Origin of the sequence: Zobellia sp. B3R18 (assembly GCF_018860715.1) — a bacterium.
Lineage (GTDB): Bacteria > Bacteroidota > Bacteroidia > Flavobacteriales > Flavobacteriaceae > Zobellia > Zobellia russellii.
The window spans coordinates 1,374,159-1,431,829 of the sequence record NZ_JAHKQG010000011.1 but is presented as its reverse complement, the minus strand read 5'-3'; the positions used below and the strand labels follow the sequence as shown (position 1 = coordinate 1,431,829).

Here is a 57,671-nt window from a genome sequence, read left to right as displayed (position 1 = left end):
TCCTTGGCCTTCCTTTTTCCAATTTGTCTGGAAGCAATAGCTTTTAAAGTATCTATTCTTTTACGGGCAGCATCCTCCCCACTTTTAATAATAACATCGCCTAAATTAAAGTCTATAATGGAGTAATCCGTCATTTCGGGTTTTATATAGATATCTGTCTTTTTGGACTTTTCAGCCATATCAAGAACGGTCCTATAATTATTGATTTGCAATAAAATCTCGGTGGCGGTTAATAGAGACTCCCTATTTCTAAGTCCGTGCTGTACATCTACCCCAATTATGATATCGGCCCCCATTTTTTTTACCTCGTCTATAGGATAATTGTTGACCACACCACCGTCTATCAATACTTTTCCGTTTATGCGAGCAGGTTCAAAAAGTGACGGCAACGTTCCACTGGCCATAACGGCTTCCGGTAAATACCCCTCTCTTAAAACCACTTCATCACCCGTTTCTACATCCGTTGCAATACACACAAAAGGAATGGGCAAATCATTAAAATCCTTTATGTTTCTTACCGGATACAAGAACTTAACCAACTCATTATATACGTTCTGACCACCGGAGTATGCGGGAGGCACGGATACCTTAAAATTGTCAAAAGGCAAGGTAACGGCATATTTTTCAGAATTTTCCTTTTCGTAAAATGTTTTAGCGCTTCTGGGCAGATTGTCCTGAATAAGGTTAGTGAAATCCGTAGCCCTAAAAATTGAATCTAATTGATCACCGGTATAGCCAGCAGCATATAAAGACCCAACAATGGCCCCCATACTGGTCCCCCCAATATAATCCACTTTTATACCGGCTTCTTCCAATACTTTTATAGCACCAATATGAGCCATGCCCTTAGCGCCACCTCCACTCAACACCAGCCCCACTTTGATGTCTTTCTTCTCAGGTTCCTGAGCAAAACAAAACAAAGTGAAAAAGAGTAACCCAATTCCTATAACGGCTTTTTTCATTGTGCTGAGTTAGTCGTAATTTTAATGGAATGCTTCATAAATTTTTTTTGCCCTAGATAAGCCCACGGTTTCCGTTAGGTTTTCCATAGAGGCTTCTTTTATTCGTTTTACGGACTTGAATTTTTTCAAAAGTTCCTGTGCCGTTTTTTCACCAATACCTTCTATACTTTCCAACTTAGAATTAATGGCCGCCTTACTTCTTTTATTTCTGTGAAAGGTGATTCCAAAGCGGTGGGCCTCATTCCGTAATTGCTGAACAATCTTTAGACTTTCGGATTTTTTATCAAGATAAAGCGGAATAGGGTCTTCGGGAAAATAGATTTCCTCCAACCGCTTGGCTATACCAATAATGGCAATTTTACCTCTTAGACCAAGAAGGTCCAAACTTTTTAACGCAGAAGATAATTGGCCCTTTCCTCCATCAATAACAATAAGTTGAGGCAATGGCTCAGCTTCGGCCAAAAGACGTTTATACCTCCTATAGACCACTTCTTCCATAGAGGCAAAATCATCTGGGCCTTCCACGGTTTTTATATTAAAATGACGATATTCCTTTTTTGAAGGTTTCCCATTCCTAAAAACCACACAAGCAGCCACCGGATTACTTCCTTGAATATTACTGTTATCAAAACATTCTATATGCCTTGGCTCTTCGGAAAGATGCAAATCTTTTTTCATCTGCGCCATGATTCGGTTGGTGTGCCTATCCGGATCAATAATCTTAATCTGCTTAAACCGCTCTTGTCTATAAAATTTGGCATTGCGCTCAGAGAGTTCTAAAATCTTTCTTTTATCGCCCAATTTTGGCACGGAAACTTTAAGGTGTGCTTCTACAGGAACTTCAAAAGGGAGATAAAGCTCCCTAGAAAGCGACTTGAACCTTTGCCGGATCTCTATAATAGAGAGCGCCAAAAGCTCGGCATCCGTCTCATCTAACTTCTTCTTTATTTCTAGGGTGTGCGACCGAATAATAGACCCATGGGACAACTGCAGGAAATTAATATAGGCATGGCTCTCGTCCGAAATTATAGAGAACACATCTACATTATTGATCTTTGGATTGACGATTGTAGATTTTACTTGATAGTTTTCCAGAACCTCTATCTTTTCCTTGATTTGTTGTGCCTCCTCAAATTTCATTTCGGATGCCAGCGTTTTCATCTGTGATCTAAAATAGCTTAAAGACGACTTAAAATCTCCCTTAATTATTTTTCTAATATCCTCTATCTGTTGATCATATTCCTCCGCAGACTGAAAGCCTTCACAGGGTCCTTTACAGTTTCCCAAATGATATTCCAAACAAACCTTGTATTTACCGGAATCTATTTTTTCTTTTGACAGATCATAGTTACAGGTCCGCAATGGATAAACCCCTTTTACCAAGTCCAGCAACGTTCGAACCGTTTTCATATTGGTATACGGGCCAAAATACTCACTACCGTCCTTTATTAGCTTTCTAGTAGGGAAAATTCTAGGGAAACGCTCGTTTTTAATACAGATCCAAGGATATGATTTGTCATCCTTCAACAAGACATTATACCTGGGCCTATATTTCTTAATAAGATTGTTTTCCAAAAGCAGCGCATCGGATTCTGTAGGGACAACAATATGTTTGATGTTCCTAATTTTTTTTACGAGAACGCGCGTTTTTCCGTACTCATGGTTTTTCGTAAAATATGAAGAAACCCGCTTTTTAAGATTTTTGGCCTTACCTACATACAATATTTTATCATCTACATCATAAAACTGGTATACACCAGGACTCTGGGGCAACGTGCTTAATTGTACTTCTATAGGTACTTGGGGCATTACAAAAACGGTTTATCAAATTAAATGGTAGAAGGCATCTATTTCTATCATGTTAAATTACTATGTTTTATTAAAAGGGCTAAGTGTTTTACTCTTTTTTAACGAATACCGGAAAGCCCGCCCCATTTGCTCAGGCAAACGAAATGAAGTCTTATGCCGCCCTTTTTTGCACATTTTTGCACGCGAAAAAGCGCAAATTTGTTAAAAAAACACTAAAAAATGCATTTCATCGATGAAAAGTTGCAGTTAAAAGTGTTTTAATAAAATTTTTTAATTAGATTTAAGAATCAAAATCAATTACCACATGGATAAATATATTATAACCCTCGGCCTGTATCTTATCTTAATGATATCATTTAAGATATATTACGCAGTGTCTGTAAAAGAATAAGCATACTAGAGTTTCCCCAATTGTACTGAGGTCATAATCAATGCTTAAAAAAGATTTAAGATCACTATACAAAAATCGAAGAGATTTAATTGACAATGAATCCCTTTCTAATTCTAGCCTGAGTATTGCTAACGGACTGCTCAAACTACCGGTATGGTCTTACGACTTTTACCATATTTTTTTACCCATTTCCGAAAACAAGGAGATTGACACTACCTACGTTCTTTCCATACTTCAAGGAAAGGATAAAAATATAGTACTACCCAAAGTAGTTGACAAAACTACATTAGAGCATTATTTGCTAACGGATTCTACGCGCCTTGTAAAGAATGAATGGAATATACCTGAACCGGTTGATGGTATAGAAATACCCAGCACAAAAATAGACGTAGTTTTCATTCCCTTATTGGCTTTTGACGAACAAGGAAATCGTGTAGGTTATGGAAAAGGGTTTTATGACACCTTCTTGTCTCAATGTCGCCCAGATGTTATTAAAATTGGCTTATCCTTATTTTCCGCTGAAGGGGAACTCATAACTGATGTGAACAACTTAGACATGCCTTTAGATTATTGCGTGACCCCCACTAAAACCTATTCTTTCTAAAAGATTACAATGAATCAGCTTCACTGGTAGTTGGCTCATCATCTACCTTACCGAACGCTTTCTTATTGAAAACCAAAAGAATACCTACACCGGTACTGATAGCCATATCAGCAATATTAAAAACCGGTTCAAAAAACCGAAAACTAGAGCCTCCAAAATAAGGAACCCAATCTGGCCACGTTGTATCTACCATAGGAAAATAAAGCATATCTACTACTTTCCCGTAAAAAATACTGCCATAAGGTTCATCTGAAAATGCCGTTGCCAATTGTTGATAGCTATCACTAAATAGTACACCGTAGAATACAGAATCTATAATGTTCCCCAAGGCTCCTGCAAAAATCAAGCAAACTGCCAAGATCAGGGTTTTAGAGGATTCCTTACGAATAGTATCGTACAGCCAGTATCCAATTCCTGCTACGGCAAACAACCTAAACACGGTTAAGACCAACTTGCCGGTTGGTTCCGATATAGGCAAGAAATCACTTAACTTGGCTCCCCATGCAGCTCCTGAATTTTCAATGAACAGTATTTTGAACCAGCTAAAAACCTCAACAGAATCTCCCAGTACAAAATGGGTCTTTATATAAATTTTGCTCAATTGGTCAATCAACAGTACTGCTATGATTATGAGCAATGATTTCTTTAAATTCATAGTATATCTACAACTTGAATTGGCAAAAATAAGTATATTATTCGGTTTTCTTTATTCGTATGTTTCCCGTTAGGGAAGACAGTGTATATTGTGCATCTCCCATGGGAATATCGTCTTTGTTTACCGCCCCATATTTACTTACCGCATTTACATTCCCTTTGAGAGCTTCCACTAAAATATGCCCGCTTTGTGTACGCACATTTATATCCTCATGAACATTAAAAAGCTCGCAGTTACCGTCATTAAGAGAAACCGTAAGTTCCTTATAATCCCCAGCAACGAACACATTGCAGCTTGTACCAAAAACGGTAATAAATTTAAAACTGGGAACAATTACCTTTAGCGCAATAGACACGACTTTATGTGCGCTAAGCTTATCATTAGGATTCTTGAAATTAGGCTGAAAACCACTACTGACCATTATAGCACTACCATTCTCCTTTACAGACAACAAAAGATCTTTCTTGTACTCCCCATCAATAATAGCCTCAACGGACATTTCATCTGTATCGGCAGTTTCCAGGGTTAATCTATAGCAATTCTCAACGTCTATACCAATTGAGGTAACCGCATCATTTACCACAGATTTTTTAACCACTTTTTGCGCCGCCAAAAGATTGAAAAACAAGAAAAAAGCGAGAAACCCTTTCATTTTTTTACGGTGTAAAAAAAGCCTACAAGAACTAAGTTCCTGTAGGCTTTTTTAATTTAAAATCGCAAAATTACTTTTGCATATTCTTTGCCTCTATACTTAATGTAGCATGAGGAACCAATTTAAGACGCTCTTTGGCGATCAACTTTCCTGTAACACGGCAAATACCGTAGGTTTTGTTCTCAATACGCAAAAGGGCATTTTTTAAGTCTCGTATAAATTTCTCTTGACGTATGGCCAACTGCGTATTTGCTTCTTTACTCATGGTCTCAGAACCCTCTTCAAAAGCCTTAAACGTGGGAGAAGTATCATCCGTACCGTTATTACCATCGTTCATATAAGAACTCTTAAGCAATTCTAAATGACTTTTTGCTTTCTCAATTTTGTCTTCGATCAATTCTCTGAATTCGGCAAGATCCTTGTCCGAATATCTAACTTTTAAATCTTCTGCCATTCTATTAATGTTTTTCAATAAATAATTTAGTATTCACCTCATCAAAAGAAACCTCGGTTCCTCTATCCAATTTTTCCTCAAAAACAAGTTCGGCCGTTAACGTTTCAGCTTTAATATAGCTTAAGTTATTGGACACCGCCTTTTCTACAAAACCGTCTTTAAGAATCTTAATATCAATTCTATCCGTTACTTCAAAACCGGAATCTTTTCTTATATTCTGAATTCGGTTTACAAGCTCTCTAGCAATACCCTCTTCCCTAAGGCCTTCGTTTATGGTAACATCCAGAGCCACTGTAATAGGGCCTGAACTTGCTACCAACCAACCTTCAATATCTTGCGAGGCTATCTCTACATCTTGCAGCTGTAATGTAATAATTTTATCGTCAATGTCAAGCGAAATTTCGCCATCTTGCTCAATTTTTTGGATATCATCTTGGTTCAACTTGGCAACAGCCTGAGCTATTTTTTTCATATCCTTTCCAAATTTAGGGCCTAAAACCTTAAAATTGGGCTTGATCTGTTTCACCAAGATTCCCGAAGCATCATCAAGTAACTCTATCTCTTTAACGTTTACCTCGGACTTGATAAGATCAGCTACCGCTTCTATTTCATGCTTCTGCTTATCATCCAAGATAGGTATCATGACTTTTTGCAACGGCTGACGCACTTTTATCTTTTCTTTCTGACGAATAGAAAGTACCAAAGACGAAATGGTCTGAGCTTTCTCCATCTTACTTTCCAAATCCTTATCTACTATTGCCTCATCATACTTTGGAAACTCGGATAAATGTACACTTTCAAAATCCTCCCTATGCGTTGTATTCGTTAAATCTTTATAAAGTCTATCCATAAAGAACGGAGCAACCGGCGCCGATAATTTGGCTACGGTTTCTAAACAGGTATACAATGTTTGGTAGGCCGATATTTTATCTTTCTCATAGCTACCTTTCCAGAAACGTCTTCTACACAAACGCACATACCAGTTACTTAGATTTTCTTGTACATAGTCTGAAATTGCACGTGTTGCCTTTGTAGGCTCATAATCTGCGTAAGCTTCGTCAACCGTTTTGATCAACGAATGAAGTTCAGATAAAATCCACCTATCAATTTCCGGTCTTTCGTTTAGCGGAATCTCTTCTTCTGAATAGTCAAAAGCATCTATGTTCGCGTATAGACAAAAGAAAGAGTACGTATTATAAAGTGTCCCGAAGAATTTACGCTTCACCTCAACAATACCTTCAGTGTCAAATTTTAGATTATCCCATGGGTTGGCATTGGAAATCATGTACCAACGCGTGGCATCTGCCCCATGCTCGTTCATGGTATCAAAAGGGTCTACCGCATTGCCCAAACGTTTGGACATTTTCTTTCCCTCCTTATCAAGCACCAGTCCGTTGGAAACCACGTTTTTATACGCTACGGAATCAAAAACCATAGTAGCAATAGCATGCAAGGTATAGAACCAACCTCTGGTCTGATCTACACCTTCTGCGATAAAATCGGCCGGGTAGGTCTTGCCCTCATCAATCAATTCTTTGTTTTCAAATGGGTAGTGCCATTGTGCGTACGGCATAGAACCACTATCAAACCAAACATCAATAAGGTCACTCTCACGCTTCATAGGTTTACCCGAAGCGGAAACCAAAATAATATCATCTACAATATTCTTATGCAGGTCTATTTTATCATAATTTTCTTCGGATAGGTCACCCACAACAAAATCATCAAAAATATCTTTCTCCATTACTCCGGAAGCCACGGCTTTTGCCATTTCCGCCTTTAACTCGGCAACCGAACCTATGATTATTTCTTCCTTACCATCTTCCGTTCTCCAAATAGGAAGCGGAATACCCCAATACCTAGATCGCGAAAGGTTCCAGTCATTGGCATTGGCCAACCAGTTACCAAAACGGCCTTCGCCAGTAGATTTTGGTTTCCAGTTGATAGTCTGGTTAAGCGCGAACATACGATCTTTAACATCACTGATCTTTATGAACCAGGAATCTAATGGGTAATATAGGATAGGCTTATCCGTACGCCAGCAATTAGGGTAGCTGTGTACATACTTTTCTACTTTAAAAGCCTTGTTCTCTTCTTTAAGTTTAATGGCCAGCTCTACGTCTATTGACCTTTCCGGTGCCTCACCGGCATCATAATATTCGTTCTTGACGTATTTACCGCCAAATTCTTTCATTTCAGGGCGGAACTTTCCTTGCAAATCCACTAAAGGAACCGGGTTGTTATTTTCATCCAATACCAATAACGGTGGTATTTCCGGTGATGCCTGTTTGGCCACCAAGGCATCGTCCGCACCAAAAGTGGGTGCCGTATGCACAATACCGGTACCATCTTCTATCGTAACGAAATCTCCTGAAATTACACGAAATGCATATTCAGGATTTTGGTACGGCTGGGCATATGCCAACAATTGCTCATATTTTATACCCACTAAATCTTTACCAACAAACTCCTTTACTACGTAAAAAGGAATTTTCTTATCACCGGATGTATATTCCAACAATTCCGGCTTGGTTTCAACTTGTTTGAATTTTCCTGAAAACTGTTTGCTTACCAAATTTTTGGCAAGCACTACATTCATTGGTTTAAACGTATACTGATTGTAGGTTTCTACCAGCACATACTCAATCTTTGGCCCTACCGTCAATGCCGTGTTAGAAGGAAGCGTCCACGGTGTGGTCGTCCACGCCAAGAAATAAATATCACCCTCATTCTTAAGAAAGTCCGGCAAAGATTCATCTACAGCCTTAAACTGTGCCACTACCGTTGTATCCGTAACATCTTGATATGTGCCCGGTTGGTTCAATTCGTGAGAACTTAGACCAGTACCCGCTTTTGGGGAGTATGGCTGAATCGTATATCCTTTATAAATTAAACCTTTATCATAAATCTGTTTCAACAACCACCAAACAGACTCCATATATTTTGGCTTGTAAGTAATGTACGGGTCGTTCATATCTACCCAGTACCCTACTTGCTCCGTCATACGGTTCCAAACATCCGTATAGCGCATAACCGCCTTTTTACAGGCCGCATTATATTCCTCAACAGAAATTTTCTTACCAATATCCTCTTTGGTAATGCCCAACTCTTTCTCAACACCCAACTCAATAGGTAGTCCGTGGGTATCCCAACCTGCTTTTCTCTTTACCTGAAAACCCTTCATGGTCTTGTACCTAGGAAAAATATCCTTTATGGTACGTGCCATAACGTGGTGTATACCTGGCATACCGTTTGCCGATGGTGGACCCTCGTAAAATACATAACTAGGTTTACCCTCTTTAGAGGAAACACTTTTCTCAAATATTTGGTTTTGCTTCCAGTAATCAAGTATATCCTCGGCTACTTTGGGCAAGTCCAATCCTTTATATTCCGCAAACTTCATAATAAGTGGCTCTACTGCATTAATTTAAGGCTGCAAAATTAAGGATTTTTAGTCGAATTAAGTCGATTTGAAAGAATTGAGATACAGCAAAATAAACAAGCTTGTAAGAAAATGTTAAAATATAGCGTCCAAAAAGCCGTTTCATACGTATATCACAAAAACAATTAAACAAAACTTTAAACACAAAATCATGAAAAAAGTAATTTTAGGTTCCGTTTTAATGCTTGCCTTGAGTATCTCTTTTGTTTCTTGTAGAGAAGCTGCGGATAAAGCAAAGAGTGCTACGGACGAAGCTGGTGCTGCTATGGAGCAGGCTGGTGAAGACGCTAAAGAAATGGGATCTGATGCCATGGATAAAGCTAAAGAAGCCGGTAACGAAGCTATGGAAAAAGCTGAAGAAGCTGGTGAAGAAATCAAAGCTGGTGCCGAAGATGCCGCTAACGATTTAAAAGCTAAAGCTGAAGAAGCTGGCGATGATATTAAGGCTAAAGCTAACGAAGCGGCTAGCGATGTTAAAGCTAAAGCCGGTGAAGCTGCAGATAAAGCAACAGATGCTGCCAACAAAGCTGGTGACGATGCAAAAAACGCTGCTAACAGTGCAGTTGATAAAGCTAAAGCTGCTGTAAACTAGTTTACAATTTTATTATTTCTTACAACAGAGAAATCCCGGCCAATGGCCGGGATTTTTCATTTTAATGCCCCAGAGAGAAACTAAAGCTGGTACGCCAAGCCCATAATTAAATTGATGCCCGGTGCGGATATTCCCGAAGAATAGGAGCGGTAACGCTGATCCGTAAAGTTTTCAAGATTCAAGGACACTTCAAAAGCATTTGAAATTTTATATTGCGAACGAAAATTTAAAGTATACCAAGAAGGAGAATACGGGTTTCCTTCCGAGTCGGAAGCGTAGATATACGCTTTACTGCGCTCGGAAGCAGCCAAATCATAAAAAGGAATCTCGCCGTTATAATTCATGAACAAATCCGTCTTTAGTCTTTGGTTTTTATAAATCAAATGTAAATCTCCAAAGGTGGGAGAAACGTGCCTACCGGGAGATTCTGTACCATCATCCTCTTCTTCAACACCCTCGGTAATAGTTAAATTGGATACCACCGAAATATTTTCTGTAAGAAAGGCTTCCGCGCCAAACTCAAAACCGTAGACAAAGGCCTTAGCTGCATTCTGTATAGCCTGCACACTACTCATCTCACCATTGTATATAATTTCTTCTTCTCCATTGAAAAGGTAATCACGGCGTACCAAAGCATCTACCAAATAGGTATAAAACGCAGTGCTTTTAAATACTACTTTATCATTAAAATTCTTCTGCACACCCAGCTCTACATTATAAGCATACTCAGGCTCCAAGTCTGGATTGGGAACGACCACCGCTCCCGGCTCCGAATCAAAAATTTTGCCCACATCATCTATATTGGGTGCCCTAAAACCGGTAGAACCATTAAAAGTCACCTGCAAATCTGCCTTAGGAAACCAACTAAAACCCAAACTACCCGTAAGCGCCCCATTATTAAGATTGGCATCATCAAAAGGAAATGGGTAATAGGTCTTGTCAAATACGGCATCGATCCACACATGACTGTAACGCAAACCGGACAATACCGTAAAATTGGGCTTGGCCTTATATTCCCCATGAACATAACCCGCTAAGGTTTGCCAAGTTGAACCATCTGGATATCTTGATGCAGACGCCAAAATTTCATTGGTCTCTATATTTTCTTGACTACCCAAGGAACCTACCTTATTAAATATATATTCACCTCCATAGTACAAGCGGAGGTTACCAATTTTTTTATTTTCAAAGTCGATATTAGTGGAAAGGGCATCTACTTTTTCTTCCGTACTATAGCGTATAACATCTTGAAAACCCCTGTCATTTCTACTTTCCTCAAAATGCTGATAGCCCGTGGTAATCTTTAATCCATCGTAAAAAATACCTTTTCCTCTTTTGTTCATCTGCAAGTTGCCCATGAACCATTTTTGAGGACCATAATACCATTCCGCAGAACGAAGTCCGTCTCCCGCGCTATTGGGCCGGATCAAACGATCGTATCTGGCGTAATCCGAAGTCTCCGAATAATGCAGACCTAAATCATATTGCCACGTATGACTTGGTTTATAGGCTACTTTCTGCATTAGGCTAAACTGATTATAGCCCGTTGGGTTCTGTTCCTTTACAGTTTTGTTAGGCATAAGCACATCAGCTCCGTTTATGGTAGTCACATATTCTCTTCTCAGATAAGAATCAGGACCATGGGAACCCATTTTTAAATTATCAAAACTGTTGTAAGAAGCACTTGTTAAAAAAGCCCATTTCTTTTTCCCCAGATTAACATCTACATGAAACGTATTTTCCAGGTTGGCCGAAGCGAAGCGATAACTGGCATTTCCCGAAAACGAAAGACTATCCGAATTTGAGAACTCCGCTTTTTTAGTATAAAAATTCATAACCCCTCCAATAGCATCACTACCATAAATAACGGAACCAGGGCCAAAAATGATTTCTGTATTTTTTACTGAATAGGGATCTATAGAAATAACATTCTGAAGGTTACCTCCCCTAAAAATGGCATTGTTCATACGCACCCCGTCTACGGACAAGAGCAAACGGTTGGTTGCAAACCCCCTGATCATGGGACTACCGCCACCCAGCTGACTTTTCTGAACGAACACCTTACCGCTATTCTGCAATAGGTCTGCCGAAGTTTGCGGACTTGCAAAAGCGATATCCTTAGTATCTATAATGGCAATTTTGTTGGGTATGTCCTTTTTTTGCTGCTCCCATTTAGAAACGGACATGACCACCTCATCAAGCTCTTCGGCCTTCATCTCCAAAAACAAATGCCCTCCATGCCGATTAATCTGGGCTCTTGTGCTCTTTCTGATTTGATAACTAAGATGGCGAAAAGTAATACGTTCTTCAGCCTTAAAAACGGATAGATCCGCCTTACCATCAAAATCCGTGAGTGCCGTTTTAGAGTGGTCATAATTGTAAATGGCCACATTTACTATGGGCTCTCGCGTATCTACATCCAAAACTGTAACCTGTTGCGCAAGTACGGTTTGGATACACAAAAAAATAAGTAAAAACAGAACTTTGTTCATACTAGTTAAATACTTCGTTAAGGATGGCAAGGGATTTTGGTTTCCTAAACCCCTGTAAATGCAACTCATAGAACAGTACTAACGATTGTAAAAGTTCTTGACGGTTGCTTTTATTCATTTTGATATGATGTATCTCATCAAAATTTATGCCCAAGAAGGTTTTAAAATAGCTAAGATTATCTCCGTTTAAAATAGGATTCAATGAAGGCGTATCCGTAAACTCGCCTTCCAGTAAGTCAAAATAGCTTAATTCTATCTCGTTCGTATCCGGGTGAAAGCCCAAATAGCGTGTTAACCGAATTAAAAAATAAATATGAAAATTAGAAATTCCGCTCTGGTTGTCCAGCCATTGCAACGAAGCCTCTATAAATTCAAAAAGTGCCTCATTGGCCTCCTCTTCATGAATGCTGTTCACCAACATTTCGGCCAGAAATAAAGTCATGGCGTTTTTTGAAATATCGGAATGTAAGGTCTGGTACGGATAATTGACCTTTGCTTCGCGAATACTTTCTAAAGCCCCTTTATTCTTATGGCTGGCCACTATCTCCAATTGCGTTAAAGGTTGAAAATAAGCCGTTTTTAATTTTCCTTTCTTAGAGGCCAAAACTCCCCTTAGGAGATAGGATTTAACACCCCCAGATTCCGTAAATGCCTTTACAATTAAACTGGTATCTCCATATTTAATGGATGTAAGAACTATGGCTTTGGTAGTTACCTGCATTTACATAGATGGCTTTGCACAAAGATAACTTTAAAAAATATGATGTTAGAATTAGGCTGAAGGGCAAAAATAAAAAGACCTGTAACTTTAGAATTACAGGTCTTTTCTTATTTATATGATACTATTCTCTAAATCACACCTTGTGCCAACATAGCATCGGCCACCTTAACAAAACCGGCAATATTAGCCCCTTTTACGTAGTTGCAATAGCCGTCTTCTTCTTTTCCGTATTCTATACAGGAATCATGAATATCTTCCATAATATCCTTAAGCCTTTCGTCTACTTCTTCCCTTGTCCAGCTTATACGTAATGAATTTTGAGACATTTCAAGTCCTGATGTAGCAACACCACCAGCATTGGAGGCTTTACCTGGAGCAAAAAGAATTTTGGCATCATGAAACGTATGCACAGCATCCGTATCGCAAGGCATATTGGCTCCTTCGGCAACACACATACAACCGTTATCTATCAACGTCTTGGCATCCGCAGCCAATAGTTCATTTTGAGTGGCACATGGTAAGGCTATATCACATTTAACGTCCCATGGCGTCTTTCCTTTATGGTATTCAGCACTTTTATACTTTTCAGTATATTCCAAAATTCTACCTCGCTTTTCGTTCTTAAGCTCCATGACAAAGGCAAGTTTCTCTGCATCAATTCCTTCTGCGTCATAAATATATCCACCAGAATCGGACAATGTAACTATTTTGCCTCCTAACTGAAGTACCTTTTCCGCAGCGTATTGTGCCACATTACCGGAGCCTGAAATAACCACGGTTTTACCCTCAAAACTTTCATTCTTGGTTTTAAGCATACTCTGCGCAAAATATACCGTTCCGTATCCTGTTGCTTCCGGACGAATTTTTGAACCACCCCAAGAAAGACCTTTTCCTGTTAGTACTCCCGTAAACTCGTTCCTTATTTTCTTGTACATACCAAACAAGAAGCCTATTTCGCGGGCACCCACACCAATATCACCGGCAGGTACATCTGTATTTGGACCTATATGGCGACAAAGTTCCAACATAAAGGCATGACAAAAACGCATTACCTCATCATCTGACTTTCCTTTTGGATCAAAATCGGACCCACCTTTTCCACCGCCCATAGGCAAGGTGGTCAAACTATTTTTGAAAACCTGTTCAAAAGCTAGAAATTTAAGGATACTTGCATTAACCGATGGATGAAACCGCAAGCCTCCTTTATACGGTCCAATAGCGGAATTCATTTGAATTCGGTACCCTCTGTTAACGTGAATCTCTCCTTCATCATCTACCCAAGCCACTCTAAACGAGACCAACCTCTCGGGCTCCACCATGCGAAGTAAAATATTTTTGCCGTTATATATTTTATGTTTGGCGATATATGGAATTACCGTTTCGGCAACTTCCTGCACCGCTTGAATGAACTCGGGTTCATGCCCGTTTCTTGTTTTGACCTCATCCATGAAGTCTTTAATCTTTGCGTCCATAACGAGTATTTTGTTGAATTTTGATTATAACGGCAAAATTATGTTATTTATATAACTAACCTACCCTTTTTTAAAAATACACTAAAAACTAGCTTATCGCCTGTTCCAAGTCGGCTATCAAATCGTCTATATCTTCAATCCCTACGCTTAACCTGATCAAAGCATCTACCACTCCACTTTTTTCTCGTTCCTCTTTTGGAATACTGGCATGTGTCATACTAGCCGGATGCCCCGCTAGGCTCTCTACACCTCCTAGGGATTCCGCCAGTGTAAACACCTTCAACTTTTCCACGATCTTAATAGCATCTTCATAATTACTACCCTTGGTAACAAAAGAAATCATACCCCCAAAACCGGTCATTTGGCTCTTAGCGATTTCATGGTTGGGGTGGCTATCAAAACCAGGCCAGTACACTTTCTCTATTTTTGAATGGCCAGCCAGATAATTGGCAATGGCAGCACCGTTCTCGCAATGCCGTTGCATACGCACATGCAAGGTCTTTATTCCCCTTAACACCAAAAAACTATCCATAGGACCACAAACAGCACCGCTTGCATTTTGAATAAAATAAAGTTCATCTGCTATTTTTTTATCCTTGACAACCAAAGCACCGGCAACCACATCACTATGACCGCCCAAGTATTTAGTTGCAGAGTGCATTACAATATCCGCCCCTAAATCCAAAGGTGTTTGGAGATAGGGAGTGGCAAACGTATTGTCTACGGCTAAAAGAACACCATGCTTTTTAGCCAACAGACCTACCCCTTTAATGTCAATAACATTCATCATCGGGTTCGTAGGGGTCTCTACCCAAATAAGTTTGGTGTTACTAGTAATTGCTGACTCAATAGCGTTGGTATCTTGCATACCCACAAAATTGAATTTGATTCCATACTTCTCAAAAACCTTTTTGAACAATCGGTAACTACCGCCATACAAATCGTTGGTTGAAACCACCTCATCACCGGGACTAAGCAGTTTAATGACCGCATCCATAGCGGCAAGGCCACTGGCAAAGGCCAAGCCGTATGTTCCGTTCTCAATACTGGCCAACGAATTTTCCAAAGCGGTACGTGTTGGATTTGCACTTCTAGAGTATTCATACCCCTTATGCCCACCGGGGGTGGTCTGCGCATAAGTAGAGGTCTGATATATAGGAGGCATGACCGCACCGTAAGCCGCATCTGGCTCTTGCCCTCCATGAATTGTTTTACTATTGAATTTTAACGTTTTTTCACCCATTTTTTATAATTATTGGTTCAAATGTATCGTTATCTTTGATGTAGGATAATCCAGATTTTTTCCGCTTACCCCAATGAAATTCCTTTATGAGAACCCAAGTTACCTATATCATTTTATTTTTAGCCCTTGTTGGATGTCAAAATGAGAACAAACTAACGTTTGAAACCTTAAAACTTGATGAGACACGTTGTTCCGAATGTCCGAGTGTGGAAATCAACATTCCCAAAGCAATCGAAAACTCCAAAATAGCTACCAACATTAACAACGCTATTAATGAAGAAATCATAGAAACCCTAAACTATGATGACGAATTAGAGGCCACCACCATTAAAGATGCCGTAGAGTCCTTTAGTAACGGGTACTGGGAACTTAAAAAACTGTATCCGGAAGAAGCTACAAGTTGGGAAGCAAAAATAGAAGGTAGCGTTTCATATGAAGACGCCGATTTTCTGACCGTTGAACTCAACTCTTATATTTTTACCGGGGGAGCTCATGGTTATAGCTCACAACATTTTCTGAATTTTGATAAAAACAAAGGGAAAGAGCTTGAAAATTGGGAGATTTTTAAAGACCGTGAGGATTTTGAAAAATTTGCCGAGGAAAAATTCAGGAACCAGGAACACATACCTCTAGATGGCCCTATTAACAGCACAGGCTTTATGTTTGAAAGAGATATGTTTTACCTCCCCGAAAATATTGGATTTACCGAGGAGGGTATAAAGCTACTTTACAACCCTTATGAGGTTGCCTCATATGCAGATGGTCCGATCGTTCTGACTCTATCATTTGCGGACGCGAAGCCCTACTTGGCCAAAAGCAAGTCCTAATCCTTATTTTCCTACTACTTTAAGCAGGGCAATAATGGCTCCCATATGCAATCCTTCATGATACAGGTTAAAGGTTAGCGCATCTTCAGCAGATGCCAATGTTACTCCTGCACTGGTAGTATACTCATTATACTCCTGAAAAAGACCTGCTTCATAATCCTCTATAATCCATTCCAAGGTAGATATTAGAAAATCTCCAATTATCATTATTTCCTCCTCAGTTGCCGTTCCATCTGGTTTTGTTCCTTTCATGAACTTTTGAACAAGTTCATCCGAAACCCGCATTTGAAGATTACTGAATTTATACACTAAAACTTGGGTAGTAATCACGGTATGCGCAATATTCCACCAGATATTGTTATTAAAACCCTCTGGAATTTCCAGCAATTGTTCCCTTGGGGTTTCGGTCAATATAGTATACAAGCGTTTTCTATTCTGTAAAATAACATTAAAGAGTTTTTCCAAAGCATTCTTATTTTAAAGTGGACGTTAAAAATAGTACAATTGAACTGAATTGGGTTTCTTTGCAAAGTGATTTTATGTTAAGAAAGATGAAAAAGATTTACTACCTCAGCACCTGTGATACCTGCAAACGCATCCTTAAGGAATTGGAACCTCTAGACGGGGTTGTACTTCAGGACATTAAAACGGAAGCCATGACCGCCGAGCAAGTAGAAGAGATGCAAAAACTTGCCGGAAGCTACGAGGCGCTTTTCAGTAAAAGAGCCCGTCTGTACAGACAAATGGGGCTACATGAAAAACAGCCTTCGGAAAATGAATTGAAAGGTTTGATTCTAGAGCACTATACGTTCCTCAAGCGACCTGTAATTCTAATTGATGATCAAATCTTTGTGGGCAACAGCAAAAAAGTAGTGGAAGCGGCAAAAAAAGCCCTTCACCAGTGAGCAAACGTACCCTTGCCATATTAGCCGCAATTGGTGCAACCATTATCTATGCCTTAAACCATACCATTGCCAAAGGTGTAATGCCCAACCACGTACAACCTTTTGGGTTTATTATGTTGCGTGTTATAGGAGCCTCAATACTATTCTGGAGTGTTTCCGTTTTTGGTCCAAAGGAGAAAATAGAAAAAAAAGACTACCCTAGAATGTTCATTTGTGCACTCTTGGGTATGGGCTTTAACATGCTCGTTTTTTTTAAAGGACTGGACTTGTCCACACCTATTAACAGTGCTGTTTTAATAACCACCACACCAATTATTGTGGTATTGCTCTCCGCTGCTCTAATCAAAGAAAAAATCATTCCCAAAAAAATGGTGGGCATTCTTATTGGTCTTTTAGGTGCCTTGGGCCTTATTTTCTTTGGTAGCGAAGTTAGACAGGATGCACCTAACATACCTTTAGGGAATTTTCTGATTTTTATGAACTCGGTATTTTATGGGTCTTACCTTATTGGAGCAAAAACCCTGATAGCAAAATACCATCCGTTTACCTTTATGAAATGGTTATTTACGCTTGGTATATTCATATGTCTCCCTTTTGGCTACCAGGAGCTTATAGACATAGACTGGCCCAATCTGCCGTTTGAAGCCTTGTGGAAAATCGCTTTTGTTGTCCTGGGAACTACATTTTGCACGTACCTGTTCAACATATTCGCATTAACCCAACTTAAAGCTTCTACATTAAGTGCGTTCGTTTATATTCAGCCCTTAATAGGCATTCTCTTTGCGGTTGCCACGGGTCAGGACAAACTTACTACACTTAAGATAATAGCCGGTTGCCTAGTGTTTTTGGGAGTATATTTAGCAAGCAAAAAGCCTAAACCAGATCCTTTGGAGCCCTAGCGAACTTTCTAGTATCTTCTTTGGTAAGGATTCTAAAGCCTTCGCCCTTTTCAACATCACTAAATTTTTGCATGAGATCGTTTGGTAAACCAGTGAGTTTTCTGGTCTTTAAATCCATCCAAGCACCCATCATCTCGCAATGCGCAAAATTTCGACCTTTATAATCATAAAAATTATGATGGAATTCAAAAAACTGTCCGTCTTCGCTCATCCCCATAATTTCCATAGAAACCTTTACGGGCCTACCGGGAAAGGCCTCTTTAAAATAATACATATGCTCGTAAAAAACCACCGGTCCTATCTCTTTTTCCAGCAATGCCTTATGACCAAAACCAATTTCGGTTAAATAAGTCATTCGAACGTGACTCATAAAATTCAAATAGGCAGAATTGGCCAAATGGCGGTTTGCATCAACATCGCTCCAGCGTATTTCAAAGTCTTTTAGGTACATATTTTTACGAATTATTTTATTATGCATGCATAAGAATAACAAAAATACCATAGTTTTGAAAAACAGAGGAATATATATCCTTAAATTTTTTTAGCTAATTTCAATTCTTTCTAAAACCAATGATATGAGCGCAAAACCTTCTTTTATAAACGAATTGGCATTACCTGCCATTGCTGCCCCTATGTTTTTAATATCTGGCCCCAAGCTGGTTATTGAATGTTGTAAAAACGGTGTTGTTGGAACTTTTCCGGCATTGAACCAACGTACAAGTGAAGGTTTTGAAGAATGGCTCATAGAAATCAAAACAGAATTGGACGCCTTTGAAAAAGAGACCGGTAAAAAACCCGCACCTTTTGGCGTAAACCTTATAGTTCACCCTACCAACCCAAGACTTGAAGCAGATGTTAAGCTCTGCATAAAACACAAAGTGCCTATTGTAATTACCTCTTTAGGGGCCGTGTCTATGGTTGTAGATGCCATTCACAGTTATGGCGGACTCGTCTTTCACGATATCATAAAAAAACGTCACGCCGAAAAGGCCCAAGAAGCTGGAGTAGACGGGTTGATACTTGTTGCCGCTGGAGCCGGAGGCCATGCAGGTACGGTAAACCCTATGACCTTGGTAGCGGAAATAAAGAAGTTCTTCCACAAGACCATAATTCTTTCCGGATGTATCAGTACAGGGCGCGATATTGCTTCTGCGTTACAAATGGGGGCGGATTTGGCCTATATGGGCACACGCTTTATCAATACCGAAGAAAGCAAAGCCACACCGGAATACAAAAAAATGATTATTGATGCAGGTGCAAACGATGTGGTATATACTGCATCCATTTCGGGCGTTCATGCCAATTTCTTGGGAGCAAGTCTAAAAGCTGCTGGAATAACCGAGGAAGACCTGAAAAAAGACACAAAAATAGATTTTGGAAAAGAGCTCAATACCGAGGCAAAAGCGTGGAAAACCATTTGGTCTGCAGGCCAGGGGTCTGCTTCAATTGAGAATGTGCTACCCGTTGCCGAATTAATTGCTAATCTAAAAACCGAATTTAAATCGGCCATACAGCAGCAGATTATGATTTTGGAAAAGTATCCGAAGTAAGAAAAGTTGATTGGGGAAATTTGTGTCGAAATAAAAAAGAATAATTAAATGCCACTACTCCACTCCGATTATAACCCCACATTACTTTTTAAGAATGGACATCTATCTACCGTCTATTCGGGATTGTTTAGACGAATAGAAGGATTGGAACAGCAGCGGGAACGTTTAGAACTTGCAGATGGCGATTTTATTGATGTAGACTGGAGTTACTCCAAAACTCCTTCGGAGAAGGTGGTAATACTTTTACATGGCTTGGAAGGCAACGCGCAACGGCCGTACATTACGGGAAGCGCAAAAACATTTAATACGGTGGGCATTGATGCTTGCGCCGTTAATTTTAGGGGTTGTAGTGGTGAGACCAATCGCCTTTTTCGTTCCTACCATTCTGGCGCTACCGAAGATTTAGATGCCGTTGTTCAATATATTCTGAAAAAACAAAAGTATGAACATATCTATATAAAGGGGGTAAGTTTAGGTGGAAACATGGCTATGAAATATGCCGGTGAGGACCGCACGCTCCCAAAGGAAATAAAGGCGGTAATAGGTGTTTCCGTGCCCTGCAACCTTCATAGTTCCTTAAAAGAACTCATGTCCACAAAAAACTACCTGTACTCCAAGCGTTTTAAAAAACATTTGGTTGAAAAATTATGGCACAAAGTAGATTTGTTTCCCGATAAAATTTCAAAAAAAGATGTGCGCGCTATTAAAACCCTAAAAGATTTTGATGATATCTACACCAGCCGGGCTCATGGTTTTAAAAATGCCATTGACTATTACACAAAATGTAGTTGCAGGCAATTTTTGCCCCATATTAAAATTCCCGCTTTGATCATCAATGCTAAAAACGATTCTTTTTTGGGCGATGAATGCTACCCGTACACCGAGGCAGAAAACAATCCGAACCTTTATTTAAAGACACCCAATTTTGGTGGTCACGTGGGGTTTGTAGCACCATCAAACATCTATTACTCAGAAAAAACAGCAATTAAATTTGTGCAAGACATGGTTTAATTTTAGTGAATCGTTATATTAGCATCGCGAACAAAAAGCCCTTAACTCGGCTCGAATATTGAAATAAAGCACAAGATGAAAAAATTATTAAGCGTATTGGCACTTGGTGCCCTGCTTGCCAGCTGTGGCGAAGAGAAAAAGGAAGAAAAAAAGGGTGGTTTTGAAATGAACAGAACCAAAACAGAAACTAAAGCGGTTGAAGCCAAGTCTGAAGGCGTTCCTGTTGATATGGATAACCAAGGAGTAGGCCCATACAAGGACATTTCTTTTGATGCTGATATTGATGCTGAAATGGCTGCGGCCGGTGAGGCAAAGTTCAAAGCGGTATGTACGGCCTGTCACATGGTAGACAAACGTTTAATTGGCCCTGCATTAAAAGGTGTTTATGAAAGAAGAAGTCCATCATGGGTTATGAACATGATTGCGAACCCAGATAAAATGTTGAAAGAGGATCCAATCGCACAAGCCCTTCTTAAAGAATACAACAACGCTATTATGCTAAATCAGAATCTTTCTGAAGAAGACACAAGAGCGGTTGCAGAATACCTGCGAACACTTTAAGAGCCAAAATTTTATATTCCTATGCCGTTATCCCAATATTTTAGGGTAACGGCATATTTTTTTTGAATATATTAGTAGCTCTCAATCAACTTAAAAACACTTTACATTGAAAACGTTACGTCATTTTCTTATCGTCATCACCATTTTTTCGTGTACGAACACGATTACCGCTCAAAAAATAAAGCCAAAGAAAGTAAAGGAAAATATGCAGCGTGTTGCCGATTGGCAAATTGCCAATTTTGAAGGGCTGTACAGTGGACACAAAAAACCCCACCACCCTTTAGATTGGACCAATGCAGCACTTTACGTAGGTATGGTAAAATGGGCAGCGATGGCAGAGGATGACCGCTATTATTCTTGGCTAAGAAATATTGGTGAAACAAACGAATGGCAACTATACAAAAGAAAATACCATGCAGATGACCATGCTGTTGGCCAGATGTATGTAGATTTATTTAGAAAATACAAAGACGAAAAAATGATTGCTCCCACCAAAGAGCAATTTAACTTCTTAATGTTCCATCCTTCCAAAAGTGCCCTAAACTGGGGTACTCCGTATCATCAAGACCGCTGGAATTGGTGCGATGCTCTTTTTATGTCCCCTCCGGTCTGGGCCAAATTGTATAGAATTACAGGCGAGAAAAAATATCTGGATTTCATGATGGCAGAATTTAAGGCTTCAACTGATTTTCTGTTTGACAAAGAAGAGAACCTATATTATCGTGACGAAAGGTATTTTGATAAGTTGGATAACGGCACTAAGGTATTTTGGTCCAGGGGAAATGGCTGGGTATTTGCCGGACTTGTCAATATCATGAACGAACTTGAGCCAAACAGTGAAGAATACATGTATTTCTTGAACATCTATAAAAAAATGGCCGAAAAACTTATTACCATCCAGACACCCAAAGGCCATTGGGCCATGAGTCTGCTGGGCCAAGAATTTTATCCTACTCCCGAAACCAGCGGTTCATCTTTTTACGTATATGGTCTTGCGTGGGGCATTAACAATGGTATTCTGGACAAAGAAACCTATGAACCGGCAGTTAAAAAAGGCTGGAACGCCATGGTAAGTCATATAACAAAAGACGGCATGTTAGGTTACGTACAACCTATTGGAGCAGCACCCGGAAAGGCCTGGCCCGATAAAACCGAAGTTTACGGAACTGGGGCATTTTTAAGTGCCGGATCGGAGGTCTATAAGCTTTATGGAGGCGAGTAATATTCGAAGCAAAATATCCTGATTTTGAAAATCATAACTTGGAACTGTAACGGGGCATTTAGAAATAAATATGAAAATCTTTCTACCTTTTCAGCTGATATTTATGTCATCCAAGAATGTGAAGACCCTGCCAGAGCCAATAATGAAGGGTATTCTAAATGGAGGCAAAATCATCTATGGATAGGAGACAATAAAAACAAGGGCTTAGGGATTTTTGCTAAGGATGATATTGATTTGATCCCGTTAAATTGGCCTAACCAATATGAAGATCATATTGTAAAGTACTTTCTACCCTGTAGAATAAACCAAGAATTTAATCTTTTAGCCGTGTGGGCTCATTATAACAACTCACCTACATTTGGATATATAGGGCAGTTTTGGAAGTATCTACAAGTCAATAAGTCCAGATTTGAGGATATTATTATTCTTGGAGACTTAAACAGCAATAAAATTTGGGACAAATGGGACAGGTGGTGGAATCACTCTAACGTGATTGAGCAATTAGAGGAAACAGGCATAGAAAGCTTATACCATCACTTTAATCAAGAACTTCAAGGAGAAGAGACCCTTCCAACTTTTTTTCTTCAGCGAAATAAAAGAAAAACATATCACATTGATTATGTTTTCGCAAGTAATAATCTAAAAGAAAGTCTCGAAAAAATCGAAATTGGTAAAATTGAAAGATGGCTTGCACTAAGCGACCATCTTCCAATTATTAGTTGTTTTGACCTTTAAACCTTTGTCTTGTCTACCGCTATCTTGTACGTAGGGTCTTCAAGCACATTAACATCTATAATGTCCTTAGCATTCTTTAAGAGGCCAAAGCTGTCCTTACTTAAGTGACGCAAGTGAATTTTTTTACCGGCTTTGGCATAGCGCTCCGTAATTTTGTTCAAAGCTTCTATACCGGACATATCGGCAACACGGCTCTCTTTAAAGTCAATGATCACCTCATTGGGATCGTTCTGAATATCAAACTTCTCTGCAAACAGTGTGGTAGAACCAAAAAATAACGGTCCGTATATTTCGTAGTGCTTTACACCATTATCATCAATATATTTCCTTGCTCGAATTCGTTTCGCATTTTCCCAAGAATAAGCCAATGCAGAAATTATAACACCTAACAATACCGCAACAGCCAAATTGTGGGTTATAGCGGTAATCAAGGTCACCAAAACCATAACAATTACATCGGATTTTGGCATTTTTCCAAAAGTCTTGAAGCTGGCCCATTCAAATGTTCCAATGGCTACCATAAACATTAACCCAACCAGAGCGGCCATAGGCAATTGCTCAATAAGACCAGAACCGAACATAATGAACACCAAAAGCATAACAGCCGCAGTAATACCAGATAATCTTGCCCGTGCTCCTGAAGAGGTATTGATCAAACTTTGTCCGATCATAGCACAACCACCCATTCCTGATAAAAATCCGGATAGGATATTGGCAGTACCTTGAGCTACACATTCTTTATTACCGCTACCACGGGTATCCGTAATCTCGTCTATAATATTCAAGGTCAACAAACTTTCTATGAGCCCTACACCCGCAACAATAGCGGCATAAGGAAAGATAATCCCAAGCGTCTGTAACGTCATTGGCAATTGTGGAATGGATAATGGTGGAAAACCACCTTTGATGGATTCTCCCGGCCCCATAGTATCTGCAACGGTTAACGTATCTACCCCAAAACCAATAACTATGGCCGAAACCACAACAATGGCCAATAATGAAGAAGGAATAGTCTTTGTTAATTTAGGAAAGCCCCAAATAATCAACATAGTGAGCAAAGTAAGCCCCAGCATTATGTACATAGGCGAACCGGATAACAATTCTCCCGTTCCCTTCTGATAGAAATTAGGAAACTGTGCCATAAAAATAATTATGGCCAATCCGTTTACAAAACCGAACATTACGGGGTGTGGTACCAAACGGATGAATTTACCCAATCTTAGCACACCGGCCAAAATCTGTAGCACACCAGCCATAATTACGGTGGCAAAGACGTAATTCAATATGGTTTCCGGTTCAATTCCCGGGAAATTACGTTTTAATTCTAGAATCAATCCCACAAAAATAACAGCAACTGCCCCTGTAGCACCGGAAATCATGCCAGGCCTACCTCCAAAAATAGAGGTTACCAAACAAAGAATAAATGCCGCATATAATCCCGTAAGAGGAGAAAAACCCGGAATAAGGGCAAATGCAATAGCTTCAGGAACCAAGGCCAAGGCAACGGTAAGACCGGAAAGAATCTCGGTTTTGTAATCTACCTTTTGTTTAAAATCGAACAAATTCAAATACTTCTTCACGACATTGGGATTTTAAGCGGGCAAAAATACATCAAAATACCCTATAAGCCATAGACTTATGACACCAAATGCTTCTAGGATCGTTTTAACCAACACCGCAGAGACCTAACTGCCTAGGTGTACAGAAACTATTTTATATGCGTGTACGGCATGTAAAAATCAGCTTATAACACCTTAACGAAGGTACTTCATACAAAAAAACCGCCCCAAGCATTGCAGCCCAGGGCGATTTCTAACTAAATAACCAACCAAAAAACGTTTATATATCTCTACTTCTTTTCACCTTCATTATGGGATTAGAAGTCTTTTTTCTCTTTTTTTCTACTGCGCCTTTTCCGGCTTTTAAGTACTCTTGATATCCTTTTCCCCTAAACTCATATACTGTTTTACTACTAGGGTGATAAAGTTCAATTGTACTCTCATTAATAACGTACAATTCAAAGTAATCATTGCTCGATGAACGGTAAGCCAGTGTTAAAGTTTTAAGCGTTTCATCGTGTTCTATGTCATACACCGAGTAATCTCCCTCAAAATCCCATTGAAGGTTTACCAAGGGTGTTCCAACCGGGTCTATAGACGACCTAAAAAAGGTAGGATTGAATTGCAAAAAGTTCTCATTATCGAACTCATTTAAGGCTCCTTCAAGACTTGTATATGTTTTTTCCCAAGCATGGTACTCCTGTAAAAAATAGTTGATATTCTCGTAAAACAACATATCATAATCAAAATTGCCAACTTGGTATCCCTTTAAATAATAAGATGTATCCGAACGCCCGTCATAAAGCTCTATAGTACTCCCGTTTACGGCAAAAACATCTAAAAGCCACGGGCCATCTACATCATGATCAATTTCTACCGCTCCACGAATAGTGCTGTAATAACCTACGTCTATTCCTAAACCATTGCCGGTTCTACCAATGCCTACTATATTATTGTTGGCATACATAGTACCTCTATCAAAAGAAACGGTAAAAGCACGTTGTAAAAAAGGAACTTCGCCATTTCCTCTTGTAGCGTTTATATCTACGTACCACAAGTCATATGATTGTAATACTTGATCTGTGTTATAAACCGGTTCTTCTATAAATTCATCTTCTACAATAACTTCGGTATAACACGAAGTCATTAAAAAAGCCGTAAAAATGGATGTTAAAAGTAGTTTTGTCTTCATAATCTTGGTATTACTATTCCCTCTATACAAAACAAGCACCGTGCCATTATTATTAACAGTCTATTAATCAGTGCTTAAGGTTTCAATTTTTAATTTCCCTAGCTTTGTACAAGAGAAAAAACCAATACTTGTAACCAACCATTTAACAGGAACTAAGCCATATAATATAGAACGATGAATCAAAAATTTACAGTGTTAGGCGGTGGAAGTTGGGCTACGGCCATTGTTAAGATGCTCTGTGTAAACCAAGAAAAGGTAGGTTGGTACATGCGCAATTCGGATGCCGTAGGTTTTATCAATATTCAAAAGCACAACCCTAACTATTTAACCTCGGTTACTTTTGACACCAATCAGTTAGAACTTACTGATGACATCAATAAAGCGGTTGACAATTCCGATATTTTAATATTTGCCATACCTTCTGCCTTTGTTGAAGGAGAGCTTAAAAAAATAAACACCTCATTAAAAGATAAAATTGTTTTTTCTGCTATAAAGGGTATTGTTCCCGAATCCGGGTTGATAGTTGGCAATCATTTTCATGAGAAATATGATATTCCTTTTGAAAATATTGGGGTTATTACCGGTCCATGTCATGCCGAAGAGGTTGCCCTAGAACGCTTATCTTATTTGACCATTGCTTGTGCCGATACCGAGAAAGCAAAATACATAGCCCAAAACCTGAGCAGTCATTACATTAAGACCAAAGTTACCAATGACATTATTGGAACGGAATATGCGGCCATGCTCAAGAATATTTATGCAATTGCAGCCGGTATTGCACACGGTTTGGGCTATGGAGATAATTTTCAGAGTGTGCTTATGAGCAATGCTATTCGTGAAATGAAACGTTACACAAAACGTATTCATAAAATAGACCGTAATATTAATGAGTCTGCCTATTTAGGCGATTTATTGGTGACAGGATATTCTACTTTTAGCCGTAACCGTATGTTCGGGAATATGATAGGAAAGGGCTATACCGTTAAAAGCGCACAAATGGAAATGCGTATGGTAGCCGAAGGGTACTATGCCGCTAAGAGTGCCTACGAGATAAAATCCAAGTTTAAAAAGAAAGTAAAAGTGCCTATAATAGATGCCGTTTATGCTGTACTTTATGAAAACAAAAGCGCTAAAAAAGTATTTAATACCCTGACGGACAAGTTAGATTGATAAAAAACCTTTGGTATATGAAAAGGCCGGCTCGTTTCTTTGGAAAACGGAACCGGCCTTTTACTCAACTTAACTTGATTAACTTCTTACTGTATGGTTCTACACTCTATCTAAAGTAAAATTAGAATGATCATCCAGTTCTTTTAGTAGAATTTCTCTCCACTCAGAAATCTGATTGTCATCTACAGCGTAAATAGATTTAAATTCTTCCAAAATAGGTTCCATTAGAGTTCGAACGCTGTGAATATCAAAATACAACCTGCCGGTTCTTCTAATGAAGAAATCCATTGGGTTTTGTACCATTTCATAATCAATACCAAAACGAAGCTCGGCCTTGGCCATGCGTACGTATATGTCGGTACCCTTTACGCCAGCATAATTCTCCAGAATCATTTCGGTCTGTTTTCCGTAGTTGGTTACCAAGAACCATGCATCATGCTTTGAGAAACCATCTGGTTTGATCCTGCCGTAAACTTCATCAATGTATTTCTCTACATGCTTGAATTTTTTGAAATCAACATTACCGCACAGGAAAATCTTCTCGGTAAAACATTCCTTTAACTCCAAACCATCTTCCTCTTCCATCTTCTTAGCAATACGATCCACGACACGCTCCGCCATTTTACGGTACCCGGTAAGTTTTCCACCTGCAATACTGATAAGACCCGTATCCGAAGTAAAAATCTCATCTTTTCTGGATAATTCCGAAGCCGATTTTCCTTCTTCATGAATTAACGGTCGTAAACCTGCCCATGAAGAAATGATATCTTCCATTTCCAAGTTTATGCTCGGGAACATATTGTTTACCGCAGATATGAGATAAATAGCATCTGCCAAATCTGTACGTACGTTATCCTTGTCTTTGTTAAAATTAGTATCCGTAGTACCTACGTAGGTAATTTTTCCGCGCGGAATAGCGAACATCATCCTACCATCCGGAACATCAAAATATACCGATTGTTTTATTGGTAATTTCTCCTTTGGAAATACAAGGTGTACGCCTTTGGTTAGGTGCAACTGTTTACCCTTTTTAGAATTATTGGTACTTCTAAGCTCATCTACCCATGGGCCAGCTGCGCTAATTACATATTTAGACTTGATACTGAAGGTTGCGCCGCTAACACCATCTTTTACTTTAACACCGGCCACTTTATCATCAACATAAACAAAGTCTTCTACAGATGCATAGTTTAAGGCTTGGGCCCCGAACAATAAACTGGATTTAATATTCTCAATGGTCAAACGCGCATCATCCGTACGGTACTCCGCATAATACCCTGCACCCTTTACTATTTTCTTTGGAAGTAAAGGCTCTAGTTTCATTGCCTCTTTCTTCTCCAGCATCTTACGTTTGTCCTCGCCGGTAACCTGAGCTAAAATGTCATAGACTTTTAACCCTATAGAGGTAAGCCATTTGCCGTACGAACCGTTTTCAATAAGTGGCAATAACATTTTTTCAGGTAGTACTAAATGCGGTGCCAGTTTGTGAACAATAGCTCGCTCCGACCCTACTTCCTTTACCAACCAAAAGTCAAATTGTTTCAAATACCGTAATCCACCGTGAATTAACTTGGTAGATTTACTACTGGTTCCCGATGCAAAATCGCCCTTTTCCACCAAAGCAACTTTTAAACCTCTTGAAGCTGCATCCAGTGCAATTCCACCACCTGTAATACCTCCACCAATAACCACCAGGTCATAGGTATCATTGGTTAACTCCTGTATTGTTTTTGCTCTATCTAAATTAGAGAACCTTATATTTTTCATAGCTTTTTTTGTACAGTTGTAACTATCGTTTATTTGTCATCCCACCCTTTGGTGCGCTCAACGGCTTGTTTCCATTTTTTGTACAGGCGTTTCCGTTTAACACGGTCAAAGGTAGGCTTAAAGATTCTGTTCATAGGCCTATTTTGATCAACATCTTCCTGTTTCCATAGACCCACTTGAATACCTGCCAAGAACGCAGCCCCCATAGCCGTAGATTCTATTACTTCAGGCCGGTGAACCTCCGAATCCAAAATATCCGCCTGAAATTGCATTAAGTGATTATTGGCACATGCACCGCCATCAACCCTAAGATTTGCCAACTGAATTCCTGAATCATCTTCCATGGCCTTAAGAATATCTTTGGTCTGATATGCCAATGATTCCAACGTAGCCTTGGCCAAATGGGCTTTACCCGTATCTCTGGTCAATCCAAAAACTGCGCCTCTGGCATACATATCCCAATACGGAGCGCCCAAACCTGCAAAAGCAGGCACCACATATACTGGGTTTTCACCTTCAACAGAATCTGCCAACGCCTCGGTTTCCTTAGCGTCTTTTATCAACTCTAATCCATCACGAAGCCATTGGATCGCCGCACCCGCAATAAAAATACTGCCTTCTAGCGCGTAGTTTACCTTTCCATCTAACCCATATGCAATGGTAGTAAGTAGTCCGTTTTTAGAGAATTGTGGCGTTTCACCCGTATTCATTAACATAAAACAACCTGTGCCGTATGTATTTTTTGCCGTACCCTTAGTGAAACAAGCTTGTCCAAAAAGAGCCGCTTGTTGATCGCCCGCAATACCGGCAATTGGTATTTTCTTTCCGTCTATCTCATAATCACCAAAATGATAGGCAGATGGCTTTACCTCAGGTAGCATTAATTTAGGGATACCCAATGCTTTTAACATCTTATCGTCCCATTTTAAATTTACAATATCATAAATCATGGTTCTAGATGCGTTGGTATAATCCGTTACATGGTTTGTTCCACCCGTCATGTTCCAAACCAACCATGTATCTACCGTTCCCATAAGCAAATCGCCGTTTTCAGCCTTCGCTCTAGCACCTTCAACATTATCCAATATCCATTTTACCTTGGTACCTGAAAAATAAGAATCAATAACAAGGCCGGTCGTTTGCCGTACATGCTCCGTTAAGCCACTCTTTTTTAAATGCTCACAAATATCCGCCGTGCGCTTATCTTGCCAAACAATGGCATTGTACACAGGCTCTCCTGTGGTTTTGTCCCAAACCATTGTAGTTTCCCTTTGGTTGGTAATACCAATTGCTTCAATATCCTTAACATCTACCTTTTCTTTCTTCAGCAAATCTGCCAAAACCCCCATCTGAGTCTCTAAAATCTCTTTAGGGTCATGTTCTACCCATCCTGATTTTGGAAAAATCTGCTTAAATTCCTTTTGAACCATTCCTTGGATTTGACCCTCTTGGTCCACAAGTAATGCACGGGAACTGGTAGTGCCCTGGTCTAACGATATTATATATTTCATATGAAAAAAGTTTAAGGCCGAAACTACACAAGGTAGCATAGAGTAGCACAGCAAATGTAAATAAATATACGCAATATTCTATAGAGGAAAGAAGCAAATTTTATTCAATGGATATTATTATAACAACCTCATTGCCCGAAGCGTCCAGAACCATTACTTTATGCTCACCTTCTTTGGGCATTATGGCCATTTCATGAAAGTTCTTGGTCTGCCCCACAAACGTTTCATCTACGTACCAATACACCTCGGTTTCCGGCTTGGCATGGGCCACTTTTAGAATAACCTCATTTGTTTTTCCATCAAAACCCTTTGTTAGGTTGATACGACTTCCGTTCTTGGGATAAATAAACTCCATAGGCGAAAGACTGGTATTATTACAACCACTACGATAGGGCGGTAGCACTTTATAGGCCGGATGTTTGGGTCGATAATAAAATTGCATTAACGGAGGTAGTACAAACCAAGATTCGGGCATTGCCGAAGCCAATTGGGCACAAGAAGAATTTACCCTAAACTGTTTTGCGCTATCCAAATACACCATCTGATGGAATTTACATTCCGTAACGTAATTCTCCTTGTTAGGTATAGATATAGTCTTTACCGGACAAATGTCAGTTGCTAAATACCCACTTTGGGCACACACCTCAACCTCTACAAATTCATCCCATGGTTTTTGAAACCATTCGCTCCTAGGAAGCACGTTAAATACATCAAATAACAAAGGTGCTGCAGAGGATACTCCGGTTACATTTGGTCTTCCCTCACCATCTGCGTTCCCAACCCATGTTCCGACCACGTAGTCTGCAGTTACACCAATAGCCCAAGCATCTTTGTTTCCAAAACTGGTTCCGGTCTTCCAAGCAATTTCTTTACTGCTATCGAAGAACTGCCAAGATTCATCGCCCTCGGGTCTATTTACCTCCTTCATAGCCTCAAAAGTGAGGTAAATGCTTCCTGCATCAAAAACGGTTTTCTCTAGCGATTTTTCTCCAAAATGGACCGTCTGGTCTGTTTTCAGAACCAAATCAGTGAACTCGTTGGTAAAATATTCACTAGAACTTTCATTAAAATGGTTAAGGGTAGAGGCCAAATTCGCGTAGGTTTTACAAAGGTCCCATAAGTTGCTTTCCGCACCGCCCAAAATCAAGGTTAACCCATAGTGGTCTGCAGATTTATTTATCCCACCCAGCTTAAAAACATCCAGTTGATCTCTAAATTTTTCCAATCCGTATTGTTGTAACAAACGAACTGCCGGAATATTCAATGAACGGGCTAAGGCTTTTTTTGCCTCAACGGCACCACTGTAGTTCTCATTAAAATTTTCGGGCGTATAGCCAGCTATTTGGGTAGGTACATCTGCTACGAGCATATCCGGCAATAATTCGCCTGCATCTAACATGGCCGCATAAAGTATAGGCTTTATAACGCTGCCCGTACTTCTATTGGCCTGAACCATGTCTACATCTTTTTGATGCTCTTTGGTCGTATTCGTATTTCCCACATAAGACAATACTTCTCTCGTATGAACATCAAGCACTAAAACAGCGGCATTGTACACTTGGTTTTGCTTAAGGTTCTGATGATGTTTTTGTACAATAGCATTTACGTTACGTTGTAAATTATCATCTATAGTGCTTTTGATGCGTTTTCCCTTATTTTCCTTAGCTAAGTACTGTACTAAATGTGGAGTTGCTTTTGGTAGCGGAAAGGGTTTCTCTGGAAGTGATTCCAACAAGGAAAGCTCATAAGTTGTCTGATCGATTATTTGCTTTTCAAAAAGCTTTTTTAACAAACGGTTACGCTTCTTAAGAAGCTTTGTCTGGTTCTTACCCGGATAAATTAGGCTTGGTGCATTGGGCAATACCGCTAATGTAGCAGATTCTGCCCACGACAATTGATACGGTCGTAACCCAAAATAACGCCATGAGGCTACGTCTATACCCACAACATTCCCTCCAAAAGGAGCATGGCTGGCGTAAAGCTTAAGTATATCTTCTTTGGATTTTTTCAGTTCAAGCCGAGTAGCCCATATCAACTCTACAAACTTTTCTAAGTAAGAACGCTTTTTTCCTTTTCTGGCCAACCGGATTACTTGTTGGGTGAGCGTACTACCACCACGAACCGTTCTTCCTGCGGCTATGTTACTTCCTATAGCCTTGCATATGGCTACGGGGTTGAAACCTGGGTGACTGTAGAAATATGCGTCCTCAAACTGAAGAATACAGGTCTCAAATTTATACGGAACACTATCCACTTCCGAAAATCGCCACTGGCCATCATCTGCAATCCTTGCGCCCAACAAAGTGCCATTTTCACTTTCTACTACCGTTGCCGTTGGGGAATTAAATAATTTTTGGGGAAGACAGAAATAATAGGCAATCAACACGATTACCAATGCGATCAGTTTCTTGGGATGTCTCCTACAAAATGGGCCAATTTGTTTCATTTCGTAAAATCATACTCTCGCTCTACCAAACAAATGCGCACCTTGTACCATGAATACCAATCCTTGATTCCCTTTTGCTGGGCAAAAAGATGATCCGTATTGGCTTTCCAATTGGCTATAGCATCCAAACTTTCCCAATAACTAACCGTTATTCCCAACTGCTCCCGAGCACTCTCTATACCCAGATAACCGGGTTGCTCTTTTGCCAAATTCTCCATTTCTTGGGCCATATGGGCATACCCATTGATCTCTTCTCTAAGGAGAGAAGTAAAGATGACCGCATAATATGGGGGCTTGCTTTTCATTCGATAGAAAAAAAATAGATTTTACTTACGTTATATATACTCTCGTTCCACAAAATACCCAACAATGGCTTCTTTCATTAAAACCGATTGCTCTCCGGCTTTTAATGTTGGTAATTCTTCTTTAACAATGTAGTGGGGCCAGCCCTCTTCATCAAAAAATTCAAATTCATAATACCCATAGGGTTCCAATAAACGACAAATAGCAATGTGCATTAAATCTAACTTGTCATCTTTTTTATATTTTTTGTGGTACTGTCCTAATTCTTGGATTCCTACCAGATATATAATTGCGTCTAGCTCCAAGGTATCCCCGCTAGCAAATTGGGCGGATAGCTTTTCTACCAACGCGTTCCATTTTTCTTTTAACTCTTCGTCTCTTGCCATTAATCTCTTTGCGTTTTTCCGCCGATTGAATATAAGTAACAAAGGTACAAATCAAAATACTACTTTTGTGTAAAGACATTCGCCATGAGCTTCTTGGACATTATTTTAGGATTACTGCTTTTATACGGACTTTGGAAAGGTTTAAAAAACGGACTTTTCGTAGAGCTTGCCTCTCTTATTGCTCTGATTGCAGGTATTTACGGCGCTATTCATTTTTCATACTACGCAGGTGATTACCTTTCCCAAAACATGGAATGGAACGAACGGTATATTAATATTGCAGCTTTTGTAATCACATTCATTGTTATAGTTTTTGCCGTGCAATTGGCCGGACGATTTTTAACCAAAATAGCCAATTTTGCTATGCTTGGCTTACTGAACAAGATTGCAGGCGGTATTTTTGGTGTTGTGAAAGTTGCCGTAATTTTGGGCGCTTTACTTATATTCTTTGAACGCGTTAACAATTCTGCAGGTGTTGTAAAGGATGAAACCATGAAAGACTCCGTTCTTTACGAACCTATAAAGGAAATTGGCGCATTTATTTTCAACAAGGTGCTTAAGGAAGAAAAAACAAACCCAAAAGGCGAAATACAAAAAGAAACCCTCCAAGCTAGTATCTAACAACTAATCTCTTTTGTTTCAAGCAAAAGGAAATATACTCGCCGTTTTTTACCGAATAAAACGCTTGTTAAGCTATAAACTTCACCCTTAAAAGTGGTAGTTGCTCTAAAACATGTACCAACATGTAATTTCTAAAATGTACCAGCGTTTTAGTACTTCACCAAATCTGATTCAAATGAAAAAACCAATTTTACTATTATTTTTGGCTGCAGGTTGCATTTTCACCTCATGTAAAAAAGACAGCTCAAGTGACGATGGTGACCTAGCAGGAACTTGGTCTCTTATTGCATATATAGATGATGAAGGCGAAGAACCCACTAATGAATGTGAAAGTATGGATCTATTGCGCTTTAAAGACGGAAACGTTTTTGATTATGAGTTTCATAGTACGGATAGTAGCAGTGGTGACTGTATAGAAGGCGTTCATGACTCCGGAACCTGGTCCTATTTATTCAACTCAAAAGTTCAACTGGACTACGGTACTGAAGGAAATTCAGATATAACTGTTGCAAAATACAACGTTTCCGGTGATATTCTGACTCTTACTTTTGATGAAGGCAATGGCGAATATCAAGAAAAATATAAAAAGAAATAAAAAACACTACTTACTTTTAAGACGAAAAAGACCCTGTTAACAGGGTCTTTTTTATTTAAAAAATAGAATGTTTTCTACTGAACCACCTCTACCCATCTTCCGGGTGTACGCACTACATAATCATTATTATACATAGCTTCCGCTTGAATACCCGGCAAATAATATCGTCCTAAATACGAAGCATTCAACAATACCCTGAATGTTTTTTCTTCGTTCTTCTTCATATCAAAATAAAAGTTGCTTCGGTCATCACGAATATCGGTGTATGTTACTTGGTTATCCGCAAATTCCCCAAAATCGGTAAATCGGGTGTTCACTATCTCCCATCCACTCGGGAAAATCTCTGTTAAAGCCACATTCTTAATTGGCTTGTCCGTAGTATTCGTTAAAGTTACCTCGGCAACAAAATCCGTTCCTTGCTGCATTTGTGCTACATTAAGTATGGAGCCATCTCTGCCCATAAACTTTAGGTTTGCCACCAGATTTTGCTGTATGGTTTTCTCCTTACCTACGGGTAAAATTCCCTGATTAACAATGGTAACGAACAATGTATTGGCCTCTGTATTTTTCAATTCTAATATATTTGACCCGTTTTTAATGGCAAGCTCATGAGTAGCCAAAGTCTTTGCTGTTTCTACATTTTTGCCCTTACCATTTACCGTTAACGTTGCTCTTATACCCTTACCCCCAACAAGATCGGCAAATTTGGCCATGGCAATAAGACTATAGGCCGTAGTCTGTGTGCTTAACCATCTAGGTTCTGAAATACGCCCAGCTATAGTTTTGGCCAAGTCTTGGGCTTTGTTTTTATCTTTTACCAAGATATAGGACTCCAAGGCCATGGCTCTATCCCTATCCGAAGAACCATAGGTATACTCATTAGTAGAGCTTTCAAAATTCAATGAAGCCTTACTCAAAATAGATTTGGCCACATTATCCTGACCAATTAGAGCATAACTAGCGGACAACCTAAATTTAGCCTCATTGGACAAGCCACTTGTTTCCCGCAACCGGTTCATACTGGATACGTCTGCATTGCCCGATAATGCTAAGGTGAATAAACGGTAAGCTTGCGCCAAATCCGAACTATTACTTCCCGAACGCCATTGTTTTGAACTGTTTTGCTGATATTTTATCCAACTAGATTTAAAACCAATGGGCAGGACATACCCTTTCTTTTCGGCCTCCAGTAAAAAGTGTCCGGCGTATGAAGTACCCCAATCATTGGAATAGTTCTGACCAGGCCAATACGAGAACCCTCCAGTAGCATTTTGATAACCTCCCAAAAGTTTAATGGCACGTACTAAATTCTGCTGTATGTTCTTTTTTCTATTTCCATCTAAATCAAAAATATCCGAAAGATACAATTGCGGAAATGCGGCGGAGGTGGTCTGTTCCAAGCAACCATGAGGGTACCTAATGAGGTTCTGCATACGACCGTTAAAGTTCATTGCAGGTAAAGTAGAAAACTCAATTTCTCCCGTATTGCTTCCCGTAACACCAAAAGTCTCCAAATTTATGGTCTGTGTAGAATTAGGCTCCAAGATTATTTTTTGCACTTCTGATGTAACCGGATTAGGGTTCACCACATCAATAGGAATTTCAAAAGAAGCGGTCTCCCCGTTACCAGAGGCTTCAACCACAACTTTTCCTACACCTTTAAAATCGGCCACTTGTAATTCAAAATAGGCCATTTTCTCATCAGGCCGACTAAAAGTTAGTGTTTGAGTGGCATCACCGGAAATGGAGAAAGATGGGTCCGACTTTAATTTCAAGGTTACATTTTTCACCTTCTTTTCCATGGCAAAGACCGTAACAGGAAGGGTTACCGTTTCTCCCGGTGTAATCTTTCTAGGCAACGAAGCCAATACCATTAACGGTTTGCGCACGGGCGTGGTTTCTTCTGCCATACCATAAGCTCCTGTTTCTGCATTACCCGCCACGACCATAGTGCGGACGGAACCAACATATTTTGGAGTCTTGATTTCATGGCTCTTGGTCTCCCCTTCTTTTAGGTTAAAAGGACCTAGGTGAACTACCATGGGTTCAAAACGATTGGCTTTTTTGTTCTTTGCACCCGCTAGTTCGCCATCACCGCCAATAGCGAATACTTGATTTACCTTACCTCCAAATGCTCCGATAACCTCATCAAAAACATCCCAAGTTTTAACGCCAAGTGCTTCGTGGGCGTAAAAGGTATCCCAAGGATTTGGGGTTTTAAAACGTGTTAAATCCAACAACCCTTCATCTACAATGGCAATACTGTACGTCATTGCCTTTTTATTTTTTTCCCCCACTTTAACCGTTATGGTCTCTTCTGGCCGTAATACGTTAGGCATGGCAATAACAGGCGAAATTTTAGTCTCCGGATTTTCTACCGAAACAGGAACTACACCGTATAACCGTATAGGATTATCATTCAAAGTTGTGGCATGGGGTTGCAATAAAGAAATATGGACAAATACATTGGGCGCATACAGTTCTTTCATGGAAAGCTCAAATTTTGTCTCGTCCTTGGCCGTATCTACCCAAAGAGTTTCCAAAACTTCCGTACCGTTCTCTACCGTGACCAAAGCACGACTTCCCAAAGAACTAGGAAATGTAACCGTAGCGGTTTCCCCTACCTTATAGGTTTCCTTATCTGTAGAAAATACTAGCATAGTTGCCGCAGAAGGGTCTGTTTTTCGGGATTTTCCGGCCCATCCTGGCCAATCTATATACATTGTTTTGGCTGCGGAGTGCCCTCCATTCGGGTCTTCTACACGTACCAAATACCTACCCCACTCAGGATACTTTAATTCAAATTCAAAATTAGCTTTACCGTTGGCATTGGTACTTATTGTTTTTTCAAAAACCTTTTCATGATACTGACTACTGCTATAATTAGACAAATTATCCGCAGAAGTATCCCACCACCACCTCCAGCTGACTTTATGAATGGTTACGTTTAAATTTTTAGTAGCCTTTGGGTCTCCTTTTTCGTCCACAGTAACCACATCAAAAGTATGTGGGGTATCGGTCAAAAGCATTCCCCTGTTCTTGTCACCTTTAGGAATTGTGAGCCCTACATAGGTATTATAGGGCGAATACGTTTTAGTAAAAACATCCGTACTAAAATCACCTCCGTTTTCGTAAACCTTAGTGATAAAAGCAGCTTTTAACATGCCCGGTGCCTTACTTGTAAGTTGAGGGTTCATTCTAAAATGCGCCTTTCCCCCGGCATCTATTTTTCCATCAAAAACCACTTGGTCTTCCGCCGAAAAATTACGGGTGGGGTCATCAAAAATATAACCCGGAAATTTATCGAACTCCGTAATTGATGCATTGAATTTTGCCGTAATATCCGCTTTTAAGTTTTTTGCGATAGCACCATGCAACCACTTTACCTCCATATCCCCAGAAATGGGTTGGGTGGCATTTAGAATTTCCTCATCAAACTCCGTTTTAATTTTTAACCTATTGGGTTTGATAGTTTCAATCTTAAGAGATTTAGTAAACGTAGCCCCACCAACGGAGACTTTTGCCAACCAATTTCCGGTAGGCGCGTTTTCATCCGTACCTATATTAAATTGATAAAAATTGTTGAGTCCGTTTGTTCTTATCTCACGGTGCACCACTTTATTGTAAGGGTCTAACAGTTCTAATTTTACAGGATGGTTCTCCGGTAATTCATGTGCATTGTCATTCAACATAAAAGAAAGGAAAATCTTGTCTCCCGGGCGCCAAACACCTCGCTCCCCAAAAATAAATCCTTTAAGCCCTTTTTGAAGTTGCACACCGGACACCTTAAACTTACTGACGGAAAGCGCATTGCCGTCATTTAATTTTACATACGTTTTTTGACCGTTGCTTTCAACAACCGCAAAATAGGCTTGGTTTTCAGCATCAAAAACGGACATACCCTCAGCATCCGTAACCACATGCCCCAAAATTTGCTGTTGGTAATTGTAAAACGTAACCTTAGCTCCGGCTACTGGCTTGGTATTTAAAATATCGGTTACGGCAACGAAGTAACTTTTATTGATTCCCTTCTTTATGGTTACGCCCAAATCGGAAGCCAAAATATTCATCCCTACTTTTTTATCGTAATAGTAGGATTGGTCACAAGGGTTTTCCCTTTCGTTCCAATTATAGTTATAATAGTAATCGTCGTAATAATAGTTCTCTACATTGTCCCAAGAACTATTCTCATTTTCCTCATCAAAATTAGCTTCGTCCTCTATTAAAGACCCAAAATTGGAATCCTCACACTTATAAGCACTGTCTTCTGGACCAAAATCCAGTTCTACCCTATACATAGCACCGGCATCTGGTGTAATTAAACTCTTAAGATCAAGTGCATGTGCAGACCATTTTCCACTAGAATTGGAAACATTATCCAATGTAATTTTCTTCCGGGCAATAGGTCTTGCAACGGCCAATAAATTTCCCTGTCCGCTAAGATTGTTGTTTTGCAAAAATTGCAGGATATTGTTTTCATAAATCTTGAATACCGAAACCCTTACCGATGCCAAGCTTACTGCTTCAAAATTGATTTTTAGATTACTGGAGGATGGCAAAATTGCCCCGTTGGAAAGTAACCTCACCTGTGGTTTTAACCTTTCAAAAGCAACGCGCTCCGTAAATTTGGTTTTCAACTTATTGCCGTCCGTACTTTGTATGCCCTCGTAGACTTGTAATGTAACCGTACCTTCTATATCTTTTGAAGGATATACCTTTAACGTATTCCCATCTACGGTATATTTAAGATTATCATCTTGTTCCAGCACCACCAAACCCTTAAAATTCTGTCCTTTCTTAATAGGGTCCGAAAAATTAACGGATACCAATGCGTTTTCACCCGTTTCTACCGTGGCATCCAAAACCGTAAAATTATTTTTGCCGGGAATAGTTATATCCTCGGTGCCGTTACTTTCTATCTTAAACGGGCTTCCGTTCCATGATACTTCCAATTTAGAGTCTTCCGCAGACCTCTGGATACTATCTATTCTAAAAGAAAATTGGGTCCCCTTTTCCGTTCCGGCATCAAAATTAATTTGAACTGTCTTGCCATTGTGCGTGGCTGAAACCAATTGTTTTGCCTTCTCTAGAGGAAAAACATCGGCCATTCGTAACTGTCCCGTTATGTATTGTAACTCTTTGGAATAGGATTGAAGGGCGTTGGTGTATATGTTAAACTGCTGCTCCAGCGTTTTTACACTAAAAGTTAAGGTGTCCAGATCATTGGGCAGTTCACTTATAATATCATCTAAATGAAGGGTGAAACGGTACTCCTTATTCTGGTCAAAACCGTTTTGGGGAACAAATGCGATTGTACGATTATCTAGAGCTACTACCTTGCCTTTTACTTTGGGCGATACTTTAAAAAGATTCTCGGTTAGCTCATCTCCTGCATTCCACCCTTCTACCGGTGTGTTCAAAACTACTCTTACACTGCTCTGTGCAGAGATAATTCCGTGCGAAACCTGACCTACGTAATCCTGAAAACGATTCAAGTTATCCGCTTGCTTGGCCGCACTCTCTTTTTTAGAATTACACGCCGATAAAAAAGCAAAAAGCAACAGAATACGAAAAAATGAACTGACCTTCATAGAAAGATTGTTTTACACAAAAATAGCGGTTAAAAAACAGAATACATCACGGTTTTCATTGAATCACGGTATTCTTAAAAACCCTGTTTACAGTAGAAACGAAATAGATTTGTTATTGTTGGATGCCAGCACTAAAATAGATACGCAAGGCCAACGTGCGGTTTGACTTACAATAACTTATTAGAAAGGTGTATTTCATCGAAAAGTGAAAATTATAGAGGAAACTAATCATATTATTTTAGATATTCGCCTCAGAACATATCCCCCTTATCGTTCTATAGAACACGAGAACACCCCACTCTTCTCTCCTACTTTTTAAAGAACGCGCCTACTTACAAATAGAACTTTGTATGAAAATGAGAATGCACTATGTGGCCCTCGTTTTATTTGTATGTACTTTGGCCTCTTGTAGTAAAGAGTCCGTGGAATCCACAAATATTATCGAGACCGAGAACGCCGAAACTGTAGAAAAAGAACTTCTTGAAGCCGTTAACGGACACCGGCTTTCTATTGGAAGAAACTCACTGGAATTTAGCTCTGTGGCATACGAACATGCCAATAAACACACAGACTATATGATTGCCAAAGGAGGCCTGAACCATGACAATTTTAGTTCACGTGCTTCTGAGATATCTTCAGAAGAGGCTGCGGAATACGTTGCCGAGAACGTTGCCAAAGATTACACCACGGCCTCCGAAGTGCTAAAAGGGTGGTTAAACAGTTCTAGCCATAAAAAAACTATGGAGGATGAATTTACGCACACCGCAGTGAGCGTTAAGAAGGATGCTAATGGAAAACTATATTTTACCCAAATATTTTTCCGTTAATTTTTTAAACGTTAAAGTCCACTATCTACATCTACGTACTAGTAATACAGCATACTTTTTCATAAATTTGAGATGAAATGGCCGCTCCTTTTGCACGTGTAAAAACACGGGCAAAAGGATTTGGCTGTAAATGTCAAAAAAAATGTCCGTAAAAGCTCCTTTTAATCTAAACCGTTGGATAGAAGAAAATAGGCACACCCTTAAACCTCCCGTAGGTAACAAAAACCTCTACAAAGATGCCGGAGACTACATAGTTATGGTGGTTGCAGGCCCAAATGCCAGAAAAGATTACCATTACAATGAAACCGAAGAACTTTTTTATCAACTAGAAGGGAATATAGAAGTTCATATACAAGAGGAGGGGAAAAAGAAAACAATGACGCTAGGACCGGGCGATATGTATCTGCATCCTGCCAAAATACCACACTCCCCTGTTAGGCATGAAGGCAGTATAGGACTGGTTATTGAACGGAAAAGGGCCGACATGAATGTTGATGACGGCTTACTATGGTTTTGCGATAATTGCAATCATAAACTTTACGAAGCTTACTTTACCTTAAATGATATTGAAATAGATTTTTTAAAGCATTTCAAACATTTTTATGGTTCGGAAGATTTACGTACATGCGACAATTGCGGTACGGTTATGCCTGTTGATGCCAGATTTGTTAGCAACAGTTAAAAAATAATTCCTATATAAAACGAAAAATTACCGTTCTTTGGAAGTATCACCGGCATAGCCAGTTTTTTTTTAGGAGTCCCCACACCAACCTCTTATGACCAAATCACAGATTCTAAAATACTTGGCAATACTGCTAACAGGAATTAGTTTATCCCTGTTCATTTTCTTTTCCATTAACAACAGGTACCTGCTAAGAAATAAGGCAGCTATAGATAACGCAGTCACTAAATCAGTAATAAAATTAGAGGACGAACTTAATAAGGTCAACTTAGTAGTTGAGTCAATGGCCTTTTTCTATGAGAACAAAAGTTTTATACCCCAGCATCTTTTTGAACGTTTTACAAATCCGTTTTTAAAAGAACTTAATGGGATAAAAGCACTTGCTTGGTCCCCTAAAATTACAGACTCCGAGAAGAGCAAATTTGAGAAATTCACTAAAATAAATGAGGTTGACCTGGAAAGCAACTTAGTTCCTTCCAAGACACGAGACGTCTATTACCCCGTTAGAGTACTCAATCCCTTAGCCCCATTTAAAAAAGTACTGGGTTACAATCTTTATGCGGACAGTACTAAACGAGATGCCGTTTTAAGATCCATCAAAAGCAATAAACCTGCAATCTCAGGCCCTATAACCCTAATTGCAGATAGTGATTACGACAAGGGTATCCTAGCATTAAAAGCGGTTAATGACCGTAAAACAGGAGAAAACAAAGGCGTTGTCCTTGGAGCCTACCGTATGGACAAGCTTATTTCGGAAACCCTAAAATCCGAAGTTAAGGTATTAAACATGTGCATTCATGAGTATACGGGCAATGCACTTTTGTTCAATAATGTAGACGAAAGTGACTTTAACTACAAAACTGCCATTGAAAAAACCATAAGGGCCGTAGATAGCAAATGGCGAGTACATTTTGTACCAAAAGACGAGTATCTGTCCTTTCCTCATATTTTTGAATCCTATGTGGTATTGCTTTTAGGGTTGGCCACAACATTTTTGTTAACCCACCTAGCCCGCAGAAGAGACAATCATAATGACCGTTTAGAGGCCCGTGTTCTTTTACGAACGGCAGAACTAGAGGAATCTAACAAACAGAAGGAAAATTTGCTCAGGGAAATCCATCACCGGGTAAAGAACAACCTTCAAATTACGTCTAGTCTCATCAATATGCAAAAGCGAAAATTGGTCAGTAAAGAAGCTATTACTGCATTGCAGGACAGTCAGGCCAGAATATCCGCCATTGCCCTTACCCATCAAAAAATCTATCAGGACAAAGACTCAAAAGCAGTAAACCTACATGAATATCTAAAGGATTTAATGGAGTATCAAAACAAGATATCGCCAACTTTTACCTATAAAATAAACTGCCCGGAAATATCCATAGATCTTGATAGGGCGGTACCACTTGCCCTAATTATATCGGAATTGGTAACCAACGCAGTAAAGCACGCCTATCCGGATACGACTAAATACAATGAGCTTATCATAGATGTAGATATATTGGATAACGGCATGGCCGCATTCTCAATTAAGGACAATGGCAAAGGGCTTCCCGAGGATTTTTCCGTTGAAAATGCAGAAGGAATAGGTTTTGATATCATAAAGGCCCTATGCCGCCAAATTTCTGCGGAATTTAGTTATGATTCCAGTGACAGCGGAACCCATTTTACCGTAACTTTCGGTAATCAAGTGTAGTTCCTCCAATTGAGGAGGCTACAAACATTAATAGTACTCCTATGGCACAAAAAATAATAATTGGTTTTATTGCTCTTCTCCATTTGTACTTTCTTTATTTTGAAATGTTCGCTTGGACCACAAAAGGTAGAAAAGTATTCAGGAAATTCCCTGCTGAACTGTTTGAGCCAACAAAACCAATGGCTGCTAACCAAGGATTGTACAATGGCTTCTTAGCGGCAGGCCTTATTTGGTCACTCCTCATTACGGACACTACATGGCAAACAAACATTGCACTGTTCTTTCTTGGCTGTGTTTCTATTGCAGGACTTTATGGCGCCTTCTCGGTGGAAAAGAAAATTTTCTATATCCAGGCCTTGCCCGCATTAACTGCAATAGCTCTTATTTTATTTGGCTAAGCTTGTTTAAAGTCAAGGTTACAAAGAAGCTAAAAAACTACCCTTAAAGCATTTTGATAAAATTTATTTTTCTGACTTAGAAAAAGTATCTTTATCAAAAATATAACAATACATACTTAAAAAGTTATAAAATGTCAAAAATAGCATCGCAATTCGGTATAGATAAAGCCCTTAAAGAATTAGGTATTCAAGATATAAATAATGGAACCTCTACAGGATTTTCAAGTTTTGGTTCGGGCGAAATTATTTCATCATACTCACCCGTTGATGGGGCATTAATTGCGAAAGTAAATACGACTACAAAAGAAGATTATGAAAAGGTAATGGAAGCTGCCACGGCATCTTTCAAAACTTGGCGAACCAAGCCCGCACCGTTACGTGGTGAAATTGTTCGCCAATTTGGAGAAAAGTTACGTGAGAAAAAGGAAGCTCTAGGAAAGCTTGTATCCTATGAAATGGGCAAAAGCTATCAAGAAGGATTAGGCGAGGTCCAAGAAATGATAGACATCTGTGATTTTGCCGTTGGTCTCTCCAGACAATTGCACGGTCTTACGATGCACTCGGAAAGACCAGGGCACCGCATGTACGAACAATATCACTCTTTAGGAGTAGTTGGTATCATATCCGCATTTAACTTTCCAGTTGCCGTTTGGGCATGGAATACGGCCTTAGCTTGGATTTGTGGTGATGTATGTGTTTGGAAACCATCAGAAAAAACACCGTTATGTGGTGTTGCCTGCCAAAACATTGCTGCTGAAGTTTTTAAAGCCAATAATTTACCCGAAGGCATTTCTTGCCTAATCAATGGCGATTATAAAGTTGGAGAAATGATGACCAATGATACCCGAATTCCTTTGGTATCTGCAACTGGCTCTACACGAATGGGAAAAAATGTAGCACAGACGGTAGCTGCCAGATTGGGCAAATCCTTGTTGGAACTTGGGGGTAACAACGCCATTATCGTAACACCGGATGCAGATATAAAAATGACGGTTATAGGTGCTGTTTTTGGTGCTGTTGGAACAGCCGGGCAACGTTGTACTTCCACACGAAGATTAATCATTCATAATAGCATTTATGATAAAGTTAAAACCGCTATCGTTGATGCGTACAAGCAACTAAGAATTGGCAATCCTTTGGACGAGAACAACCATGTAGGCCCATTAATAGATACGGATGCCGTGGCTTTGTACAACGCAGCGCTTCAAAAAGTGGTAGAAGAAGGTGGAAATATTATTGTTGAGGGTGGTGTACTGAAAGGAGACGGTTATGAAAGCGGTTGTTATGTAAAGCCGGCCATAGCGGAAGCAAAACCTGATTTTAAAATTGTACAGCACGAAACTTTTGCACCTGTTCTTTACCTTATAAAATATTCTGGATCTATAGAAAATGCTATAGAAACCCAAAATGGTGTGGCACAAGGGTTGTCATCTGCTATAATGACCAATAACCTTAGAGAAGCGGAGCATTTTCTATCCGTAGCGGGTAGTGATTGTGGTATTGCCAATGTAAACATAGGAACTTCAGGAGCAGAAATTGGCGGAGCTTTTGGTGGGGAGAAAGAAACAGGCGGTGGTCGCGAATCCGGTTCCGATGCTTGGAAAGTTTATATGAGAAGGCAGACCAATACTATTAATTACACCACTGAGCTTCCCTTGGCCCAGGGAATAAAATTTGATCTATAAGATTTAAGTGTTTTTTATATGTGAAAACCCGCCGTTAATCATTTGCCCTTCCCCCGAATAGACAAACGAAAAATTAGCGGGTTTTTAAAACACTAACTCAAATAACTATTTTAATAAATTATTAAAATTTTCTCTGGACCTCTATATCTTATTTCGGTCATTTCTTAACGTGTCAATCTCTTGTACCTTCCAACTTCCATGCAGGAGTGCTTGTAACCCCAAGACCACGAACATGCAAATAAAGGTTGCTGCCTTTACTATTTCATCTTTCATAACTAGTGTCATTTAGTGTCCCTGTTTCTTCGCCCTATAAATGTATCTATCTTAGGTCAACTCAAAAAATGATTATGTGTGAGCCTATGGAATACCCCTATAACTTGTTCGTTTTCTTGTATAATCGGTACGGCTTAAAAAAAATATCCTGAATCCAATATCAGAAAACATCCATAGTATTGGATGGCAGCTTCACTTTCTCCACCAACCTAATCAATTTACAAACCGCTTATTTACAGTGATTTATATCCTTTCTAGTATTTTGAGATAAAACGACAAAAAGAGCATCAAATATGATAGAGTTTGTTACCAATATAATGCATATTGAAATTTTTGTAGTACTTTACCTATTAATTTAATAGATTTAGAAATAGTTCTATTTTTTTTAATACATTGTACCCTAAACACTTATAACCCATTAACTATGAAAAACACCACTCTTTACCTACTTGGTATTATCATTACCATTATAGTAGGTACCTATTTCTATTTTTCGTGTTGCAGCTATTGCGGAGCAATCGCCTCACAAAATGAAGAACCTGAAAAACAAGTGACTCCAGCTCCAGTTGCCCCAAAAGCAACTTCCTACCCCTTTGCTTTGAGCGATGGCGATTTTGCCTATTCTACGGAAGACAATTTCAATTTTAACACATCTTCGCCTAACTATTTGGAACCTGTTTCAGAAAATGTGAGAAACGGAATCTTACCTGGGCTTAAAAACTTTATGACCGATAATGACACTAAAATTTTGAACATTACCGGCTACTATACTAGTGACGAAAAAAATAACTCAGCTTTTCCAAATCTAGGTCTCGCCCGAGCAAATTCTGTAAAGAACTACTTTGTTTCTCAGGAAATTCCATCTTCACAAATTAACACCAACGGCAAATTAATGGATGGAATGGTTGCGGACAATGATATCTACCGCGGACCAATAGGTTACGATATTGAAGAGGTCTCAGCAGATGCGGAAGACGAAATAAAAGCCCTGTATGATAAAATCACGGCCAACCCACTAATCCTGTATTTCGATACTGCCGAAGCATCTATCAATCCATCGGAAGAGCAACGGCAAAAAATAGCGGACATTACACACTATCTTGATAAGGTTGAAAATGCCAAGTGTCAGATTATTGGTTACACGGATAGTCAAGGTAGTCGTAAAACAAATTTGAGACTTGGTCAAGATAGAGCGGATTTTGCCAAAGCTTATCTTATGAAGAACGGGATTTTGGATAACAGAATACAGACCGATTCAAAAGGCCCAAAAGACCCAATTGCCAGCAACGACACTGAAGAGGGTAGGGCAAAAAACAGACGAACCGTAATTACTATTAAATAATCAACAACTAAAATTGAACTAAAATGGAATCAGGAAATATAAATATTTGGTGCTGGCTAATCCCTCTTCTTGTAGGTGTAATTTGTGGTATTCTAGGATATCTGATCGGCAAAGGAAATACCAAAGTAATAGACAATTCTGAAGAGCTAAAACGCTGCCATGACAAGAATGTGAAATTAAAGGCCGATCTTGAAGCGTGCAACCAAAAACTGTTGACCATGCCGGATAAACCTGATGTTTCCTCTTCCTTAGGAGCAACAGCAGCAGTAGCCCCTGTTGCCATGGCGCCACAACCCGTACTTATACCTTTTGACGCTGCTGCTGCAAAAGCCGCCATTGGCAAAACCATTAAGGAAAACGATTTAAAGGTAGTTGAAGGAATAGGCCCCAAAATTGAAGGGCTATTTCAGGCCGAAGGCATTAAAACATGGAAAGCCTTATCCGAAACTTCAGTGGCCAGGTGCCAAGAGGTTCTTAAAGGTGGCGGAGACCGTTATAAAATTCATGACCCCGCATCATGGCCTATGCAAGCCAAAATGTGCTATGAAGGCAAATGGGCGGAATTGGCCAGATGGCAAGACGAGCATGACCACGGAAAATTATAATCTCAATTTTTACTAGTATTTCAACCCTCCCTCAACGGAGGGTTTTTTATTGGAAATAGGCCGTTCATCGGTAAAACTGTACTCCTTGTATTTTTCACAACACTATACCTAACGTTTACAACAATAATTTATACAGTGGAGAAAACTGTCTTAGTTTTACAGTGTAATTAAGTGATAGTATTGACCCCAAATCTACTCTAGAGCTTAACCGAAACAAGTAACAATCCCAAATTGGAACTTGACCTACAAAACAAAATATACCTACTTAAGCAAAAAAAATCCGGTTCAATAATGAACCGGATTTTTTTATCCCCAAAGAAGGCTTTGCTAAATCATACCATTAGCATCTACCCACTTAAACTTATACTGGTCTTCAGGAAATTTCATTCTTTCGGCTATACGCTCCAATCTTGCTGGTAATTTAATTAAATAGTCTCGGGCCTTTTCCGCTTCGTCAGAAAGACTTCTAACATTATCAAGCTCCCAATACGCATTCAACTTTCTAAGGATATCTACATAGTCTTGCGCCGTATACACCCCTAAACGTTGTGCGCAATTAGAAAAGTTCTCGAACGCCGTACCCACCGTACCACCGGACTCCCGTAAAAAGTGGGCCGGCATAACAATTTTCTTCTTCATCATATCTGCAAAAGCCAGCATCATACCTGATGGGTCTTCACCAAAAATGGTTTTCACGAATTCTCTATATGCTAAATGGTGGCGCATTTCATCTCCCGCAATAATGGTACACATCTTGCCCAAAAGAGCATTGCCCTTTTTCTTGGCCATTTGACCTACCCTTTTGTGAGAAATATTGGTAGCCAATTCTTGAAAAGATGTATAAACAAAGTTCTTATATGGGTCTCTATCCGTACCAATATCAAAACCATCGGAAATTAAGTGTTGTGTGGTAATCTCTATTTCGCGCATATTAACCCTTCCTGACAAGTACAAATACTTATTAAGAACATCTCCATGACGATTTTCTTCGGCCGTCCAGGCCCTAACCCACTTAGACCAACCATTTTTCTTATTTGGCCCATGTTGATCTATACCTTCAACATCCATAAGCCAAGACTCGTAAGTTGGTAGGGCTTCTTCCGTAATGGTATCTGCTACCATGGTTACCCAAAAATCATAACCTAACTCTTTGGATTCACCCCTAAGTTCTTTAACTGCCTCTAAAAAACCGTCATTTTCTGAATCGGGCAAAAAATCACTCGGTTGCCAAATGTCCTCTGGCTTTATGAGAAAAGACTCCATAAATCCATCCACCTGCGGCTCAATGGCCTGCATTACCTCTAATCTTATGTTCTTTTCGGACATATTCCTGTTTTTTGTAAAGATCGTTAATTATCTAGTGAAATTATAAAAATTACCCAGCTATTTTAATTTCTACCCGGTTCGTTGGGATATAAGGTGTGCAAAGGTTCACTTTGCCAAACTTCCTTGGTATCAACATCTAACATTGATAGTGCCCCTTTAAATGCCGCTCCGGTATCTACATTCCATATATTGGCCGCCTGTCTTGGTTCCGCAGGTCCAGTTTTGGAAATAGGTGTATGCCCAATAAAAACCTCCTTGTACTGCGCCAATCGTTTTGGGTAATGTGCATCGGTTTTTTCTAGATTTGGGTTCAATGATCTTGCCAACTCCCACAGCGTTCGGTCCCAGTAAAAAGTTTGTTTAAAATACTCATGCTCAACCCCTTTTAAGTTAGTGAATCCAGCATGTAAAAACAACCTGTTCTTAGCATCCAAATAGTAATTTTCAAGGCTCTGGTAGAAAAGAATATGGCTTTCTTTGGTTGCTTTATCCGCCTTTCCATAAGAAGCCAATGTAGCCCCTCCTCCGTGCTGCAACCAAAGGGGGTTGTCCTTACCATCTCTCAACCACTCCAGACAAAGCTCATCATGATTGCCCCGTATAAATGTGCAATTATGTGTATTACGTAAACCGATCAGAAAATTAACCGTATCTACGGCCTGGCTCCAACCATCTACATAATCGCCTAAAAAAATAAGTTTATCCTTTGGGGTTACCTTTCCCCTCTCGAGTAATTGTTTCAACCCTTTTAAGCCAGAGTGAATATCACCTATTACCAATGTTCTCATTGTGCAAAAATCGTAATTATCATAATTATGGCAAGGACAAAAAGTATCAAAAAGAATATTTTCCAAAAAGAGTAGGGTCTTGTACCACTTAATTCCCCGGTTTGCCCGTTGATATAAAAATTGTATTCTTTATTGTTATAGCGATAAGAGCTAATATAGACGGGGAGTAAAACGTGTTTAAACGTTTCATTGGCCAGCTTTATATCTGCATGAGAAATTCTTTGGGTATCGCCCCCAATATCTTTACGAATCCATGTATTGGCTATTTGTTTTGCTTTTTGAAAGGATGAGTGATGGCCTTCTTTTAAGGAAACGGTATATTTTTCCGTTACAAAGCCTGATAAATATTTTGAATTGAACGGCACCAATTCCTTTACATTCCAAAATGCAATCTTAGCGGGGATATCCCTTCTTTTCTTTTCCGATGCATTAATGAGTATATCATCAACAAAACCCTGTACTACACCCGATGCAGACGACCACCTTGTTTTTCTAACTTGACGGGTTTGCGTTCCATTTTTGGTCTTCACCCGCTGTGTTTCGTAATAATAATCACCTCTTTGCCCTTGGTATTTGGCATGTAGATCAGCATCAAAAGTCCAATATGGTAAATAAAGGCCGTGCAACCCTTCCGGATCAAGTGCAGCCCGTTTTAACTTATTGGGCGCAAACCAAATTTTACCCACCCAAGTCTTAAAGATAGATTTGGCCCTTTTTGCATCAATCTGAAAAGGAACAAGTGCGCCGGGTACGATCCACCCCTCTTTTTCAATGTCCTCAAGAATCAAAGGTTCACTACAATAGATACATTTAAGAGACTTGTAGTTTTCTTCAACACGTTGGTTGGCTCCGCAATTCTTACAATGTAAAACATCAATAGTTTCTGTATACGCATTCTCGCCTACCACTTTAAGATAGTGCTCTAGCTCTAGCTCTTCAAAACTGCTTTTGGCCCGTTCTATGAACTCCTCATACCCACAATATTCACATTTTAATTGATGTGAGCCTGGTTTAAACTTCAATTCGGCACCACAATTGGCACATGGCTTTTTATGTTCCGATTGTTTTATTTCTTCTTCCATTAATCAGTTCCTCTATTTTGGAAAGATGGCATCCAACAGGAGACAAAAATCATTTAACTATTAGTTGGTAGCGGTGGAGGCGTATTCCCCCCTAAAAAAGATTTTAATTCTTCCACCTCTTTTAGGGCTGTCCAGTTTTGCATGCCCTGCTTCCACACCAATGAATCCCTATTTATGGTCCTACTGGCAAAAAGCTCCTTTAATTTATCAAAAGGAACAGGTCCGTTCTGCTGGCCGTTGGCAGCATAATAATATTGAACCTGAACCGGCATTGGCGGTGGAACCGAAGCGGATGGTGCCGGTCCTCCAAAAGGTTGCTGGGTAGCTTGCGGGTTCATCATATTGCCCATTTGTTGCGCAAGCACAAAACCCATTCCCATTCCCATGCCTGCCCCAGCGGTACCGCCCTCATTCTTGGCCGCTGCCTCCATTGCTTTGGCCGCTTTAAATTGTGAAAGCTTTACCATATCCAACTTATCCAGTCTGCTGTACTCAAAAATCTCCTTTTTAAGCTCTTCCGGCATTGACACGTTTTCAATATAGAAACGCTCCAATTCTATACCTACTCTTCCAAATTCCGGTTGCATTACCTCTTGGCAGGTTTCCGAAAGTTCAGTAGTATTAGCGGCATAAAGCTCTATAGGTAAATTGGCTTCCCCTACCGTATCCGTAAAACGGGTAACGATTAAACTTTTAAGATGTTCATTTACTTCGTAATTGGTAAAATTACCATCGGTTCCTACTACATCTACTACAAATTTACCTGGGTCACCGATCCTAAAACTATACGTTCCAAAAGCCCGTATTTCAACCAGACCGAAGCGTTCGTCACTTAACATTACCGGGTTCTTGGTGCCCCATTTTTCATCGGTAAACAAATGGGTGTTCACAAAATAGACCTCAGCTTTAAACGGACTATCAAAACCATATTTCCATCCTTTCAACGTGGTTAGAATGGGTAAGTTTTGCGTATTAAGTGTATACGTCCCGGGCTTAAAAACATCGGCCAACTGACCTTCATTAATAAAAACAGCCGTCTGCCCCTCCCGTACTATAAGTTTAGCGTTGTTCTTAATTTCATTTTGATAACGTTCAAAACGATGAACAATGGTGTCATTGGTATTGTCTAGCCACTCTATAATATCTATAAACTCGTGACTAAGCTTCTTTTTTATTTCGTTGAACAAATCCATTTCTCTAGTTATTAAAAATTTGTAATAAGGTAGTGGATTTCTTTAAAAGGGACAAAGAAGGGGTGGGCAATTTAACAGAGAGTTTGTAGGACTGGATTAGTTAATTTAGAGTTGTGTCGTCATTCAACCAACCTACCTAAGCCTAAATTGTCACAATGACAATTGAATTATGCAAATTTTTGCAAAGTCTGAAATTTTTTGCATAATTTTTTCATAAATCTTAGGATTTTAACTACGTTTATGACCTTGATACTCAATTAACCTTTCACAACAAAAAACTTCTCAACATGAAAAACAAAGAGGAACTACTATTCTCTGCGGTTAATTCTTTGGTCAGGGGACCAAAGAAAATATTAGCCACGGCCATTTGCCTATTAACACTCTTAAACGCAAATGCAGAAATTACAGAAAATGAAAATCCCCTACAACAACCAACCATTTCAGGAACCGTTTATGACGACTTAGGAGAACCTCTGCCTGGTGCTAGTATTGTCTTAAAAGGAACCACGGTAGGCACAACGTCTGATTTTGACGGTAACTTTACTTTACAAGCAGAAGGTGATCAACATATTTTGAGCATCTCTTACATTGGTTATAAAACCAAGGAAATAGATTTTACGGATAAAACTTCTGTAGAAGTAACAATGGAGACCGATGCGGCCGCCCTTGATGAAATTGTAGTAGTAGGTTACAGCAGCCAAAAAAGAGCTACGGTTACTGGGGCCATTAGCACGCTGAAAGGTGCTGAAATTGCCGAAGTACCTGCTGCGAATATTTCACAATCGCTTGCGGGTAGAATGGCCGGGGTAAGCATGCGACCTAATGGAGGTACACCCGGTAACGACAACCCTGATATCCATATTAGAGGTATTGTAACTACAGGAAACAACAAACCTTTGGTTGTAGTAGACGGTATTAGAAGAGATAACATTGGTCAAATTGACCCCAGCGTTATTGAGACTATAACTGTTCTAAAAGATGCCGCAGCCGTGGCACCATTTGGTATTGGTGGCTCTAACGGGGTAATATTAATAACCACGAAAAAAGGAAAATCGGGAAAGCCCGTTGTTAGTATTAACACTTCGTATGCTTTTCAAAAACCTACCTACCTTCCTGAAATGCTGAACGCACAAGACTATATGGCGCTGCAGAACGAAGGTTATTTTAACTTAAACCCTGATGGAACTACTCCTCCAAATGATCCGGATTTAATTGCTAATTACCCTTCCTTACATAAACAAGATCCTTACCGGTATCCCGATGCAAATTTTCCAGAAATATTCAAGAAAAATTCAGGTATTCAAATTACCAATGCTGAAATAAGCGGAGGAACAGAAAATATTCAATATCATGCCGGCTTAGGCTATTATGACCAAAGCGGTATTTTTGAACCATTAGGATACAAGAGATACTCGTACAATCTTAATATAGATGCAAATTTAAGCGCCAATACTAAAGTAGGTATGTCACTACTTGGCACAATTGAAAACACGGATGGAATTGATGCCGATGAAACACCAACCCACCTCATGCGGAGTTTCTACAAATTTGTCCCTACCCAAACCTTACTTTACCCGGAAGGAGACAAGTGGGGAGAATCTTCTGCGAACACTCCAGTTGGAGTGTTAAGATCAGATGGTTACAATAGAGAAGAAGATAATACTCTGCTTAGTTCCGTATACCTAGAACAACAATTACCCTTTATAGAAGGCCTTAGCGTTAAAGGTGTTTTTAGTTTTGATAATGAACAAGGAAACGACAAACTTTGGCACGTTCCTTATAAATACCATAATATAGACCTAACACAACAACCTTACACATATACAGAAGCCATTTCTTTACAAGAAGGCAACGGTGCTCCATACACTTGGCTTCAGTTAAAAAATGAAAGACTAAAGAAGTTCACCTACCAAGGATATATAAATTATAATAGAACAATAGGTGATCATGCCATATCAGGATTGTTCGTAGCAGAAGCCAGAGAAACCAAAGGCGACTACTTTAACACAAGAAGGAACAATTTTGCCATTGAGATAGACGAGTTAAGTCTGGGTAGTTCAGACAAGTTGGATTACGATAATGAAGGATCTTCTAATACCGCTTCTGAGCTTGGTTATGTATACCGCTTAGGATATACGTATAAAAACAAGTATATTTTTGAGGCCTCAGGTAGGTATGACGGACACTATTCTTTTGCTCCCGGAAACAGATGGGGCTATTTTCCCGCCTTTTCCGGTGCATGGCGTATCTCAGAAGAGAAATTCATGCAAAACGTAAACAACGTAAACAACTTAAAGTTAAGAGGTTCTTGGGGTAAATCAGGAAACCTTCCTTATATTGATGACGAGCTTGCGGACTTTCAATACCTCGCCGGATATGATTTACGAGGGAATGCCTATGCCTATGGCAACGGTGTTTTAGTTCAGGGATCTAAAATTGAAAATGAACCAAACCCTAATATTACTTGGGAAATCTCCACAAAATTAGATATTGGTTTTGACCTTACCATGTACAATGGACTACTTAACGTAGAATTCGATTATTTTCATGAAGACCGAACAGGTATGCTTTTAACGCCTCAGGTGACTTTGCCTGTTGAATACGGCCTTGCCCTATCTCAAGAAAACAAAGGAGAAATGAACAATGACGGTTTTGAGTTTAGTATTGGAACGCAAAAACAATGGGATAATGGCCTACAACTTTCCATAAATGCGAACATGAGCTATTCTGAAAACAATATGATCGAGGTTTTCCAAAGTGATGCCGAACGTGACAATCCTAACAGAACTAAAGTTGGAAGACCATTTGGCACTCCCTATGGCTATAAATCTTTAGGTTTATTTTCTACTGCGGACGACATTAATAACGATGGTATTATAAACGCAACAGACGGATATAATGTTGAGCAATTTGGAGACTTACACCCAGGAGATGTAAGGTATGCAGATTTGAGTGGCCCAGACGGTGTTCCTGATGGAAAAATAGATTCTAATGACCAAACTGTTATTGGAAAACCTGTTTACCCTTCTACAACGTACGGACTAAACTCTTCCGTAAGCTATAAAGGTTTTGACCTGTCTTTGTTCTTTCAAGGAACTGCAGGTTCTGATATAAATATTCAGACATTCTTGACTTCCCCATTTGCAAATAACGGAAGTAATACTTCCTACGAATACTTTAACAATAGATGGACTCCAGATAACCAAGGCGCCAGATACCCAAGAGCTACGCCATCTCCTTATTCCAATAACACCCAAGATTCAGATTTTTGGATTGTAGATACAAGCTACCTTCGTTTAAAAACGGCCTCTCTAGGGTATTCACTGCCTCAAACCATAACTGAAAAGCTGAATGTTTCCTCAATTGGTTTTACACTTACGGCTCAAAATCTATTTACCATAAGCAAGTTAGATTTTATTGACCCTGAACTGGGATATGATGATCGCGAAAATTCCTACCCAATAATGAAATCATTGGCATTCGGAATGAATATTTCCTTCTAATCAAAAACTTATAGAAATCATGAAATACTTATATAATATAAATTATTTTAAGGCAGCCTGTCTACTGCTTATAACACTATCTTTTTCGTGCGATTCCGAAGAATTTTTGGAAAACGAAAACAAGTCCAAACTTACGGATCAAACCCAATGGCAGACCGAAGGTAACGCCGATATCTTTGTCAATGATGTGTATAGTGAAATACCTCGCATATGTACCCTGGCCGAACAACTGGACTATTATACGGACGATTATAACATCAGTCACTATTACACAGCATCTAACTGGAGGCAAGGCATTTGCCAAGCTCCGGGCTCAAGTAATGATAGCCCATGGGGAGGAACTTATGGGCCTACCAACGGATATACATGGGAGAAATTTTTTGAAAAGGTCAGAAAAAGCAATACAGGGTTAAAAGAACTGGAAGCCAACAAAGAAAATTTTACACCAGAATATTACAATCAACGTATAGATGAGTTACGGTTTCTAAGAGCATATTTCTACAGCGAATTTTTTATGCATATAGGCGGTCTCCCAATTCTAACCGAACCATTGGACAGAAATACAATGACGGAAGAAGAACTACTCATCCCTAGAGCCACTTTTGAAGAAACCTTCAACTTTATAGTCAATGAGTTGGGTAGTATAGTTGATAATGGCCATTTGGAAATAAAATATAACAACGGAGATCCAAATGCCGGTAGAGCAACTTTAGGTGCAGCATTGGCTCTAAAAGGGTGGATTGAGCTATTTGGCGCCAGCCCCTTATTCAATAGTGGCTCTAGCTATTTACCGGATACAGAAAATTTTGTTCACTTTGCAACCGCAGACCCCAATAGATGGGCGACCGCCGCTGCCACCAATAAAAAATTCATAGATGAATACGGTGGTATTTACGATTTGTTCGATGACCTTCCCAATTTATGGAGAGCATCTAATGAATACAATTCAGAAGTAATTTGGGACAGACAAATCGTTGCGAACATTAGCGGCATGGGGTCCAATTATGAAAGGCGTGGGGGCCCCACCTATGTATTAGGCCAATATATGACTTGGGGAAACTACAACCCTACCCAGGAGATTGTAGATCAATTTGCCATGGCAAACGGAAAACCGATAACCGACCCCACTTCTGGGTATGATCCTCAAAACCCATATGAAAATAGGGAAAAAAGATTCTATGATTTCATTGTTTATGATGGAGCTCCTTACAAATTGGATTGGATGCCAGAAGAAGATATCATTTATACCCGAATTGATGAAACTTACACCAACCCCGATAAAACCAACCAGATAGACCTTGCAGGTTCAACCGATGTGGGTGATTCTGGATACTACCAAAAAAAACGTTTGAATCCTGACGCGGCACCCGGTAACGACGCCAGCGGTCAGAACGATCTTTTTTATAGATACGCAGAAGTTCTACTGAATTATGCCGAGGCTCAAAACGAAGCCGTTGGTCCGGACCAAACTGTGTACGACGCTATTAATAAAATCAGGAACCGTTCTGACCTTCCTGATCTTCCCGCTGGGCTAAGCCAAGACGAAATGAGGGATGCCATACATACCGAACGCAGAGTTGAACTTTGTTTTGAAAACAAGCGCTATTATGATAACAAACGCCTAATGCAACAAGAAGAAACAATGGGTGTTGCCAGACATAACATGGTTATTAGAAACACAGTTCCTTCAGATAATTCAGGAGTTTGGACATACAGTGTTGAGCCAGAAGTAAAGTTTACACCTAAATTTGAACCTCGTCAATACATGAGCCCTATTCCACAGAATGTAATAGACCAAAACCCAAATATTTCCCAAAATCCCGGTTACTAATCTATTACACCAATAACAACTACAAAGCCACTTATTAAATTAAGTGGCTTTTTTGTTTAGCACAAACATTTATATAATGGTCTTCTAAATAATTTATAACATA

47 protein-coding genes (1 of these 47 only partly in view) are annotated in these 57,671 nt (G+C 39.5%); 22 read left to right on the top strand and 25 right to left on the bottom strand.

Going from position 1 to position 57,671, the window contains the following annotated elements; genetic code table 11:
- Positions 1 to 962, bottom strand: the 5' end (the start) of a protein-coding gene (locus KO513_RS12535) for a patatin-like phospholipase family protein (RefSeq protein WP_215913647.1). 1,300 nt of this gene lie to the left of the window's left edge; only the first 962 of its 2,262 coding nucleotides appear in the window; the start codon lies at positions 960 to 962; its stop codon lies off the left edge, out of view.
- A 21-nt stretch (positions 963 to 983) separates the two neighbouring features.
- Positions 984 to 2,771, bottom strand: coding sequence for an excinuclease ABC subunit UvrC (gene uvrC, locus KO513_RS12530; protein WP_215913646.1), 1,788 nt, complete (start codon positions 2,769 to 2,771; stop codon positions 984 to 986).
- A 431-nt stretch (positions 2,772 to 3,202) separates the two neighbouring features.
- Here uvrC and KO513_RS12525 point away from each other — a divergent pair, with 431 nt between their 5' ends.
- Positions 3,203 to 3,766 (top strand): 5-formyltetrahydrofolate cyclo-ligase, encoded by a 564-nt coding sequence (locus KO513_RS12525; protein ID WP_215913645.1) that lies wholly within the window; start codon positions 3,203 to 3,205, stop codon positions 3,764 to 3,766.
- A 4-nt stretch (positions 3,767 to 3,770) separates the two neighbouring features.
- Here the strand turns inward: KO513_RS12525 and KO513_RS12520 are convergent, their stop codons facing one another.
- The 4 genes from KO513_RS12520 to ileS form a co-directional block, all read right to left on the bottom strand.
- Positions 3,771 to 4,421 carry a lipoprotein signal peptidase gene (locus tag KO513_RS12520; RefSeq protein ID WP_215437314.1) on the bottom strand — a complete coding sequence of 217 codons (651 nt, stop codon included), beginning with the start codon at positions 4,419 to 4,421 and terminating at the stop codon, positions 3,771 to 3,773.
- Between the two features lie 37 nt (positions 4,422 to 4,458).
- A complete protein-coding gene (locus KO513_RS12515; protein WP_215913644.1) occupies positions 4,459 to 5,073 on the bottom strand; it encodes a hypothetical protein in 615 nt (204 codons plus the stop codon).
- Between the two features lie 70 nt (positions 5,074 to 5,143).
- Positions 5,144 to 5,527, bottom strand: a complete 384-nt coding sequence (locus tag KO513_RS12510; protein WP_013992813.1) for a TraR/DksA family transcriptional regulator — start codon at positions 5,525 to 5,527, stop codon at positions 5,144 to 5,146.
- Positions 5,528 to 5,531: 4 nt separating this feature from the next.
- Complete coding sequence (gene ileS, locus KO513_RS12505; protein WP_215913643.1) at positions 5,532 to 8,930, bottom strand: isoleucine--tRNA ligase; 3,399 nt, start codon at positions 8,928 to 8,930, stop codon at positions 5,532 to 5,534.
- Positions 8,931 to 9,120: 190 nt separating this feature from the next.
- Between ileS and KO513_RS12500 the strand changes: the two genes are divergently transcribed.
- Positions 9,121 to 9,561 (top strand): hypothetical protein, encoded by a 441-nt coding sequence (locus tag KO513_RS12500; protein WP_215913642.1) that lies wholly within the window; start codon positions 9,121 to 9,123, stop codon positions 9,559 to 9,561.
- An 80-nt stretch (positions 9,562 to 9,641) separates the two neighbouring features.
- Here the strand turns inward: KO513_RS12500 and KO513_RS12495 are convergent, their stop codons facing one another.
- The 4 genes from KO513_RS12495 to KO513_RS12480 form a co-directional block, all read right to left on the bottom strand.
- Positions 9,642 to 12,053, bottom strand: coding sequence for a TonB-dependent receptor (locus tag KO513_RS12495; protein ID WP_215913641.1), 2,412 nt, complete (start codon positions 12,051 to 12,053; stop codon positions 9,642 to 9,644).
- A 1-nt stretch (position 12,054) separates the two neighbouring features.
- Positions 12,055 to 12,774, bottom strand: coding sequence for a DNA repair protein RecO (recO, locus tag KO513_RS12490; protein ID WP_215913640.1), 720 nt, complete (start codon positions 12,772 to 12,774; stop codon positions 12,055 to 12,057).
- 128 nt (positions 12,775 to 12,902) lie between these two features.
- Positions 12,903 to 14,246: an NADP-specific glutamate dehydrogenase gene (gdhA, locus tag KO513_RS12485; protein WP_215913639.1), complete on the bottom strand. Its 1,344-nt coding sequence runs from the start codon at positions 14,244 to 14,246 to the stop codon at positions 12,903 to 12,905.
- Positions 14,247 to 14,334: 88 nt separating this feature from the next.
- Positions 14,335 to 15,489: a cystathionine gamma-synthase gene (locus tag KO513_RS12480; protein ID WP_215913638.1), complete on the bottom strand. Its 1,155-nt coding sequence runs from the start codon at positions 15,487 to 15,489 to the stop codon at positions 14,335 to 14,337.
- Between the two features lie 86 nt (positions 15,490 to 15,575).
- Here KO513_RS12480 and KO513_RS12475 point away from each other — a divergent pair, with 86 nt between their 5' ends.
- Positions 15,576 to 16,316, top strand: coding sequence for a DUF3298 and DUF4163 domain-containing protein (locus tag KO513_RS12475; RefSeq protein WP_215913637.1), 741 nt, complete (start codon positions 15,576 to 15,578; stop codon positions 16,314 to 16,316).
- A gap of 3 nt (positions 16,317 to 16,319) precedes the next feature.
- Here KO513_RS12475 and KO513_RS12470 read toward each other — a convergent pair whose 3' ends face one another.
- On the bottom strand, positions 16,320 to 16,781 hold the full coding sequence (locus tag KO513_RS12470; RefSeq protein ID WP_215913636.1) for a DinB family protein: 462 nt from the start codon (positions 16,779 to 16,781) through the stop codon (positions 16,320 to 16,322).
- A gap of 86 nt (positions 16,782 to 16,867) precedes the next feature.
- On the opposite strand from KO513_RS12470, the gene KO513_RS12465 reads away from it, so the two are divergent.
- Together KO513_RS12465 and KO513_RS12460 are read left to right on the top strand one after the other, a co-directional pair.
- Entirely contained in the window at positions 16,868 to 17,221 is a 354-nt protein-coding gene (locus KO513_RS12465) for an arsenate reductase family protein (protein WP_215913635.1), read from the top strand.
- Complete coding sequence (locus tag KO513_RS12460; protein WP_215913634.1) at positions 17,218 to 18,120, top strand: DMT family transporter; 903 nt, start codon at positions 17,218 to 17,220, stop codon at positions 18,118 to 18,120. The genes KO513_RS12465 and KO513_RS12460 overlap by 4 nt, the downstream gene beginning before the upstream one ends.
- Here the strand turns inward: KO513_RS12460 and KO513_RS12455 are convergent.
- A complete protein-coding gene (locus tag KO513_RS12455; protein WP_215437285.1) occupies positions 18,095 to 18,571 on the bottom strand; it encodes an acyl-CoA thioesterase in 477 nt (158 codons plus the stop codon). The genes KO513_RS12460 and KO513_RS12455 overlap by 26 nt on opposite strands.
- Before the next feature lie 124 nt (positions 18,572 to 18,695).
- On the opposite strand from KO513_RS12455, the gene KO513_RS12450 reads away from it, so the two are divergent.
- The 5 genes from KO513_RS12450 (at position 18,696) to KO513_RS12430 (ending at position 23,199) form a co-directional block, all read left to right on the top strand.
- The gene (locus tag KO513_RS12450; protein WP_215913633.1) at positions 18,696 to 19,670 is read left to right on the top strand and encodes an NAD(P)H-dependent flavin oxidoreductase; all 975 of its coding nucleotides are present in this window, start codon (positions 18,696 to 18,698) and stop codon (positions 19,668 to 19,670) included.
- 48 nt (positions 19,671 to 19,718) lie between these two features.
- Positions 19,719 to 20,681 carry a YheT family hydrolase gene (locus KO513_RS12445; RefSeq protein ID WP_215913632.1) on the top strand — a complete coding sequence of 321 codons (963 nt, stop codon included), beginning with the start codon at positions 19,719 to 19,721 and terminating at the stop codon, positions 20,679 to 20,681.
- Between the two features lie 75 nt (positions 20,682 to 20,756).
- Entirely contained in the window at positions 20,757 to 21,242 is a 486-nt protein-coding gene (locus KO513_RS12440; RefSeq protein WP_215437278.1) for a c-type cytochrome, read from the top strand.
- A 106-nt stretch (positions 21,243 to 21,348) separates the two neighbouring features.
- A complete protein-coding gene (locus KO513_RS12435) occupies positions 21,349 to 22,464 on the top strand; it encodes a glycoside hydrolase family 88/105 protein (protein ID WP_215913631.1) in 1,116 nt (371 codons plus the stop codon).
- Between the two features lie 24 nt (positions 22,465 to 22,488).
- Positions 22,489 to 23,199: an endonuclease/exonuclease/phosphatase family protein gene (locus KO513_RS12430; RefSeq protein WP_215913630.1), complete on the top strand. Its 711-nt coding sequence runs from the start codon at positions 22,489 to 22,491 to the stop codon at positions 23,197 to 23,199.
- Here the strand turns inward: KO513_RS12430 and KO513_RS12425 are convergent.
- Positions 23,196 to 24,779: a SulP family inorganic anion transporter gene (locus tag KO513_RS12425; RefSeq protein ID WP_215913629.1), complete on the bottom strand. Its 1,584-nt coding sequence runs from the start codon at positions 24,777 to 24,779 to the stop codon at positions 23,196 to 23,198. The two genes, KO513_RS12430 and KO513_RS12425, sit on opposite strands and share 4 nt — an antisense overlap.
- A 259-nt stretch (positions 24,780 to 25,038) precedes the next feature.
- Positions 25,039 to 25,950: a nicotinic acid mononucleotide adenyltransferase gene (locus tag KO513_RS12420; RefSeq protein ID WP_215913628.1), complete on the bottom strand. Its 912-nt coding sequence runs from the start codon at positions 25,948 to 25,950 to the stop codon at positions 25,039 to 25,041.
- A 174-nt stretch (positions 25,951 to 26,124) separates the two neighbouring features.
- Here KO513_RS12420 and KO513_RS12415 point away from each other — a divergent pair, with 174 nt between their 5' ends.
- A complete protein-coding gene (locus KO513_RS12415; RefSeq protein ID WP_215913627.1) occupies positions 26,125 to 27,120 on the top strand; it encodes an NAD(P)H-dependent glycerol-3-phosphate dehydrogenase in 996 nt (331 codons plus the stop codon).
- A gap of 99 nt (positions 27,121 to 27,219) precedes the next feature.
- On the opposite strand, the gene KO513_RS12410 is transcribed toward KO513_RS12415, so the two are convergent.
- From KO513_RS12410 to KO513_RS12390, 5 genes are all read right to left on the bottom strand, one after another.
- Positions 27,220 to 28,887 carry a glycerol-3-phosphate dehydrogenase/oxidase gene (locus KO513_RS12410; RefSeq protein WP_215913626.1) on the bottom strand — a complete coding sequence of 556 codons (1,668 nt, stop codon included), beginning with the start codon at positions 28,885 to 28,887 and terminating at the stop codon, positions 27,220 to 27,222.
- A gap of 29 nt (positions 28,888 to 28,916) precedes the next feature.
- Positions 28,917 to 30,398: a glycerol kinase GlpK gene (gene glpK, locus KO513_RS12405; protein ID WP_215913625.1), complete on the bottom strand. Its 1,482-nt coding sequence runs from the start codon at positions 30,396 to 30,398 to the stop codon at positions 28,917 to 28,919.
- A gap of 100 nt (positions 30,399 to 30,498) precedes the next feature.
- Positions 30,499 to 32,844: a penicillin-binding protein 1C gene (pbpC, locus tag KO513_RS12400; protein ID WP_215913624.1), complete on the bottom strand. Its 2,346-nt coding sequence runs from the start codon at positions 32,842 to 32,844 to the stop codon at positions 30,499 to 30,501.
- Entirely contained in the window at positions 32,841 to 33,149 is a 309-nt protein-coding gene (locus tag KO513_RS12395; protein WP_215913623.1) for an antibiotic biosynthesis monooxygenase family protein, read from the bottom strand. Before KO513_RS12395 ends, pbpC begins: the two co-directional genes overlap by 4 nt.
- Before the next feature lie 30 nt (positions 33,150 to 33,179).
- A complete protein-coding gene (locus KO513_RS12390; RefSeq protein ID WP_215437253.1) occupies positions 33,180 to 33,533 on the bottom strand; it encodes a hypothetical protein in 354 nt (117 codons plus the stop codon).
- An 84-nt stretch (positions 33,534 to 33,617) separates the two neighbouring features.
- On the opposite strand from KO513_RS12390, the gene KO513_RS12385 reads away from it, so the two are divergent.
- Together KO513_RS12385 and KO513_RS12380 are read left to right on the top strand one after the other, a co-directional pair.
- Complete coding sequence (locus KO513_RS12385) at positions 33,618 to 34,154, top strand: CvpA family protein (protein WP_215437251.1); 537 nt, start codon at positions 33,618 to 33,620, stop codon at positions 34,152 to 34,154.
- 175 nt (positions 34,155 to 34,329) lie between these two features.
- Positions 34,330 to 34,749 carry a lipocalin family protein gene (locus KO513_RS12380; protein ID WP_215913622.1) on the top strand — a complete coding sequence of 140 codons (420 nt, stop codon included), beginning with the start codon at positions 34,330 to 34,332 and terminating at the stop codon, positions 34,747 to 34,749.
- Between the two features lie 74 nt (positions 34,750 to 34,823).
- On the opposite strand, the gene KO513_RS12375 is transcribed toward KO513_RS12380, so the two are convergent.
- Positions 34,824 to 40,340: an alpha-2-macroglobulin family protein gene (locus tag KO513_RS12375; protein WP_215913621.1), complete on the bottom strand. Its 5,517-nt coding sequence runs from the start codon at positions 40,338 to 40,340 to the stop codon at positions 34,824 to 34,826.
- Positions 40,341 to 40,690: 350 nt separating this feature from the next.
- Here KO513_RS12375 and KO513_RS12370 point away from each other — a divergent pair, with 350 nt between their 5' ends.
- From KO513_RS12370 to amaB, 5 genes are all read left to right on the top strand, one after another.
- Complete coding sequence (locus KO513_RS12370; protein WP_215913620.1) at positions 40,691 to 41,167, top strand: CAP domain-containing protein; 477 nt, start codon at positions 40,691 to 40,693, stop codon at positions 41,165 to 41,167.
- Between the two features lie 142 nt (positions 41,168 to 41,309).
- Entirely contained in the window at positions 41,310 to 41,849 is a 540-nt protein-coding gene (locus tag KO513_RS12365; protein ID WP_215437239.1) for a 3-hydroxyanthranilate 3,4-dioxygenase, read from the top strand.
- Positions 41,850 to 41,943: 94 nt separating this feature from the next.
- Positions 41,944 to 43,542, top strand: coding sequence for a CHASE domain-containing protein (locus KO513_RS12360; RefSeq protein ID WP_215437236.1), 1,599 nt, complete (start codon positions 41,944 to 41,946; stop codon positions 43,540 to 43,542).
- A gap of 41 nt (positions 43,543 to 43,583) precedes the next feature.
- Entirely contained in the window at positions 43,584 to 43,940 is a 357-nt protein-coding gene (locus tag KO513_RS12355; protein WP_215437233.1) for a DUF1304 domain-containing protein, read from the top strand.
- Positions 43,941 to 44,071: 131 nt separating this feature from the next.
- Positions 44,072 to 45,625: an L-piperidine-6-carboxylate dehydrogenase gene (gene amaB, locus KO513_RS12350; protein ID WP_215913619.1), complete on the top strand. Its 1,554-nt coding sequence runs from the start codon at positions 44,072 to 44,074 to the stop codon at positions 45,623 to 45,625.
- A gap of 141 nt (positions 45,626 to 45,766) precedes the next feature.
- Here amaB and KO513_RS19740 read toward each other — a convergent pair whose 3' ends face one another.
- Positions 45,767 to 45,898: a hypothetical protein gene (locus tag KO513_RS19740; protein WP_256439084.1), complete on the bottom strand. Its 132-nt coding sequence runs from the start codon at positions 45,896 to 45,898 to the stop codon at positions 45,767 to 45,769.
- Between the two features lie 424 nt (positions 45,899 to 46,322).
- On the opposite strand from KO513_RS19740, the gene KO513_RS12345 reads away from it, so the two are divergent.
- A complete protein-coding gene (locus tag KO513_RS12345; protein WP_215913618.1) occupies positions 46,323 to 47,240 on the top strand; it encodes an OmpA family protein in 918 nt (305 codons plus the stop codon).
- A gap of 23 nt (positions 47,241 to 47,263) precedes the next feature.
- Positions 47,264 to 47,845, top strand: a complete 582-nt coding sequence (locus tag KO513_RS12340) for a hypothetical protein (RefSeq protein WP_215913617.1) — start codon at positions 47,264 to 47,266, stop codon at positions 47,843 to 47,845.
- Between the two features lie 327 nt (positions 47,846 to 48,172).
- On the opposite strand, the gene KO513_RS12335 is transcribed toward KO513_RS12340, so the two are convergent.
- From KO513_RS12335 to KO513_RS12320, 4 genes are all read right to left on the bottom strand, one after another.
- Positions 48,173 to 49,171: an acyl-ACP desaturase gene (locus KO513_RS12335; protein ID WP_215437225.1), complete on the bottom strand. Its 999-nt coding sequence runs from the start codon at positions 49,169 to 49,171 to the stop codon at positions 48,173 to 48,175.
- A gap of 62 nt (positions 49,172 to 49,233) precedes the next feature.
- Positions 49,234 to 49,959 carry a metallophosphoesterase gene (locus KO513_RS12330; protein WP_215913616.1) on the bottom strand — a complete coding sequence of 242 codons (726 nt, stop codon included), beginning with the start codon at positions 49,957 to 49,959 and terminating at the stop codon, positions 49,234 to 49,236.
- Complete coding sequence (locus tag KO513_RS12325; RefSeq protein ID WP_215913615.1) at positions 49,956 to 51,041, bottom strand: DNA helicase PriA; 1,086 nt, start codon at positions 51,039 to 51,041, stop codon at positions 49,956 to 49,958. The genes KO513_RS12330 and KO513_RS12325 overlap by 4 nt, the downstream gene beginning before the upstream one ends.
- 53 nt (positions 51,042 to 51,094) lie before the next feature.
- Positions 51,095 to 52,234 (bottom strand): SPFH domain-containing protein, encoded by a 1,140-nt coding sequence (locus KO513_RS12320; protein ID WP_215913614.1) that lies wholly within the window; start codon positions 52,232 to 52,234, stop codon positions 51,095 to 51,097.
- A 287-nt stretch (positions 52,235 to 52,521) separates the two neighbouring features.
- Here KO513_RS12320 and KO513_RS12315 point away from each other — a divergent pair, with 287 nt between their 5' ends.
- On the top strand, positions 52,522 to 55,737 hold the full coding sequence (locus KO513_RS12315; protein ID WP_215913613.1) for a SusC/RagA family TonB-linked outer membrane protein: 3,216 nt from the start codon (positions 52,522 to 52,524) through the stop codon (positions 55,735 to 55,737).
- Between the two features lie 19 nt (positions 55,738 to 55,756).
- On the top strand, positions 55,757 to 57,568 hold the full coding sequence (locus tag KO513_RS12310; protein WP_215913612.1) for a RagB/SusD family nutrient uptake outer membrane protein: 1,812 nt from the start codon (positions 55,757 to 55,759) through the stop codon (positions 57,566 to 57,568).
- Positions 57,569 to 57,671 lie beyond the last annotated feature (103 nt).

What these genes read in the sequence shown, in the direction of transcription:
- KO513_RS12315 (WP_215913613.1), top strand. Translation starts at nt 52,522, where the DNA reads ATGAAAAACAAAGAGGAACTACTATTCTCTGCGGTTAATTCTTTGGTC.
- gdhA (WP_215913639.1), bottom strand. Translation starts at nt 14,246, where the DNA reads ATGGACGCAAAGATTAAAGACTTCATGGATGAGGTCAAAACAAGAAAC.
- KO513_RS19740 (WP_256439084.1), bottom strand. Translation starts at nt 45,898, where the DNA reads ATGAAAGATGAAATAGTAAAGGCAGCAACCTTTATTTGCATGTTCGTG.
- KO513_RS12390 (WP_215437253.1), bottom strand. Translation starts at nt 33,533, where the DNA reads ATGGCAAGAGACGAAGAGTTAAAAGAAAAATGGAACGCGTTGGTAGAA.
- KO513_RS12455 (WP_215437285.1), bottom strand. Translation starts at nt 18,571, where the DNA reads ATGTACCTAAAAGACTTTGAAATACGCTGGAGCGATGTTGATGCAAAC.
- KO513_RS12510 (WP_013992813.1), bottom strand. Translation starts at nt 5,527, where the DNA reads ATGGCAGAAGATTTAAAAGTTAGATATTCGGACAAGGATCTTGCCGAA.
- KO513_RS12325 (WP_215913615.1), bottom strand. Translation starts at nt 51,041, where the DNA reads ATGGAAGAAGAAATAAAACAATCGGAACATAAAAAGCCATGTGCCAAT.
- KO513_RS12440 (WP_215437278.1), top strand. Translation starts at nt 20,757, where the DNA reads ATGAAAAAATTATTAAGCGTATTGGCACTTGGTGCCCTGCTTGCCAGC.
- KO513_RS12380 (WP_215913622.1), top strand. Translation starts at nt 34,330, where the DNA reads ATGAAAAAACCAATTTTACTATTATTTTTGGCTGCAGGTTGCATTTTC.
- KO513_RS12360 (WP_215437236.1), top strand. Translation starts at nt 41,944, where the DNA reads ATGACCAAATCACAGATTCTAAAATACTTGGCAATACTGCTAACAGGA.
- KO513_RS12465 (WP_215913635.1), top strand. Translation starts at nt 16,868, where the DNA reads ATGAAAAAGATTTACTACCTCAGCACCTGTGATACCTGCAAACGCATC.
- KO513_RS12340 (WP_215913617.1), top strand. Translation starts at nt 47,264, where the DNA reads ATGGAATCAGGAAATATAAATATTTGGTGCTGGCTAATCCCTCTTCTT.
- KO513_RS12355 (WP_215437233.1), top strand. Translation starts at nt 43,584, where the DNA reads ATGGCACAAAAAATAATAATTGGTTTTATTGCTCTTCTCCATTTGTAC.
- KO513_RS12450 (WP_215913633.1), top strand. Translation starts at nt 18,696, where the DNA reads ATGAGCGCAAAACCTTCTTTTATAAACGAATTGGCATTACCTGCCATT.
- KO513_RS12345 (WP_215913618.1), top strand. Translation starts at nt 46,323, where the DNA reads ATGAAAAACACCACTCTTTACCTACTTGGTATTATCATTACCATTATA.
- glpK (WP_215913625.1), bottom strand. Translation starts at nt 30,398, where the DNA reads ATGAAATATATAATATCGTTAGACCAGGGCACTACCAGTTCCCGTGCA.
- KO513_RS12525 (WP_215913645.1), top strand. Translation starts at nt 3,203, where the DNA reads ATGCTTAAAAAAGATTTAAGATCACTATACAAAAATCGAAGAGATTTA.
- KO513_RS12480 (WP_215913638.1), bottom strand. Translation starts at nt 15,489, where the DNA reads ATGGGTGAAAAAACGTTAAAATTCAATAGTAAAACAATTCATGGAGGG.
- uvrC (WP_215913646.1), bottom strand. Translation starts at nt 2,771, where the DNA reads ATGCCCCAAGTACCTATAGAAGTACAATTAAGCACGTTGCCCCAGAGT.
- KO513_RS12420 (WP_215913628.1), bottom strand. Translation starts at nt 25,950, where the DNA reads ATGAAGACAAAACTACTTTTAACATCCATTTTTACGGCTTTTTTAATG.
- KO513_RS12445 (WP_215913632.1), top strand. Translation starts at nt 19,719, where the DNA reads ATGCCACTACTCCACTCCGATTATAACCCCACATTACTTTTTAAGAAT.
- KO513_RS12395 (WP_215913623.1), bottom strand. Translation starts at nt 33,149, where the DNA reads ATGAAAAGCAAGCCCCCATATTATGCGGTCATCTTTACTTCTCTCCTT.
- KO513_RS12320 (WP_215913614.1), bottom strand. Translation starts at nt 52,234, where the DNA reads ATGGATTTGTTCAACGAAATAAAAAAGAAGCTTAGTCACGAGTTTATA.
- KO513_RS12370 (WP_215913620.1), top strand. Translation starts at nt 40,691, where the DNA reads ATGAAAATGAGAATGCACTATGTGGCCCTCGTTTTATTTGTATGTACT.
- ileS (WP_215913643.1), bottom strand. Translation starts at nt 8,930, where the DNA reads ATGAAGTTTGCGGAATATAAAGGATTGGACTTGCCCAAAGTAGCCGAG.
- KO513_RS12515 (WP_215913644.1), bottom strand. Translation starts at nt 5,073, where the DNA reads ATGAAAGGGTTTCTCGCTTTTTTCTTGTTTTTCAATCTTTTGGCGGCG.
- recO (WP_215913640.1), bottom strand. Translation starts at nt 12,774, where the DNA reads ATGCAGGTAACTACCAAAGCCATAGTTCTTACATCCATTAAATATGGA.
- KO513_RS12475 (WP_215913637.1), top strand. Translation starts at nt 15,576, where the DNA reads ATGAGAACCCAAGTTACCTATATCATTTTATTTTTAGCCCTTGTTGGA.
- KO513_RS12330 (WP_215913616.1), bottom strand. Translation starts at nt 49,959, where the DNA reads ATGAGAACATTGGTAATAGGTGATATTCACTCTGGCTTAAAAGGGTTG.
- KO513_RS12415 (WP_215913627.1), top strand. Translation starts at nt 26,125, where the DNA reads ATGAATCAAAAATTTACAGTGTTAGGCGGTGGAAGTTGGGCTACGGCC.
- KO513_RS12520 (WP_215437314.1), bottom strand. Translation starts at nt 4,421, where the DNA reads ATGAATTTAAAGAAATCATTGCTCATAATCATAGCAGTACTGTTGATT.
- pbpC (WP_215913624.1), bottom strand. Translation starts at nt 32,844, where the DNA reads ATGAAACAAATTGGCCCATTTTGTAGGAGACATCCCAAGAAACTGATC.
- KO513_RS12365 (WP_215437239.1), top strand. Translation starts at nt 41,310, where the DNA reads ATGTCCGTAAAAGCTCCTTTTAATCTAAACCGTTGGATAGAAGAAAAT.
- KO513_RS12375 (WP_215913621.1), bottom strand. Translation starts at nt 40,340, where the DNA reads ATGAAGGTCAGTTCATTTTTTCGTATTCTGTTGCTTTTTGCTTTTTTA.
- KO513_RS12495 (WP_215913641.1), bottom strand. Translation starts at nt 12,053, where the DNA reads ATGAACAAAGTTCTGTTTTTACTTATTTTTTTGTGTATCCAAACCGTA.
- KO513_RS12500 (WP_215913642.1), top strand. Translation starts at nt 9,121, where the DNA reads ATGAAAAAAGTAATTTTAGGTTCCGTTTTAATGCTTGCCTTGAGTATC.
- KO513_RS12385 (WP_215437251.1), top strand. Translation starts at nt 33,618, where the DNA reads ATGAGCTTCTTGGACATTATTTTAGGATTACTGCTTTTATACGGACTT.
- KO513_RS12335 (WP_215437225.1), bottom strand. Translation starts at nt 49,171, where the DNA reads ATGTCCGAAAAGAACATAAGATTAGAGGTAATGCAGGCCATTGAGCCG.
- KO513_RS12310 (WP_215913612.1), top strand. Translation starts at nt 55,757, where the DNA reads ATGAAATACTTATATAATATAAATTATTTTAAGGCAGCCTGTCTACTG.
- KO513_RS12410 (WP_215913626.1), bottom strand. Translation starts at nt 28,887, where the DNA reads ATGAAAAATATAAGGTTCTCTAATTTAGATAGAGCAAAAACAATACAG.
- amaB (WP_215913619.1), top strand. Translation starts at nt 44,072, where the DNA reads ATGTCAAAAATAGCATCGCAATTCGGTATAGATAAAGCCCTTAAAGAA.